The following is a 57,671-nucleotide window of genomic DNA, read 5'->3' on the forward strand; positions in this document are numbered from 1 at the left end:
CTCGACCCTCGAGCTCGAGGGGGCCGGGGTCGACGCGCTCCGCCCCTGCGGCCCGCCGGGCGCCCCAGTTGATTCGGCGTTCGTTGCTCGACCTGGCCCAGGCATTGCCGTTCCTGCTGCCCAAGGCTGCAGTGTTCGGGGTGTTCGTGCTGGTGCCGTTCGGCTACACGATCCTGCTCACCTTCCAGCAGGGTTCGTTGCTCAGTGGGCTGACCTACGCCGGCCTGGACAACTACCGGACGGTGCTCACCGACACCCTGTTCCGGCAGACCTTGGTCAACACCGCCGTGTTCATGCTCATCTGCGTGCCGGCGACCATCGTGGTGACGCTGCTGGTGGGCATGCTGCTGTCCAGTTCGGTCCGCGGCATGTCCGCCTACCGCACCCTGATCTACCTGCCGTCGTTGCTGTCTATCGTGGCGACCGGGCTGGTCTGGAAGATCATGGTCGACTCCGAGTACGGCCCCGTGAGCAACTTGTTCTCCCAGGTGCTCGGCATCGACGTGCCCTGGCTGACCGACGCCACCGTCACCATGGTCTTCCTCGCCCTGATCACGCTGTGGAGCACCTGCGGATTCTATTCGATCATCTTCATGGCCGGCTTCAACAACATCCCCACCGACGTGCTGGAGGCGGCCCGCATCGACGGCGCGTCCGGCTGGCGGCTGTTCATCAAGATCAAAATGCCACTGATCCGGCCGGTGCTGCAACTGGTGCTCATCCTTGTCACCATCAACAGCATCCAGGTGTTCGACCTGGTGTACGTGCTGACCAACGGCGGTCCGGGCACAGCCACCTACACCGCGATGTGGTACATCTACCAGAGCGCCTTCAACGGTGGGTCCCTGTCGTACGCCGCCACCATGAGCATCGTGCTGCTGCTTGTCACGGCCGTCATCTCGGCAATCTTCATCGGCCGGACCCGATCGGATGGCTCCGACTATGAATGAGGCCCTGACCCGGCGGCGGCGCCGACGGCGCCACTCGGCCGGCGAACTGGTAGGCACCCACGCGGCCGGATTGCTTGCCGTCGTGCTGTGCGCTGGTCCGATCCTGCTGGTCGCCTTGGCGTCGTTCCGGTCAACGTTGTTCTCCGACCTCTCGCCCGCCCCGGAGAACTGGACGCTGGCCAACTACAGTGCGCTGCTCGGCGACCCGGTGGTGCTGCGCTGGATCGTGAACAGCCTCCTGGTCGCCGCCGCGGTCACCGCGCTCACCGTTGCCGTGGACGTGCTGGCCGCCTTCGCCTTCGCGAAGCTGCGCTTCCCGGGCCGGACCGCGGTCTTCGGGATGTTACTGGCCACCCTGATGCTGCCGTTCTCGGTGACCCTGCTCCCGACGTACCTCATTGCCAGCCGGCTGAACCTGGTCGACACCTATGCGGGCCTGATCGTGCCAGCCATTGCCGGGCCATTCGGGGTCTACCTGCTGCGGCAGTTCATCCTCAAGATCCCTGAGTCGCTGATGGACGCGGCGCGCATCGACGGCGCCTCGACCTTGCGGATCTTTCGCAGCGTGGTGCTGCCGCTGTGCCTGCAGCCGATGGCCGTCCTGGCCATCTTCGTCTTCGTCGCCAACTGGAACAGTTTCCTCTGGCCGCTGCTGATTGCGCAGTCGGACGACGTCAAGACGATCCCGGTGGGGATGGCCGTCACCAACACCCAGTTCTCGGTGAACGTCAACGGAATCACAGCGATGGCGATGCTGAGCCTGCTGCCGATGGCGGTGCTGTTCCTGTCCTTCCAACGCTATTTCATCCGGGGCGTGCTGGCCGGGGCGTTCAAGGGTTGAAGCGACGGTAGCGGTACCTCGCCTGGCTTGTCGGGCGCGGGGCGGGCCGCTGTCCGTTCGCTTGTGCTGCTGTCTCGACGTCTCCCATGGAGGCCAAACCGCACGGCCCGGCCGGTGCTGTCACCGCCTCATCCGTACCGCTCGCCAACGCCACCGCGTCCGGGGCCCGCCGGCGTACCCAGCCGGCCTGGCCGCGATCTGGGAGGATGTTGGTGGGGCCACGGTCGGCGTCGAGGCGATCGAGCATCATGCCGAGACCTGCGACCTGCGGGCGTGCGCCTGGTGGCGGGCGGCCAGGAGGTCCACCTTGTCGGTGGAGCCGACATTGCTCCGGGTGCATAGTGGCTCTACGCCACAGTTGTGACTCCTGCCGGCCTGGCCACCGTCCACTGACCGAGCCGAAGGCGTGGCCTGCGGTGGCCCGGAATGTCACTCCGGGGCGAGCGGGTCGGATCGGGTCAGCGGCGGTGGCCGATGTCGGTGGTCTGCCGGCGGGTCGCGAAGCTGTCGGCGACGGTCATCCGGATGCGGCGGGGCCGATCCGGGACGAAGATGTCGATGGTCGCCTTTGCCGGTCCGCCGTTGTCGGTCAGCTCCCAGCCGTTTGGTTCCTCGAATCCCGGGTTGGTCAGAGCGAAACCGATCGACTCCAGGTGGTCGAAGCCCACGTCGACCCGGGCGTTCGTCACGTCTTCGAGGGTCCGCAGGCGGATGGCGAGCGTCGCGGTCGCCTTGCCGGCCAAGAGTGCGGTCAGGTCGATCGGGCCTTGGAGACTGTTCCCCTGGATCCACAGCGGCCACGGCTCGTGGTGGATGTCGCAGCTCCACGCCACCTCGTCGTCGACCAGGATCTCCTTGACGATCCGGCCCTTGCCAGGGGTGCTGGCCGAGAACTCGTCGAAGTGCCAGAACGAGAGCTCGTAGCGGGCCGCGTCCGGATCCGGGTGGATCACCTGGCTGGCCTGAGCCCAGGCGCCGGCCGGGACCGGGATTTCGGACGGGAGGGCCAGGCTCAGCCGGCCGACGCCGTACATCGCCTTGTTGTCGGAGGACAGGGTGGGTGCGTCGTCGAGCTGGGTGCCGTACGCGATGACGCCCGCGATTCGACCCTCCGCCGCGTAGCGCAGGCCGGCGTCGACGACCTCGCGTACGTACGTTTCGTTGGGCCCGAGTTGCGCGGCCAGGAACCGGCCGGCGTAGACGAGCAGCACGAGGTCCAGCCCGCGGGGACCGGTTTTGGCGAGGACCGCGTCGAGTGACCGCTGTACCGAGCTGGCGTCCTGGGTGTTGTTGTTGGGGCCGTCGAGGAAGGGGTAAATCACGCCGTCGATGTGAGAGGCGTACTTGTCGAGGAACGCGTCGTTGAGCGCCACCCGGTAGTAGACGCAGGTGAAGAAGCCGAGGTCAGGGTTGATCTCGCGCTGGAGCTGCTGCATCTTGGCCATGTAGTCCGGCGTGAACAGCTGGGCGTTCACCTCGAACTCGAAGTCGTCGATCGCCCAGGCGGTCAGGTTCGGGTATCGGACCGAGGCCTCGGCGACGGCTCGCGTCCAGGCCAGGTAGTCGGTGAGGTGCGGCCGCGATGCCCGCCCATTCTCGTTCGTCTCGGACGGTGGCACCAGGTACGGCCAGACATCGATGCCGACCTCGGCGGCGGCCGGAAGAAACTCCTCGCACAGGTCGTCCCAGTCCGTTGGGCTGTCCCAGATCCCGAACAGGTACGTATTGACGTGCAGCTCGCGAAGTTTGGCGATCAACGCTGGCGTGTCGATGTGGCGGTAGCCGTCGGCGCGCGGCCGGCTTTCCCGCACCGCGGCGCCGACGGTGTTCCCGCCTACCAGGGCAGCCCGGACACCGCCTGCGGGGATCCATGGACGGGGCCGGTCGTTCGTGTCCGGTGATGGCATGGCCAGCTCCCTCCCGCAGCCGACCATCGGCCCGCGCGGTTGCGTGCCTGACATGCTCGGCTCATCGCTTCGGCATATCAAATTTTAAAACCGAATACCGGATAGACCCTAGGGCCGGTCGGTGACCGGCGCAATGCTTCGGTCAGGCAAGTTCGAACGTCGCCTCCACCTCGACCGGGCTGCCGGTTGGCAGCACGGCGACGCCGATCGCGGCCCGGGCGTGTCGACCCACCTTTGGCCCCAGGACGTCAAGTAGGCACTCGGTCGCCGCGTCGGCCACGAGGTGCTGGTCGGTGAACGCCGGATCGCTGGCCACGTACACGGTCAACCGGACCGTGGCGGCGATCCGGTCGAGGCTGCCGATCTCGGACTGGACGGCGGTGAGGACGTTGAGCGTGCACTGCCAGGCGCACCGGCGGGCCTCGGTCAGGTCGATCTGGGCGCCGACCCGGCCGCTGGCGATCAACCGTCCGTCCGCGCCGACCGCGGTTTGGCCGGAGCTCACCAGTAGGGATCCGGAGCGACCGGTCAAGGCGATGTGGGGGCGTTCGCCGGGCGGGGGTGGCCCGCTCGTCTGCGCGGAGGCCAGGCGTGCGTCGGGAGTCATGACGCTCCTTCGGTTATGGAGAGAAGGACATCGCATACTGGAGAGTTGAGAAGGAGGCTCAGCACGCTCGCGGGCTCGGCCACCTGATGCTTACGGCCCGTACAGTACGGCTCGATGAGGGAGGAATCGGCATGGTGATGCCTGAGCAGGTTGGCGCCGCGGAAGATCGTGCGCCGTCTCCGGCGGTGGATCGTGGATTGACAGTCATCGAGCGGCTGGTGGCCTCGGACGAGGAGATGACTCTCACCGCGTTGGCCAAGGCGACCCGAATTCCTCTGGCGACCTGTGCCAGCATCGTCTACACACTGGAGCGGCGGGGATACGCCGCCCGCCGCGTCGTCGGCCGCAGCCATTTCTGGCGCCCCACCCTGCGCCTCTACGGCCTGGCCAGTCAACTCGTACGCAAGATCGACCTGCCCTCGGTGGCGCAGCCGGAGTTGCGGGCACTCGCCGAAGAGCTCGACATGCCGGCGCACATCGGGGTGCTGGACGGCGCCACGGTCGTCTACCTGGCCAAGGCGGCCACCGGAGGCTTCATCCAGTTGAACACCTACCCCGGGAAGGTGTCGCCGTTCAATCTGACGGCGCTGGGCCGGGCCATCGCCGCGTATCTGCCAGAGGACGAACTCGCCCCGCTGCTGTCGCGGCTGGTCGTCGGACGCGGTCCGGCAGCCGGCGATGGCAGCGCGGCGGCCTTCCGTGCGCTGTTGGACGGAGTCCGGTCCCGTGGCTACGCGGTGGAGGATCAAGAGGAGCAAGCCGAAGTGGCCTGCGTGGCCGCCCCGTTCTTCGATGCGGAGGGGCGGGTCGCCGGCGCGGTCGGGATTACCGGCTTCGCGCGCGACCTGGTGGGGGAGCGGCGGGGCAGGGCAGTGGCGGGCGTACAGCGGGTCGCGGCTCAGGTCTCGCGTCGGCTCGGATGCCCGGCCACGGCATTGCCAGGGCCCGATGTCGTCCCATAGTATTCGGATTTCCGAAGCTTTATCCCGGATGCTGAAGGATGGCGCCCGTGGCGTCTACCGTTCGCTGGGCCGATGCCGATCGTCAGGCGCTGGCCGAACAACTACCCGAGGCAGTCGTCCTACTGCCCGTCGGCGCGACCGAGCAGCACGGCCCGCACCTGCCCACCGGCACCGACGCTCTGATCGCTGAGGCAGTATGCGACGCCGCCGCACGCCAGGCGGCTGCCCGCTCGCCCCGCCCGCTCATCGTGACGCCGGTAATCCCCGTCGGCGCCTCCGAGCACCATCTCCCTTTCGGCGGCACCCTTTCGCTCAGCCCGGAGACGCTGTCGGCGGTGCTGCTCGACCTGGCCCGGTCCGTCGCCATGCAGGGCGGGAGGCGGCTGGTCCTGGTCAACGGGCACGGCGGCAACGTGGGTGTGTGCCATGCCGTCGCCGCGGCTGCCAGCACCCGGTACGGCCTGGCGGTCGGCCACGTCGACTACTGGCGGATGGCCGAGGCCGAACCGGAGGTTCCGGTCCCCGGCCATGCTGGCGAGTTCGAGACCTCGCTGGTTTTGGTCCTGCGCCCGGAGATGGTGGGGGACCGGGCCGGGCGCGGTCGGGTACCCGTGCCGCCTGCGGTGCCGGGCGTAGACCTGCACACCGCCGACGCGTGGCAGGCAATCGACGGATACACCGACCGGCCGGAGGCGGCCGACGCCGACACGGGGCGGCGTCGGTTCGGTCGACTGGTCACACAGCTGGCCGACCGCATCGTCGAGATCGCGAGGGTGTTGTGATCGACTTCCATACACACACGCCGGCTTGGCGCTCCGCCACCTGGCTGGGTGGTACGCCCTTCGGCGCCGACGACTTCGTGGCATTCATGGACACCGTTGGGACGGACCAGGCCGTGGTGCTCAGCCACGACGGTCTGTTCGATCCGCAGCCGGAGGCCAACGACGAGCTGGCCGCCTTCGTTCGGCAGCACCCGGACCGGCTGCACGGATTCGGCACCGTGCCCGTACGCGCACCCGACGCCGCCGCCGAAGTGGACCGCATGATGACCGACCTCGGGCTGCGTGGCCTCAAGCTGCACCCCTGGTTGCAGGGCTTCAGCATGCACGAGCGGTCGCTCGATCCGATCTGCGAGGCGCTCACCGCACACGGCGGCATCCTGCTCAGCCACGACGGCACCCCGCCGTACTCGACGCCGGCGCAGATCGCCGCGCTGGCCCGCCGGCATCCCACACTGCCGGTGGTGCTCGGGCACGGTGGCCTGCACGACTGCTGGCGTGAGGCCCTCGCGCTGACACGTGAGACGGCCAACCTCTACCTGTGCATCTGCGGCACCCCGCCGTACGCAGCGCGGCAGATCCTGGCCGCCGCCCCAGCGCACAAAGTGCTGTTCGGCACCGACGCGGGGCTGTCCGACCGCAAGAGCCAGGACTATGCGGTGGCCCGAGTGGCCGAAATCGACGGGTGGCGTATCACGGACAGCCAGCGTCGGGCCATGCTCGTGGACAACCCGCGGCGGCTCCTGGCCGGGGCGAGCCTGCCGTGAGCGCGAGGAGTGAGCCGGGCTTGCGACCCCCGCAGTTGCGGACGACAGGCGGACCTGCGGCGACCATCGCTGCGGTGCATACCCTGCCGGTCAGCCTGCCGGTGCATCCCCAGCTGGTGGTGCGCGGTGCCCGGGGCGCGCACGACCGCTCGGACTTCCTGCTCGTCCGCGTCATGACCAGTGACGACGTGGCCGGCTACGGCGAGGTGAGCGCCACGCCGCTGTGGAGCGGGGAGGACGGTACCAGCGCCGAGCATTTCATCCGTACGGTGCTGGCGCCGGCCATCGTCGGCCGGTCGCTGACGCCGGTGGGTGCTCTGGAATCGCTGATGGACCGGCTGCTGGCCGGCAACCCATTCACCAAGGCCGGCCTCGCGACCGCGTTGTGGGACGCGTACGCACGAACTCTCGACGTTCCGCTCGCCGTCGCCCTCGGCGGCCCGTACCGGGATCGCGTGCCGATCAAACTGTCCCTGTCCGGCGACGGGGTCGAGCTGGACGAGGTGCACCGGGCCGCCCGGGAGTTGGGCTTCCGAGCGTTCAAGGTCAAGGTCGGGTTAGGGGTCGACGGCGATGTCGCGCGGGTGGCGCGAGCCCGCGAAGTGGTCGGCCCGGAGACCTTCCTCGGGGTGGACGCCAACGGCGGCTGGTCCCGGAGTGAGGCTGTCCGCGCGGTGCGGGAACTCGCCAGCTACGGCGTGAGGTTCGTCGAGCAGCCGGTCGCGTCGAGTGACCTCGCCGGGTTGCGTGCGGTACGCGACATCGGCCTACCGGTGGTTGCCGACGAGGCGGTCTTCGGCCTGTCGGACCTGGTCGCGCTGGTCCGGGCCGAGGCCGCCGACTGCGTGAGCCTGTACGTGGGCAAGAGTGGCGGGCCGGGCCGGGCGTTGGCCATGGGGCAGCTCGCGGCGGCATTCGGCATGGACGTCCTGATCGGATCCAACGGCGAGCTCGGCATCGGCGCCGCGGCCCAGTTGCATGTCGCGTGCGCACTGCCAGCGCTGTCCGCCGAGTTCCCGTCAGACATCATCGGCGCCCACTACTACGCCGAGGACATCCTGGCCCAACGCCTGGACAGCGACGGCACCACCGTCCGGCTCGGCGACCAGCCCGGTCTCGGTGTCGTGCCGCGCCCTGACCTGGTCCACGCCTTTCGATGAAGGACCGGTGAAGCTGTGATTGTCGACGTGCACGCGCACACCCCCACCCACCGAGACGCGGTGCCGCCCGAGGAGCGGCGGGTGTTCACCGGATGGCGGACAGATCGCCCGGTGGTCACCACCAACTCCTGGGACGACTACGCCGAGGCGATGGCCGCGGCGGACGTCTCCATCGTGTTCAACATCGCGGTGCCCGACCCGCTGGCCGCCACCGGGATGCCGTACCCGCCGGAGCGGACCAACGACGCGACAGCCGAGTTCGTGGCGGCCGATCCTGCCCGCCGGATCGGCTTCATGTCGGTCAACCCGCTGGCCACGGACGTCTTCGAGGAGGCGGAGCGGTGCCGGGAGCTGGGCCTGGTTGGGGTAAAGCTGGGCCCGAACTACCAGAACTTCGATCCGCTGTGTGAGCGGGCGCTGGCCTTCTACGCCTGGTGCGAGCGGTTGGGCCTACCGATCCTGTTCCATCAGGGCGCCTCACCAATCCGCGCCGCCCCGCTTCGGTACACCTATCCGTTGGTGACCGACGAGATCGCGATGCGGTTCCCGGAGCTGCGGATCGTCATGGCGCACATGGGCCACCCATGGGGCAAGGAGACCGTGGTGACCATCCGTAAGCATCCGCACGTATACGCCGATGTCTCCTCGATCTACCTGCGACCCTGGGTCTGTTACGAGTCGCTGTTGGCCGCGGTCGAGTGGGGTTGTGCGCACAAGCTGCTGCTCGGATCGGACTTCCCCGTCGCCAACACCGCCGAGGCGATCGCCGGCCTGCGCGGTGTGAACGGGATTCTGGACGGGACCAGCCTGCCCCGAGTGCCGGCGGAGCTGATCGAGCAGATCATCCATGCCGACGCCCTGGGCGCGCTGGGCCTTCCCCGGCCGGTCGCCGCTGGCGTGGCGCCGGCCGACCGGGAGACGAGTGGCACCACCTCGGCGAGCGCGAGAGGCCAGCGGTGATCATCGACGCGCACGTGCGGCTGGGCCGCGGCCGCGAGGTGTCCCTCGACGTGGCCGACCTGCTGTCCACCATGGATGAACTGGGCATCGACCGGGCGCTGGTGGCACCGGATGAGCGCTGCGTGGCGTACCACAACCGGGCGGGCAACGAGCTGGTGACCACCGCTGCAAAGGAGTCGGCCGGGCGGCTGGTGCCGTACGCCGTGGCGAACCCGTGGCGCGGCACCGAGGCGGTGCGAGAGCTGGCTCGGGCCCGGGACGCGGGCGCTCGGGCGTTGCACGTGGACAGTGTGCTTCAAGGGTTCGATTTGCTCGACGGCCTGGTGGATGCCTTGCTGGAGTTTGCTGCGGACAACGGCTGGCTGGTCTACGTGCGCACCGGCACGCCACCGAACGCGTTGCCGCTGACGCTGGCGTCGCTGGCCCTGCGGTATCCGCAGATCCCGTTCGTGATGGGGCGCAGTGGGGCGACCGACTTCTGGATCGACGCCGCGCCCGCGTTGCGGCATGCGCCCAACCTCTATGGGGACACCTGTTACGCCCCCTGGGACACGGTGCTCACCGAACTTGGCGCCGATCCCGCGATCGGGATGTCACGGCTGGTGTTCTCCACCGACGCGCCCTACACGGTGCCCAGGGCCGAGCTGACCCGGGTGCTGGACTGGCCGATCGACAGTTCGGCGCGGGAGCAGGTGCTCGGGGGCAACATCGCCCGACTGCTCGGCTGAGCATATCGGCCGCGGTTGTTTCCGTTTGGCACAGCCCATAGCATATCCATAAATCAAGATATGTTTTCGAAATGTCGGATGAACTGTCGGGCGAGGGTGCCGGCGCGGCACAACGAGGATGGTGGGCGGGTAGATGAGTGTTTCCCCAGCGACGGTCTCGCGTGACGAGCCCGCACCCGACCCGTCACCGCGACCGCACGACCCGACTGCGCTGGTACGTGGCGTGTCACCGGTGCTCGAGGTGCCTTTCACCGCAGCCGGGGACATCGACGTCGACGGCTTCCGCCGGGTGGTGCGCTACGTCCTGGGCACCGGTGTGAGCAGCATGATGTTCCCCGGCTTCGCCTCAGAGTTCTACAAGCTCGCCGAGGACGAACGACGGACCCTGACCGCCGTGCTGCTCGCCGAAACCGGCCCTCGGGCGGATGTGGCAGCCATCGTCGCGGTGCAGGACCACGCCACCCGTCTCGCAGTGGCCCGGGCCCGCGAGGTGGTTGAGGCCGGCGCGGACCTGATCAACCTGCTGCCTCCGCACTTCCTGACGCCGTCCCGCCAAGCCCTGGTCGACCACGTCCGGGCGGTGCTCGACGCGGTTGCTCCCACCCCGGTCGTGCTTCAGTACGCGCCCACTGAGACCGGGACCAGCCTGGACGATTCGACCCTGGCCGCGATCGCCGCGGCTCATCCGAACCTGCGCCTGGTCAAAGTGGAGTCCAGCCCGCCCGGCCGGCTGATCGGAGAACTCGCCGCACTCGATCCGCCGCTGCCGGCCATCGAGGGGTATGCCGGGGTGCAGCTACCCGACGCCATCCGCCGGGGAGCGGTGGGCACCCAGCCCGGCTGCTCGTTCACGGAGATCTACGTGGAGATCTGGCGGCGGTTCGCCAGCGGCGACGAGGCCGGCGGGGAGGATCTGCACCGTCGGCTGCTGCCGTACATCTCGTACTGGATGCTCGACACCGAAATCATCATCGCTGCGGAGAAGCGCATCTCGTACCGACGCGGCCTGATCGCCAGCGACCTGTGCAGGGCCCCGGCGCACCAGCTGGACGCCGAGGAACGGCGCGTCATCGACCGCTTCCTGGCCGAGTTCGCCGATCTGTTGCCGAACCTGTCCGGCTGACCCCCGACACGCGATCTGCCCGGCGCGGGCGATCCCGGCGCCGGGCACACTGTCTCCAGCAGCGAGGAGGGCCCCTGATGGACGGGTCAGCAGCGACGACCGCACTGGTCACCGGAGCCGGTGGGGACATCGGCATCGCGATCGCCCGGGAGTTGGCCGCCGCCGGCCACCACGTGCTGGTCACCGATCTGGATCTGGACCGGGCCCGCGTGGCCGCCGACCAGGTGCCCGGAGCCACCGCCGCCGAGCTCGACGTGCGGTCCACGGCCGGCGTACGCCGCACGATCGGCGAGTTGGCCGAGGCGTACGGTCCGCTCGCGGTCCTGGTCAACAACGCGGCGGTCTGCGCCAACGAGCGGTTCGAGAGCATCGACGAGTCGGTCTGGTCGGTGGACCTGGACGTGGTACTGGGCGGCGCGATCCGGATGTGTCAGGCCGTGCTGCCGGCGATGCGGGAGGCCGGCCGGGGAGCGGTGGTCAACGTCGCGTCCGTCAACGGCCACCGTTACTTCGGCAACGACGTCTACAGCGCGGCGAAGGCGGGACTGCTGAACCTCACTCGGGCTCTGGCGGTCCAGTACGGCCGCTTCGGCGTCCGGATCAACTCGGTGTCCCCGGGCACGATCGCCACCGTCGGCTGGCAGGACCGGCTGCGCATCCATCCGGAGGCGCTGGAGACCGCCAAGCGGTGGTACCCGATGGGCCAGGTCGGCACCCCGCAGAACGTGGCGGACGCCGTCGCGTTCCTGGCCTGCGACCGGGCCGCCTGGATCACCGGGATCGACCTGCCGGTGGACGGCGGGTTGCTCGCCGGCACGCACGCCCTCGCCCTCGACATCGGCGCCGAGACCGTGTAGGGACGCCCCTGTCGATGCCGCGGGTCGGGTTCGAACCCACGGATCCCCTTCAGGAACGTCCGTGCCGAGGCGCCTCCGTCCCGGGCCAGGGTGTTTGCCCACACCGAGCGCCACCGCCCTGCGGTCAGCCAGGCGCCGGCGTTGTCCGCGGTGATACCACCGGTCGGCACCACCGGAAGGTAGGGCAACGCCTGTAGGACCGCGGCCAGGTCGGCTGGCTGCCAACTGCTGGCGGGAAAGAGCTTCACCGCGTCCGCGTTGGCGGCCAGCGCAGTGGGCATCTCGGTCGGGGTGGCGCAGCCCGCGGATCACCGCCGCCCCGGAGCGCAGGCCGGTCCGCAGCACCTCGACGTCCAGGGTGGGGCTGACCAGGAAACTGGCACCCGCGCTGAGCGCGGCGCGGGCCGCCGGGCGTCCAGCAGGGTGCCGGCGCCGAGCACCGCACCGGAGGGCACCTCGTCCGCCAGTTCAGCGATCGCGTCGAGGGCGCCCGGGGTGGTCAGGGAAACCTCCACCGCGTCGCCGGCAACCTGAACGCGCGCCGCAGCCACGGCGGCGGCCTCGGCCAGCGCGGCTCGCAGCGGCAACCCCCGCCGTACGGCCGACAACCAGCCGGCGGTGAAGGCGTCCCCGGCACCCACCGGGTCCACTGCCGCGCCCGGTATCGCGGGTTGGTAAACCACGGTGCCGCCGTCGCTGCCGACCGCGCCGCGTACCCCGTCCTTCACGGTCACCCATCGGGCACCCTGCGCGTGCAGCCAGGCCACCGGGTCGTCCCCGCCACCGCGCAGGGCAGCCTCGTCGCGCCCGGTGGTGACCGGATCCGCGCCGGCCACCAGCGGCATCAGCGCCTCCCGCCAGGCGTTCCGGTCGCCGAGCCGCAGCCGTACGTTCGGGTCAACGCTGATCAGCGCACCCGCGGACCGGGCGGCGTCCACCGCCGCGTGGGTCGCTGCCCGGGCGGACCGGGACAGCATCGGCGTGATTCCACTGACGTGCAGCATCCGGACACCGGTCCAGTCGGCCGGCAGATCACCAGATTCGAGCGCCGAGCCGGCACTGCCCGCCCGGGCATAGTGCACGGTGATCGGACGCTCGGCCAGGCAGTCGCGAACCAGCAGACCGGTGGGACGGTCCCGGTCGATCCGCGCCGCGGCCACGTCGACACCCTCGCCACGCAGCACCCGGCGTACGCTCGCGCCGAACGGGTCGTCGCCGACCCGGCCGACGGATGCGACCCGGTATCCGAGCCGGGCGAGGCCCACAGCGACGATGCTCTCCGCCGGCCACAGTGGCGGTGAGGCCGGTGGCGTACGACAGCGGCACGCCCGGGTGGCCGACCATCGCCACCACGGCCTCGCCCAGGGCCACCGCCTCGTTGGTCACGTCCGCACCTGCCGCTGCGCCTGAGGGTTGGCGCAGAAGTGCAGCGGTTCCCCGCGTAGGTACCGACCCACCTCACCAGCGGCTATGTGAGCAGCGTTGGTAGCAGTCTGCTTGCTTGCTCCAGCCAGATGCGGCGTCATGACGATGTTGTGCGTCCTGAGTAGGCGGGAGTCGGCAGGGATCGGCTCCAGCGGAAAGACGTCGAAGGCGGCGCCGAAGAGATGCCCGCTGTCGAGTGCGTCGCAGACGGCGTCGTAGTCGAGCAGCGCTGCTCGTGCGCAGTTGACGATTATCGATCCTGCCGGCATCAACGCCAGTTGGGCGGCCCCGATCATCTTCGTGGTCTCAGGCGTGACCCGGGCGTGCAGAGACACGATGCTCGACCGGGCGAGCAGATCGTCGAGTGAGGTCAGTTCGGCGATATCAGGCATCTGGCGCTGGTCGACGTACGGGTCGTACACCAGAACGCGGGCGTCGAACCCGCGCAGCATTCGGGCGATGCGGCTGCCGACGGCGCCGAACCCGACCAGCCCGACCGTGCAGCCGTTCAGCTCCGGTCCGACGCTGTCGTATCGGTAGTAGTCGCCACGCCACACGCCGCTGGTCAGGTCCTGATGTATTGGTGGAATGCGCCGGACGACAGCGAGGATCATGGCCAGCGTGTGTTCCGCAGTGGCAGCAGCGTTGCGCCCGGGGGCGGAACAGACCGCTACACCCCGCTCGGTGGCGGCCTCCAGGTTGACGTTCACCGGTCCACCTCTGGTGACACACACCAGTTTCAGGTCGGGGGCGGCGGTCAACACCCTCCTGGTCAACGGCGCCATCTGCGTGACGCAGATGTGGACGCCCCGCAGAGCCTCGATCAGTTCGTCCTCGGTGCCGCTGGCCTCGTCAACCTCCGCGACGGGTCCAAACGGCTCTACCGGCCACGGCAGCGACAGCTGGCGTATGTCGATCCCGTCAGGGGCCGCGCCGCGCACCGCGTCGACGAGCAAATCGCTGAGGACGAACTGGTCACCGGCGGCGAGCAGGCGAATCGTCACTGTCAACTCCAAGGCGATCGGTCAGGGGACTGGTGCCTGGTGATCGCAGCGTTGAACCGGATCAGCGAGAAGTGGTCGTGGGACAGCCGGACCTCGGAGATGGCGCAGTTGTCGATCACGGGGAACAGCCGCCGGTACTCCCGTAGCGGCACTCCCATGAGGTGACACAGGGCCAGGCGAATGACGGTCCCGTGCGCGACCACCAGCACGCGGCGGTCCGGATGTTGGGTTGCGATGTCGTTCAGGCATTCGGTGAACCGCTGCGCTGCAGCCACGGGGGACTCGCCGTCGGGGAGATGATTGGCAACCGGATCGGCGTGGAAAGCCTGAAGTGCATCGGGGAAGCGGTCACCCATCTCCGCCCGAGTTAGTCCTTCCCCGGCACCGAAGTCCAGCTCGCGCAGGCGGGCGTCGACCGCCAGTGTGGCACCGGCCGCCTGCGCACATGGTCGTGCTGTCAGCTGGGCTCGGCCGAGTGTCGAGGTCCATACGCTTGCCAGCTGCGCCGTCGCCGCCCAGCTGGCAAGCTGCGCGGCCTGCTCGTTCCCGCGCCCGGTGAGCGGGACCTCACTGACTCCGGCGTACCTGTTCTCGGCGTGCCAGATGGTCTCGCCGTGACGCGCGAGCACGATGGTTGTCACCTCGTTGTCCTTTCCCGCGCGTGCGCGGCCGTGGTCGACAGCAACCAGCCATGCTGCTCGAGCGTCTCGACCAGCCGGAGGTATCCGGCACGGAAACGGCCGAACGAGTTCGGGCGTGGCTCGATGACCACCCCGACGCGCACCATGTCCGCGGCGGCGGCCACCGGGTCCCGGTGTGAGCCGGCGGCGAGGACCGCCATGCCCAGCGCCGGCTCCGCGTTCTCCGGCAGCACCACCGGCCGCTCGAGGATGTCCGCCCGCAGCTGGTTCCAGTAGCGGTTACGGGTGGCACCGCCGGTCAGCACGAGGTCACCGTCGAGTGGTGCGCCGAGGAGGTCGAGGTAGTCGAAGCAGAGCCGTTCCATGTATCCGACACCCTGGAGCATGGCGGCGAATCGTTCGGCTTCGCCCCTTGGTTCGCCGGCGAGGAAGCCTCGAGCACCCGGGGCCACAAACGGGAAGCGTTCTCCCGCGGAGACCAGCGGATAGCACACCGGCACCGCAGGTTCGTACGAGCGGGCCGCGCGGGTCAGTGCGTCGAGGTCGTCCCCCGGAAACTCACGTGCGATCACCCCCGCACCGGAGCTGGAGGCGCCGCCGGGTAGCCACGTCCCGTTCGGGCCGCGGTGGGAGTAGACAGCGCCGGCAGGGTCGTGGATCGGCTCCTGGGTGACGCCTTTGAGAACCAGCGTGGTGCCGAGCACGGAGTTCCAGCTGCCGATGTGCAGGGCTCCGGAAGCGAGTTGGGCCGCGCAACCGTCGGTCATGCCGGCGAACACCGGTGTGCCGAACGGGATGCCCGTCTCATCGGCGGCGGTGGCGCAAACGGCGCCGATCCGGGTACCTGGTGTGACCAATGGGGGTAGCAGGTTGTTCGGCACGCCGAGTGCCTCGTACACGGCCAGTGGCCAGGCGCCCGTGACAAGATCCGCCCCGGTCTTCAGCGCGTTGCTCAGATCGGTCGCCACCTCGTGTCCGACCAGCCGTCGGTTGACGACGTCGCTCTGGTGCGCAAGCCGTGTCGCGTCCTGAGCACGCGGGTGATGACGCAGCAGCCAGACCAATTTCGGCAGGGCCCACGCCGGCTGCATCCGTTGGTATCCCAGAGCCGCCCAGGTAGCGGCGCCGGCCTCGTTGGCGAGGGCGGCTTCCTCGGTTGCCCGTGTGTCGTCGTACATGATGCCCGTCGTGACGGGTTCGCCCGTCGCTCCGAGCAGGAGCAGTGTCCCGGAGGTCGCGGCGACGGCGACTCCCCTCACGGTGCCCGGTGGGACGTTGCTCAACGCCTGACGTGTGGCGGTAGCGACCGCGGGCCACCACTGCGTCGGATCCTGCTCGTGGCGGTTCTGCTCGCGCCGGCTGACCAGCGTCGCGCTGCCCCTGCCCACGACCTCGCCCCGCCCGGTGACAGCGAGCGCGCGGACGCTTTGCGTGCCTAGATCGACGCCGACAAACACGTCGCCGAACTCACATGGCATCACGGTTCGCCTCCCCCCGCAGTGAGGCCAGTCGGGGCCAGCCCTCCGCCGCGTGCTGCCTCAGGTGCAGGAAGCAGTCGAACAGCTCGGTGTATCGAGGTGCCAGGGTCGGGTCCGGTTCTAACGTGTCGCGGACGACGACATGCCGCGCCACCGCCTCCTCCGCACTGGCTACGGCGCCAGTGGCGACCTTTCCCATGATGAACGCGCCACGGGCGCCGGTCTCAGTATCGACGCAACGCCGTACCGGCAGGCCCACCACGTCGGCTATCAGTTGTGCCCATGTCCCGTTGGCCGCGCCACCACCGCAGAGCCGTAACTCGGTCGCGGTCACCGTCGAGGCGGCGAGGCAATCGCGGATGACGAGAGTGAGCCCTTCCACCACGGCACGAGCGATGTCCTTTCGATCGTGTTCCATCGAGAGCCCGAGGAACGCGCCGCTGGCCCGTGGTTCGAAGAACGGCGCACGTTCCCCTGCCGGGGACAGGTACGGCAGGCACACGAGACCGGAGGCACCGGGGTCCGTTTGGCCAGCGAGCTCGAACAGTTGGCTGGGCTCGTCGACGCCGAGCAGTTCGCACGCCCACGTGAGCACCTCCGTGCCGGCCAGCGTCGGCGTCGCCCTCAGGTGCCGCCCTGGCAGGCCAAGCGCGACCGTCAGCCCGAGCGGCTCATCGCCGAGCGCCAGCTGGTCGGTCACCACTTGGGTGCACAGCGTCGTCCCGAGGATGCTGCACGCTTGTCCCGGCCGTACCACGCCGGCGCCGATCGCCGTCGAAGCGATGTCGTACGGTGCGGCTACCACCGGTGTCCCAGGGGCGAGGCCGACCTCAGCTGCGACCGCGTCGCGCAGCGGTGCGACCCGCCGACCATCGCCGGCGACCGATGGCAGGAGGCGTTCAGCCCACGCCATGTCGAACAGGTCGAGCAGCCGCCGGTCGTAGCGACCGCTACGAGGATTCCCGAACGGGGCCGAGGCGTCCGATTCCTCCATGACCACCACACCGGACAGCTGGGCGAACAGCCAGCCCCCACAGGTGAGCACGGCAGTCGAGGCTGCCAGCCGGCCGGGGTCGTGTGCGTGCATCCAGCTGAGAATCGCGTTGGGCAGTCCGGCGAAGGTCACTGAGCCGTTGAGGCGGAACGCCTCGGCGAGCAGCCCGGCGTCCGCCCAGCGCTCGACGATCCCCGCGGCCCTGCTGTCGTTCCATAGCACGGCGGGCCCGGTGGGAGCACCGGTGCCGTCGATCAGCCAGCAGCCGTCGCCCTGAGCGGTCACCCCGAGGAACTCGATCTGTCCGGGCAGCCGGTGGGCAACGGAGCGTACCGCCCGGAACGCCGCCTCCCTGACCTGTGTCATGTCCTGCTCGACCCAGCCCGACCGCGGGCGCCGCACATGGGCGGGTTCCCGTACGACGACGACCTCCCGGCCGCCGTCGTCGTAACCCGCTGCCTTGATCATGGTCGTACCGGCGTCGACGCAGATGACAGACACCTGTCCTCCATTGGTCACCGAGGGGCCGGCTGCCCGATGTTCGTTGACGGCGAGGGCGCGCGTCAGACGAGCGGACCGCGCGCCCTGGATCACCAGTAGAAGCTGCTGATGATCCAACGGGCGCGGTCGCAGCCAAACGCCCGGTGCCTACTGTGCGTACACCTCCAGCTCCACAAGGGTGGAGTAGGCGTATCCGTTGGTGGCTAGCATGTTGATGCGTACGGCGCTCGCCGTGACAGGCGGGAAGCTGGAGCTGTAGCGGCCGGCGGTGTGCCCCCGCACCTGCGCGACCGTTTGCCATCCCGCGTCGGTCAGTGCTTGGACATCCCAGTCCTTGAGCGAGAACCGCCTGTCGGCATGGGTGAAAAGGTCGACGCGGCCGATCGTCTCCGGCTTCCTGATCGTCACTTGCACCTGATCGGGGAACTCGCCGGGGGTAGCGTCGGCCCAAGCCGTCGCCGGCCTGTTGTAACCCAGCAGGGTGTAGGTGTGGTTCCCGTCGACGGCGCCGCAGGGAGACAACGTCCCGCCGGTCGAGGTTGCCGTGGTCTCCTGGCCGAGGGCGAAGTTGCGACCGGGGTCGTTGGGCGGCTCCGACACGACGACCGGCACGGTGACCCGCTGGCGTCCCGCCTCCAGGAGGATCGGGTACTCACCGGGCGGAATGTCCCGAGGCACGGTGACCTCGACCGGCGCGGTGGCGTCGTAGTCCGGTGGAACGTACGTGGGAATGACCGTGTCCGAAACCCGCAGCGGCGTCGTGGCGCGGACGAAGGCGGTGGCATAGGTCGGCTCGCCGGACTGGTTGTGGAATCCGACCATCAGCAGGGTCGGCAGGCACGGGTGCGGCAGCAGGTCCAGGCGCTGCGGTGACGCCGAGATCGAGACTGCGGGTTCCTTCTGACCGCCGGCCCGCGCGTTGGTGCCCTGGCTGCCGGACATAACCGCGACCAGCGGCGCCACGACAAGCAGCGCCACCCCGAACCGCTTCTTGCTGGTGGTATCGACAAAACTGAGCACGCTTACCTCCCGTTCATTTCTCTGCCGAGGGGTCACCCCGGCGCAGACGCGCTGTCATCCCTCCTGTAGGCCTGGCCGCCCGTTCTCGACCACGAGGGTGGCATCGGTCCGGATGGGTGCTCCGGGACGGCTGACGTAGGGCAGCACCTTGAAGTCGGTGCGCCACAGGTCGGGAGTGACCTGGCAACGGACGTACCCACGCTGGACGTTGTAGTACTTGATGTGCGGGAGCTGACTGGCCAGGGCATCCCTGCCCGGATCGGTATCGGCGCCGTCGCCGGAGCTGCTGATGGACGTGCCCACGAGCTCGACGCCGACCGTAGCGGAGTTGGTGTCGTCGAAGTTCTTCTTGATCTCGCAGGCGTTGTTCGCATGCACGTCGCCGGTGAGTACCACCGGGTTGGCGATGTTGCGGTCGTGCATGAAGTCGACGATCCGGTTTCGTTGTGCCTCGTACCCGTCCCACGAGTCCATGACGTATCGCTCCCTGCCATCGACGGGATCGAGGTCCAGTTGGGAGAAGAAGACCTGTTGGGCGAGGACGTTCCAGGTGACGCCAGAGGCGGCGAGCCCGTCGAAGAGCCACCGTTCCTGTTGAGCGCCGATCATCTGCCGGCTTGGATCGCGGGTGAACTCGTCCGGCGGGGCGGTGCCGTCGTTGTAGAGCTGGTCGTCGCGGTACTGGCGGGTGTCGAGCACGCTGAACTCAGCCAGGTTGCCGTAGGTGAACCGGCGGTAGAGCGGCATGTCCGGCCCCGTCGGAAGCTGGCCGAGCCGCAGCGGCATGTGCTCCCAGTAGGCGCGAAAGGCGTTCGCCCGGCGGATGAGGAACTGCTCGAAGCTCTCTTGGGGATAGTAGAACGAGTACTTGGAGACCCAGTTGCTGAGCACCTCATGGTCGTCGAGGGTCACGATCCACGGGAACGCCGCATGCGCGGCCTGCAGATTCGGGTCCGTCTTGTACTGAGCGAACCGGATCCGATAGTCAGCCAGGTTCGAGAGAGTCCGGGCCGGGAAGTGCCCCCTGCCAAGGGTGCCCTGGTCGCCACCCTCGTAGATGTAGTCGCCGAGGTGGATGACGACGTCGAGATCCTCTTGCGCCATGTGCTGGTATGCCGTGTAGTAGCCGACAACCCGGTGCTGGCAGGATGCGAAGGCGAAGTTCAGGGCCGGCACGGCTGCCCCGACCGCCGGCGCGGTTTTGGTTCGTCCCACGGGGGAGACGTCCGAGCCGGCCATGAAGCGGTAGTAGTACTCGGCCGACGGCCGCAGACCGCGTACGTCGATGTGGACCGAATGTGCGAACTCGGAATCCGCGAAGGTGATTCCCTTGCGTACGACGCGGCGGAACCCCTCGTCCTCGGCCACCTCCCACCGCACCGGCACCTTGGTGCCGTACTCCATGCCACCGAACGGCTCCAGCGGTTGCGGGGCGAGCCGAGTCCAGATCACCACCCCGTCGGGCAGCGGGTCGCCGGAGGCCACCCCGAGGGTGAACGGGTAGTCGTAGGTGCGTCGGGCGGTGGCCTGCGCGGCCAGGGGGAGCCCGGCGGTCAGGGCCAGGCCCGCCGCCGCGCCCGTTACGGTCAGGAACCGCCTCCGTGCCCACCTTGCGGCCAGCAGGTTCTCCCTGGAGGGTCTTTCCGAGTTCGGGTCGTCGCCTCTCAAGCCCTATCTCCTTCCGTGCCGGCTACCAATCCCGCTCTGGCCCTTGTGGAAGGCCACCCCTCGGCGCCGGCAGGACCGCGCCAAGCATCGATTTACAACATATCGAAGATGTCTTCAGTATCCGGTGTCGCCAGGATGACAGGTGGCGGACTATCGTGTAAAGACCCAGCAACTTTGGTCGGGTGCTACAAACCCGGACGGGTCGACGAGTGTTCGCGAGGGTGCGTCTGTCGCCAACGGTGGCACTCGGCCTGCCGGTGGCGAGCTGGACGGCCGGTCCGATGCGTGGTCGGGCGCAAGCGTGCTCCGGTCGGAACCGCTCAGCGAGGGCGCGCCGCGCTGGACTCCGTCCTAGGCGGTGAGCGGGCTCCCGAATCCGCCTGGCTCGGGTGGCGGATCTGGTCAAGCTGCTGGCCGACATCGTGGGATCGCCGGTTCAACCCCGTGCCTCGAGTTCGACCTCGAACTTGCCCAGAACATCGGCGTCCCGCTCGACTTGGTGCAGCGTCTCGCGAAAGGTGGACTGCAGTTCCAGCACAGCGCCGTGCAGGCGTACCTGGGCGACCGCTCCTGTGCCACCCGCTGTGGGCCGACCGGCACACGATCCTGGATCGGGTGTGGGCCCGTCCAGCGGACCCGATCGCGAACTGCCCATGGCCATGATTTGTTTCTCGCAGCGCGAGCGGCCCGCCATCGCCCGCTACGCCGCGCCGCCAATCTCGGCCACTCCGACCCGACCCGCAGCGATCGGACGGGTCCAAGTCAGTGGTGACAACCCGCGTGCGGAAGAAGTCCAAAGGGGCCAGCTTGTCATCCCGTCGACGAATCCGTCCTAGGGTGTCTGCAGGAAGCGCGGTCGACAACAGAGCGATCTGGACCCAGCGTCAGGGCGCGCTCTTGACCGGCCGCCGTAACCTGCCCGGTAACGGATCGAGGTCCACAGTCAAAGACTGGTTGGCATGAGGCAGTAGAAGGCGTCACCAAGTGGCGCCCTTCTGTCCGTATCTGCGGACTTATCAATCAGTTCTGACAGGCCGTGACAGAATCGTTGTCAAACTGGGGGTCAAGGGGTCGTCGGTTCGAATCCGGCCGTCCCGACCGGTTGCCCTGGGGAGATGAAAGCCTTCCCAGGTAACGGCGGTAACATCCGGTAACGGATGATCTTCGTTGGCGGTAACACAGCTGCGGATGGACGCGCAATCTCCGCAGCTTGCCGCAGATTGAACATCGGGCCCGGCACTGCAAGATCGTCGTCTGACTGGTGCCGGCGAGTTGCGAACCACGGTGCGTTGAGGTCCGGGGCTGCTCCGCTCGCTGTCGGATGGCATGCTCGTGTCCCGTGATCGATGACTTCGCGAAGGGCTACCTGCATGGCCAGCTCAGGTCTGCACGTCAGGCGCTGGTCTGGAAGCTCGACGGCCTTTCCGAGTACGACGTCCGGCGTCCTCTGACAGCGACGGGGACAAACCTTCTTGGCCTGGTGAAGCACTTGGCGACCTGGGAGGCCAGGTATCTTGGCGAGATCTTCGACCGCCCGTTCCCGGAACCGCTGCCGCGGTGGCAGGACGCGGACGGCAGCGACCTGTGGGTGACCCCGGGCGAGACCCGCGAGCAGATCATCGACTTCTACCAGCGTGCCTGGGAACATGCAGACGCGACGATCAAAGAGCTTTCCATCGACGCGCCTGGCCACGTGCCGTGGTGGCCGCGCCCCAACGTCAAGCTGTTCAACATCATGGTCCACGTCCTTCAGGACACCATCCGGCATGCCGGACACGCCGACATCCTGCGTGAGCAACTCGATGGCCGGACCGGGGTGACGGCTGAGTACGAGGAGCAGATCGACACGGCGGCCCGGGAGGCGTACTGGGCGAAGATCGAGCGGGCTGCGCAGGAAGCGGCCGGCGGCTCGCATCATGCCGACCTCCGACACGCATTGCCCGGTGGGGACGCCGTGAGACATCCGGATCTCGTGGAGGTTCGCCCGTGAGGGCGGTCATCGTTGCGGCCGCGGTCGCGTTCGTCATCTCCCTGTTCGGCACGCCGGTGGCGATTCGCGTCTTCACCGCGCTCAAGGCCGGCCAGCCGATCCGGTCCATCGGGCTCGCCAGCAACCAGGGCAAGAAGGGCACGCCCACGATGGGCGGCGTCGTCTTCATCGTGGCGACTGTCTTCGCCTACGTCGCCGGGCATATCGCCCTGACCACCCTGCCCGAGCGGCAGCTCGCGCAGGAGGGGCCGACCATGACGGCCCTGGTGCTGCTCGGGCTGTTCGTCTTCTGCGGCGCGGTCGGCTTCTTCGACGACTTCCTCAAGGTGCGCCGGCGCAGCTCCGACGGACTGTCCGCCAAAGGCAAGCTGCTCGGCCAGGCGATCGTCGGCGGCGGGTTCGGCATCGCCGCGCTCTACGTGCCGAGCACCAACGGCCAGACCGTGGCCAGCGAGCACATCTCGCTCATCCGCGACATCAGCTGGCTGGACGTCGGCAAGGTCGGCGCGGTCATGGTCATCGTCTTCGTGATCATGGCGATGTCGAACGGCGTGAACCTCACCGACGGCCTCGACGGCCTGGCCACCGGCGCGTCGATCCTGGTGCTCGGCGCATACGCGCTGATCGGCTTCTGGCAGTACCGGCACTGGTGCGCCGACGACGCGTACGCCCGCGTGAACGACTACTGCTACCAGGTCCGGGATCCCCTGGAGATCGCCATCATCGCGGCGGCGGCGGCCGCTGCCTGCGTGGGCTTCCTGTGGTGGAACACGTCCCCGGCGCGGATCTTCATGGGTGACGTGGGCGCGCTCGGGCTCGGCGGCCTGATCGGCGGGCTCGCGGTGGCAACCCGCACCACGCTGCTTTCGATCATGATCGGCGGGCTCTTCGTCATCATCACGACGACCTGGGTGATTCAGATCGTCTCGTTCCGGACCACCGGTCGACGTGTCTTCCGGATGGTGCCGTTGCACCACCATTTCGAGTTGGCCGGGTGGAGCGAGGTCAATATTGTGGTCCGGTTCTGGATCGTGGCCGGTGTCTGCGTGGCGGTCGGCCTGGGCCTGTTCTACTCGGATTACTTGGCGGTCGTTGGATAAAGGCAACGCGACAAGCCTGTGTCGTGCCACCGACGGTGATCCGCCGGACAGCCGGGATCCCCACCGGGGTGCCGGCATCGCCGTCAGCCTTGGTCGGTGGGATCAGTTCGTTGCGGACGTGAGCGTCGTTGGCGTCGGCGGCGTTGCCGGCCCAGTCGCCGGCGGAGATCCGTTGCCAGCGGACGGCGGAGTTGTCGCTGATCTCGTGGCCAAGGAGCCCGGGCCGCGATGTGGACGGACAGGCCACCGGCGACGGCTTCGGCAAGGAAGACCGGCGGAAGTCATGCGGGGTATAGCGCGGCCGGCCGGCCGACGGCGTCGTGCAGACCGGTGAGCGCGGCGGTCGGTGAGCAGGGTTTGAGCGCGGCGACCGCTGATGACCTCGCGTCGATGACGTGTTGGAATAGATGAGGCAGCATCGGGCCGGTGGTGCGCTCGCGGGCGTCGTAGCGGGCGACCAGGGGGATGCGGCCGGTGTGGTCGCGGAGGCGGGCGATGATTGTGGCGAGGCCGCTGGCCAGTTCCGGTGTGACCAGCAGCAGTCGCTCACGGTCAGACTTGGAGGGAACGATCTACAACAGCGCGACGACCTCAGCGGTGTCGGGCAGCTGATAGGAGATGAGCGCCAGGTGATCGATCTCCAGTAGTTCTTCCCGCCGGACGCCAGTGTGGCGCAGCGTCTCGATGACGGCCCAGGCCCAGAACGCCGCGTCGTGCCCGCCAGCGTCCGTACTGCTCAAGGTTCGGTTGACGTGGCGGACCGGGCGGCAGCCCGCTCCCCAGGAGGGCGGGCCGACGGCAGAGAGTGAGGATGACAGCAGAAGCGGGGGGTCAGGTCACGCTGTGCGCTGACGCACTCCGCGGGCGGCTCGGACAGCGAGCCAGGTGCCGCCGGCCAAGAGACTCAGACCGAACAAGGCGATGATGATCTCATAAATCCGAGAAGAATCGCCGAGAGGCGGCCCATCCGGCGGCGAGCCATCCCAAGCGCTCCAGGCGCCGTAGACAAACAGCACACCGACAACTGCCATCGCGAGCGCCACGAGCAGAGACGCGGCCCGCCCGATCCACACCAACATCACAGCAGTATTGCAGCAAAAGCCGCCTCCGGTGGGGCCAGGCGACTCCAGAGTGGAGTTGGCGAGGGGCTCCGGTGGGTGGGTGGTTGGGGGAGCTGCCATCCCGCCAGCCACCGAGCCAGGCAAGCCGAGCAGATCAGGGCGAGGGTGACCAAGCCGTTCGTCCAGTAGGTTGCCATTCCTCGGCCTTACCCCCTCGACGTCAGATGCCCGTGCCCGTAGCGTGCCCGATACAACGGGCAGTGTCGGGCAGCGAGGGACACCCCACCCGAACTGGCCCAGGCTGGCGAGTGCGGACTGTTCGGTCATGGTTCGTACCTTCCAGTCACTCACGATCAGCGTGTCGCCGTTGATCCCTATCCCCGCGCCTGGGCCGGTCGGCGTCACCACAGCTCCAGCCCGTTCCGTCGGCGCCACCTGGCCGGGGCGCATAGAATCCCGGCCGACCAGCACGAAACAGGCTATTCCGAGCCAGCCGTACTGTCAGACTGGCGCCGTGACGAAGCAGGGACCGACGGCCGGAGGTGACAGGGGGAAGACCACAGGGCGCAAGCCCGTACGCGCACACCTGCGCGACGCCGTCGTCAGCCTGCTCGGCAAGCGGCGGGTACGCGAAGGCACCCGCACGGCCACCGAGGAGCTCTTTTTCGACCTGGTCTTCGTGTTCGCCTTCGTCCAGCTCGTCGCGCTGATCCGGAGCGACTACACCCCTCAGGGCGTGCTTCGCGGAATGCTCGTGCTGGCCCTGCTGTGGTGGTCCTGGGGCGCCTTCGCGTGGCTGACCAACAACCTGCAGGCCAGCTTCGGGGTGATGCGGTTCGGGTTGTTCGTGGTCACCGGGATCACTTTCGTGATGGCGCTGTCGACCCTCGTCGCCTTCACCGACCGGCCCGGCGGGTTGTACGGCCCGCTCGTCTTCCCCATCTGCTATTTCCTCGTGCGGTCGCTGCACCTGGCGCTGTACGCGTACGCCGTCTCGGCCCAGCACGTGGCCCGGCACATCCTGGTGCCCGCAGTGCCGATGGTCGCCAGCACCGCCCTGCTCGTCTGCGCCGCGCTCGTGCCGCACCGACTCCTCACCGACCAGCGACAGGTCGCCATCGCCGTGACCCTCCTCTGGCTACTGGCCGTGCTCGTGGACTACGTGGGTAGCTTCACGTTGCCCGTCTGGGAGATCGGCATCTTCTCCGCCCGGCACTGGTGCGAGCGGTACGGGTTGATCCTGATCGTGGCCGTGGGTGAGAACATCATCTCGATCGGAACAACCAGCTCCAACGTGTCGCTCAGTTGGCAGCTCCTGTTCGCCGTGATGCTGGCCATGACCGTCACCGGGGCGGTGCTCTGGACCTACTTCGACGTGGTGGCGCTCATCGGTGAGCAGGTCCTCGATCGGGCCGACCCGAAGACCAGATTCGCCCTCGCCCGGGACGCCTACAGCTACCTGCACCTCCCCATGGTCGCCGGCATCCTCCTGCCGGCCCTCGGGATACGCGAGCTCGTCAAGAACGTCGGCCACATCGAAGGACATCACCCCGATGAACGGCTCTCCACCATCGGTCTCTTCGGCCTCTACGGGGGGATAGCGCTCTTTCTCCTGGCCAACGTCGCCTACCAGCTGCGGATGGCCCACACGATCAGGACAATCATCTGGACCCGGGTGGCCGCCGTTCTGGCGCTGGCCGCGCTCGTCCCTGTCGCACGGCGGATATCGGCCACCGGTGCGCTGGGCCTGCTGGCCGCTGTCTCCTTCATTCTGATCGTCGTGGAGGTCATCGTGGCCGACGGACAGCGCCGTCGCCTGCGCGAGTCGGGCCTGGCCGCCCGGATGCAGGTTTGAGAATCCTGCTTCCGGCGACCGACCAGATGTTGTGACCACGAGCGTTGTCGACGGCGTGGCGGCTTGATACGAGATGACACCTGGGCCGGGTGCGGTGATGGTGCGGATCAGCGGCAGTGGCTGGTGGTGAGGACGGTGGCGGCGCCGAGGAGGGCTGCTCCGAGGCTGCCGGCGAGGCCGGCATGCCGGTCAGGTCGACGGGGGTGGTGAGGGTGGGTGCTGCGCGTACGCCCTTGCGCCGCGCGTTGTCCCGTTGCCGGATCGTCAATCGGTCCGGGTGCGGAGGCTCCGCGCCAGGGTGGGGATCATCACCGCCGCAGGGACGAGGTGTAGCCCGAGGAGTGCGGTGGTGGTGGCGGTGTCTGCCCCGGCGAGGAGGGGCGGGACCAACGAGATCGCGGTCAGCGACACCGCCGTCCACACGAATCGCTTGGCGGGGCGAGCGCTCCAACGAAGAAGAGCGACGGCAATGACGATGCCCGCGATCGAGAAGAAGCCGGTCACCACGGCGAACCCGGGCAACGGGATCGTCTCGCCACCATCGGGTACCTCGAAGTCGACGCCAACGGCCTGGGCGAGCGCAGCGGCGAGGGTGGTGGCCACCGTCGCTGCGAGCGTGGCCATGAAGCCGGTGACGGCGAGCCCGCGGAGTCGGTGGCTGGTCTGGCCCGATGCGGGGCCTGCGACGGCCCCGGTGCCATCCATGCTGTTCATGTCGTTCCTCCATCATCCGGTAACTGGCGTACAGGGTGTGTTGACTGGCATGTGACGGTCCTGGCCCTGGGCGTGACGATGCGCATCCACGCTGTGCGACGGCCGGGGGTCCGCAGGGCGCGGACGCCGGTGCCACGGAGCCAGAACCCGGCGTCGGGTCCGAGGACCGGCCCGGGCTCGCCGTCGCGCAGCTCCAGCTGCACCCGCCCGCGGATGACGACGCCGAACGCGTCGCACCACTCCGCCGCGACCACCGCGACACGCGCGCCACCGCGCAGCGCGAGCATCCGCACCGGGGGGCTACTCCGTGCCATCCGCCGGCAGGCGCTCCGGCAGCCCGAGCCGCGGGAACTGGTCGTCGTGGAAGATGATGATCTCGGTGATCGCCCCGCCGGTGACGCGCAGGACGTCGATCGTCAGCGGCAGGTACGCGCCCTCCCGCTTCCGCCAGTGGTAGAAGGCGACAGCGGGCTGCCGGTTCACGGAGGTGGGGACGGCGCGCAGACCCGTCATGCCCTCGAAGCCGTCGTCGACCCAGTTGTTCACCACCGCGTCGCGGCCGACGTACAGGCCCGGCGTGGGCGGCATCGAGCACCGGACATCGTCGCGCAGCAGCGCGGCGAGCCGGTCGATGTCCGTGGCCACGCTGGCGTCGGTGAAGCGGCGCACCAGCTCCCGCGTCCCGGCGTCCTCTTCGGCGCCGGTCCAGTCCTGCCGCTCGGCGGGCAGGTGCTCCCGCATGCCGGCGCGGGCCCGCTGCAATGCGCTGTTCACAGAGTTGACGGAGTCCCCGAGGAGCTCCGCGACGTCCTTCGCCGGCCAGCCGAGCATGTCCCGCAGGATCAGCACGGCCCGCGGGCGCGGCGCGAGGTGCTGGACCGCGACCAGGTACGCCAGCTCGATCGTCTCCCGCGCGACGGCAACGGTCTCCGGCTCGTCCGCGTCGCCCGCGGGCAGCTCGTCGAGCAGCCGGTCCGGGTAGGGCTGCAACCACAGCACCTCGCCGCCGGTCGCAGGCTCCGGGCGGCACTTGGCGAGCAGGTCCAGGCAGGCGTTGGTGGCGATCCGGTACAGCCAGGCCCGGAACGTCGACCGCCCCTCGAAGGTCTCCCGCCGCCGCCAGGCACGGAGGAACGTCTCCTGCACGGTGTCCTCGGCGTCCTCGAACGACCCGAGCATCCGGTAGCAGTGCACGTGCAGCTCCCGCCGGTGCCGCTCCGCCAGCCCCGAGAACGCCGGCTCGTCGACCTTGCCCAGCCCGCTTCCGCCCAGCTCCTCCAGCCGCGTGTCCGCACTCATCGCGTCATCCTTCCGCCTCGTCGTGTCCCGTCGTAGGTGTGACGGGTGCGGGCGCGACAACTCATCACTCGGATCGGTCGGCATGGCTGCTCCAGCGACGGATCCGGTGGCGGAGCACTTGCTGAGGACCACGATGCGGCGACCCAGTTCCGGGATGTCGGTGAACGCCTTGTAGCCCGGCGTTGTGGCCGCTGTGGTGCCACCACCGCCGGCCGTTGCGCCCAACAACGAAGACGCCGTAGCCGTAGCCGCTTTCATGCGGGCCCTTGCCGGTCCGCGCCCGTTCGGTCAACATCCCGTCCGGTGTGCGCTGGAGCCGTCACCGATCTCGAAACCAGGATCGGGGTACGCGCACCCGCCGCCGAGCGTGTGCTCCACGCCGCGTTGGGCGTCGCTGTCAGTGGCGGCAGCGGCTCCGGCGATGTGCGGACTTCAGGATGGCTCCGGCGGCCGTACGTGCGGAGCAAGTCGTTCTCCAGCAGCGAGGTTGCCACGCCAGTAGCGGTAGACCAGGCCGTGCGTCACCTCAACCGACCCTGCTGCGACGAGACAGGAAAGAAGATCGCCCCCGGCCGGTGCATCGACGTCGAAAGCAGCGACCACTGGTGGTTCCTCACCGACGTGCCGACGCACCAGTGCGCGCTCCTCGAGGGTGGGTTCTCGGAACCGAGGATCCCAGAACCGGGTCGGGCAGGCCATGTATGCGACGTCGGTGAACACCACCTCGAGACCGTGGTGGTAGGTCAGGTCGTGTCCTGCGGCCAACCGAAGCTGGGAGCCGTCGAAGTGCAGCACGTCCCAGTCCCACCAAGATCCCTCAGGCAGGTCAATCACACCGCCGATCCTCCCATTGGTGGTCAGTCAATGAACCGAGCCGGCATCCGGATTTGCCGCCGATCGTGCGCAAAGGGCCGTCGGTGAGTCGTCGGCTCGGTGACAGCCCGCCTGACCCGCCGGCATGCTGAACTGCCGATGTGCGGGTGGCAGGTGGCGGTCGCGGGCGTTGACGATTTCACCGTGTGTTATGGATTGCGCGGGCTATCTCCTGCCGCAACAGCGCCGCCTCCTCGTCGCGGTCGCACAGCAGCAGTACCTTGAACGGGACGCCCTTGCCGTCCGGCCTGCCGAGCGGGTTAGCCCAGTGATGAACGGCCCGGGACAGGATCCGGAACATCGTGCGCTGGTCCTCTGCACTGCTCGACAGCAACCAGGGCGCGTTTTCGACAACGATTAGATACCCGTCCGCGGGCAACCAGTTCAGATCCCGAAGACAGTCGGACAACGCGTCCCAGTTCCAGCCGAAGTAGCCAGGAAAGAGCAGCGCGTCGGAGAACTCGTAGAAGGCGTGGTCGGCATCCGTCATCCTCGTTCCGTCAAGCCGGGCAACGACGAACCTGCCCGTTGCCGGTAGCACCGCTGCCAACTCCACCAGGGTGCTGCGCGAGCAGACCGCCAGCTGATCAGTGGAGTTGTTACACCAGTCGTTCATCATTCAGCCCCACCGGGGCTGACGTAGCTCCACATCCTCAGCGGCCTCGCGCATGCCCCGTGTCTCCCATGGTCTTCAGTGTGGCCGGAATGCAGCACAGTACAACGGCAGGCCTCGACCGAATGACCGGATCTGCCGCTGATCGGGCGTTGGCAACCCAGCGACTGGGGCACATTCGGAACTGCCGGTGAGCGGATCTTGGCTGGTTCCGATGTCGTTCCGCCGGCACGTCATGTCGCCGCCGGCTGCTGGGACGCGTCAACGGCACCCTGGGCGTGATTTTCAGCGGCGCTTACCCTCGGCGCCGCGGCGGCATGTGTCGGCGATCTCTGCGGTTCACACACCGCCACCAGAGTCGCCGTGCTCGCGGTCGCGCTGGTGTACGTGCCGATCCTGTTGCCCGGTGAGCCGGGAGGCTCTCGACGGATCATGAACCTCTCCCGATGACCCACGCGTCAACGGGCCGGCAGCGTCGGTCGGATGAGGGCGAAGGCGCGGTCCAGCAACGCTGCTCGGTCGGCGGTGCCGCCGGAGCGCAGCCATTCCTGCGAGACGGTGTCCAGGGCGGCGGTGGCGGCGTTGGTCAGCAGGTCCGTGGTGAACGCGTCGAGTCCCGCGTCGGGCCGGTCGCGCAGCGCGTCGCTGACCTGCTGCCGCCAGTGCGCGCGTTTCTCGTGCAGGCGTGCGCGCAGTGACGGTGTCGACTCGATCAGGCGGAGGCTCGCCAGCGCCTGCTCGGACGCGTGGATCTGCTGCTGCCACCGGCGCAACACCTGGTGCAGCGAGTGCCACGGGTCCTCGTCGCCCGGACGGGCGCGGATGTCGTCGACGACCTGCTCGCCGGTGACGTCGACACCGCCGAAGACCGCGTCCTCCTTGGCGGGGAAGTAGCGGAAGAAGCTCCGCTTGGTCAGCCCAGCGGCTTGGGCGATCTCGTCGACGGTGGTCTGGTCGAAGCCCCGCTCGGCGAACAGCCGCAGCGCTACGTCGGCGAGCTCGGCCCGCACCGCCCGCCGCGTACGCTCCCGCAACCCAGTCACGCACCGAAGTCTACTTCACATCATCAAATGACGAACATGTCACCTGGTGTCGTATAGTGGCTGCCATGACGGAACCATTGCGTGGCAAGACGGTCCTGGTGACCGGCAGCACCGGCGGAATCGGCAAGCAGACCGCCCGAGGGCTGGCCCGCCTCGGCGCCCGAGTCCTGGTGGTCGGACGCGACCCCGATCGGGCGCGCGGCGCCGTCGAGGAACTGCGCCGCGACACCGGCAACGACCAGGTGGACTCGCTGATGGCGGACGTGACGCGCCAACGGGACCTGCGCCACTTGGCCGACCAGGTGGAAGACCGCCACGGGACCCTGGACGTACTGATCAACAACGCGGGCGTGACCATGGCGCGGCGGGAACTGACCGAGGACGGCGTCGAGACCGCCTTCGCCGCGAACGTGCTCGCGCCGTACATCTTGATCCACCGGTTGCTGCCGGCATTGTCCCGCGGGACGCCGGCCCGGGTTATCAACATCACCGGCGGCGTCCCCCGCGGCCGGATCGACCTGGACAACCTGCAAGGCGAGCGATCGTACGTCGGGCTGTCGTTCTACAACCAGACGAAGCTGGCGCTGATGGCGATGAGCTACACGTTCGCCGAGCGCCTGCGCGGCAGCGGAGTAAACCTCAACGTGGCGTATCCCGGACACGCGTACACGTCGATGAACCAGGGCCTCACGATCGACACGTACCCACCCGCGGCACGCCCGATCGTGCCGCTGCTACGGCTGCTGATGCCGGTCCTCTACGGACAACGCGCCCTGGTCAGGGCATCCCGGTCCAGCATCTACCTGGCATCGAGCCCGCACGCCGCCGACCTCCACAGCACCTACGTCAACAGCAGATGCCAGCGCACCCCGTGGCCCACCGCGGTCCTCGACCAACGCAACCGCGACGCCATCTGGACACTCTGCGAAAAGCTAGCCAGCTAACACGTGCGACGGCGTCGCGGACCCCGCCGGCTCTGGGCGAGGTATTGGCGACCGAGGGTCAGGTCCATACACTCACCGCGTGATCCCGCCCGGATACCCCGCCCAGGCTCGACCCTCGACGGTTCGCCCGCTCTGGGCGCTTGCCGGCCCCGCGCTCGGTGCGTTCCTCGCCGCCGGACTCCTCACCGCGCCTGTCGGACCGCTGGTCAGCGCGATCACGCGCGACCTCGGACTGTCCACCTCGGGCATGACAGCGATCGTGGTCGCACAGTACGTGGTGGCAACGGTGGCCCTGGTCGCGCCCGGCTACCTGCTCGGCCGGCGGTGGCCCACCGCAATCGCGTTGCCTGCGCTGGCACTCCTGGTCATCGGCAGCGTCGTGAGCGCGTTCGCGCCGGGGACGGCACTGTTCGCGGTCGGGCGGGTGATCGTCGGGCTGGGCGTCGGAACCGCGGCCGGCGCCGCCCTCGCCCTGGCCAGTCAACTGGGCCGCTGGCGCTCCCGGGCCCGGCTGGTGCTCGGCCTCGCGCTCGGCGCCGCTCTCCTGCTCGGACCCGTCGCTGGTGGCATGCTGGCGCAGGCGCTGAGTTGGCGGACGGTGCTCCTGGCCGACGTGCTGGTGGCCACGGTCGCGCTGATCAGCACCACGGTAAGCGGTATCGCCATGTGGGTCCTGCGTCCGTCCCAGCACAGTCCGCCGGCCACCCCTGCTGCCGCAACGCCGCGTCCCGGCGCAACCCGGATCGGTGGCCCAGGGCACTGACAATCTGCCAGTTCGGGCTCGACAGGCGTGGCTTCGGCGCCCGTCCGGACACCGAGCAAAGCGACTACGACCGGACGCCGACGACATCCACGGGCTGATGGGATCCGCCCAGTCGTGGCCGCAGCGCTGGAGAACAACCAGCGGTACGTGGCGGCCCGCGATCGATGCCGGCGAAGGGAATACCTCTTCGCGGCGTACGCCCCGAGAGTTCTCGGTACGGGCCCGGTGGCACCAGGCCAACGGCAGCGACCGGTCAGATTCGTCTCGGTCGGATGCGATGCCCAGCCCGATGCTGTCCCTCGGCCAACAGGAGGTCCACGGCAGCGAGGACTGCTTGCCAGGCCCGGGTGGCCTCCGGGTCGTGGCGCTTGGCGAGTCGCTCGAAGGCGGCGAGGCTACGCTGCACGGACTCCAAGTGCGGATCAAAGACAGAGGGCCGGTTCCAGCGGAGATAACCCGGTGTCACGTGGAGCCGGACGTGGTTGGCGTTTCGGTAGCGCGGGTTGCTCAGTGAGCGCTGGCGGAGGTAGGCCAACTTCCCGAGCGCCAGCGTGTCGGCGAGAGGCAGCGTCGTGTCATTGGCCACGTAGGGCATTTTGCTGAGGTCTTCGCCCCCGGGCCAACGGTTTGCGGCCGGTGACGATCGTGAGGGCCAGGGCCGCCGTCGGGGTTGGGACGATCGGATGTCGTGCCGCAGTGGCAATGGACGCTTACCCGACAGATCGTGGCGATTGTCGTTGGCGGCGACGAAGGTTGTGGTCGCGGTCTGAGCACGGGGGAGGCGCTACACGATGGACGCGTTGTCGGAACCTCAGTCGGTGGCAGGGCCTCGCCGGCCTGCCACCGGGCCGGTGGACGGGCGGGGCGAAACTCCGTGGCGGGGTCTCGTCCGACTGGCCCGGCTCCGCTTCCTGCTGTACAACCTCCTGCCGGTGGGTCTCGCCGTGGCGGTGTCGGTACACCAGGGCTATCCGCTTGATCTCACGTGGTACGCCGTCGCGCAACTGTTCGCGTGGACGGTCCACGTCATGACGCACTACTGCAACGAGTATTTCGACCTGGCGGCCGATCGGGCGAACGTCTACTTCACGCCGTGGACGGGCGGCAGCCGGGCCCTCGTCGACGGGGTGGTCGCACCCGTGGTGTCGCTCCGCGCCGGAGTCGTCCTGTTCGGCGTGTCGGCGTTGATGGTGGCTGTCATGCCGTCCTGGCAGGCACGCACGCTCGCCGCCGCGGCCGTGATGCTGGCCTGGTTCTACACGGCGCCACCGATTCGGCTGAACTACCGGGGCGCGGGGGAACTGACCGTCGCCGCGATACTCAACGGCCTGTGGCCGGCCGTCGCGGTGGTGCTCCAGACCGGCACCGTACCGATGCTGCTGTTGGCCGTGCTGGCGCCCACCGCGGTGCTGCAGGTCGCGCGGATGATGGTGATGAACCTGGGCGACCGCCGATCGGACGCGATGGTCGGCAAGCGCACGCTGCCCGTCATCATCGGTTACCGGCCGGCGGTGCGGGTGATCGTCGGGGCGCAGCTGGTCGGGTACGCGACGCTCACCGTCTTCGCGTTGCTCGGCTGGGTGCCGTGGCTGGTCTGGGCGGCGATGGCCGCCACCGCGCCGCTGTCGGCCTGGCTCGTCCGGCAGCTCCGGGACGGCGCGATGCGTGACCTCGACCCCCGGCGCATGACACCCGTGGTGTTCTGGGCCTCGAACCACGTGTCCCTGATCGTCGCGGCGGCGATGCTGGGCGTGATCCTGGACGCGGTGCGCCGCTCCGCGGACGGTGGTGCGCTGGCCGTGCTGGGCGCCGTTCTCGCCGGCTACGGGATGCTGTTCGCCCACCGTCTGTGGTTGGCGCGCCGACACTCCGAGCGCGGGCAGGATCTCGCCCAGCGTGCGCGTCCCGAGCCGGCTCAACGCGGTTGAGCGGACGGCTCCCGCGGCGCCCCGGTCGCCTGACCGGCTTCCGTCTCCGCCACGACGTCGCCGTCGGAGACCGTCGGTGATCCCGACCGACGTTGGATGAAGTAGTACAGCGGTGTGGCCGCCAGCGTGGTGATGACGGTCATCAGGGCCAGGACGGTGTACAGCGCCGGCGTCACCAGTCCCTTCTCCAGGCCGATGTTCAGCAGGACGAGTTCCATCAGTCCGCGCGCGTTCATCAGGGCGCCGACCGAGGCCGCGGAGCCCCACGGCAGGCCGGCCGTGCGGGCACCGATGGTGCACGCCACGCCCTTGCTCAGGAATGCCACCAGGACCACGACCACCAGGACCAGCAGCACACCGGGTTCCGTCAACACGCTGAACTGCGTGGCCAGTCCGGAGTAGACGAAGAACGTCGGTAGCAGCAGCCGGACCGTGACCGGCTCGATGCACGTCCGCAGGGCCTCGGTGAAACGGCCACGGGGTATGGCGACGCCGAACAGGAAGGCCCCCACCACCGCGTAGATCCCGACCGCCTCGGTGTACGCGGCACAGAGCAGCAGAATGATCATCGTGGTGACGAGCCCGGCGGGACGCAGCCCGTCGTCGTCCATGGCCCAGCGGGCGAGCCTGGCGGACAGGGTGCGACCCACGGTCAGGACCACGAGGACGTAGACCAGGCCACCGCCGAGGGCGAGCAGCGCGACCGACGCGTCGCCCTGGGCCGAGGAGACCACCACGGCCAGCAGGACCCAGGCGACGGTGTCGTCGACGGCGGCGCACGCCAGGGCCACCGTCCCGGTGGGGCTGCCGCCGAGATTGTTCTCGTGGATGATGCGCGCCAGCATCGGAAAGGCGGTGATCGCCATCGCCGTGCCGACGAAGAGGGCCGCCTGCCATGCGGCCACCTTCTCGTCGAAGAACGTCCGGTTGCCGGCCAGCACCCAGCCCAGCACCGCGCCGGTGGCGATCGGTGCGATGACGCCGGCGACGGACGACCCGAGCGCCGAACGGAGGTGCCCCGTGAGGACGTCGGTGCGGAACGACATCCCGACGACGAACATGTACAGGACCAGGCCGAGCTGGCCGGCCACGTAGAGCACGATCAGCGAAGGGTGGGCGATGCGGCTACCGGCGTCGCCGGCGTCCAGATGCAGCGTGGTCGGGAACAGCCAGCCCTGCAGGGCGGGCAGCAGGAGACCGAGCAGCGTCGGCCCCAGCAGGAAACCCGCGACCATGTCGGCGACGACCTGGGGCTGACCCAGTCGGCGGAGGAGGAGTCCGACCGACCAGCAGGTGAACAGCACCACCGCGAGTTGGAGGAAGAAGTGCAGGGACAGGGCGAGATTCGACGGCATCATCACCTCGGCGGTCGCAGGCATTCTGGTGCGGGCAGGAAGAACTGACGCATGCCGTACCGCGGTGGCCGACGCCGGCACCGGCGGGGAGCCGCGCAGTTCGCCGATGACCACGAGGTGATCGCCGGCCGGGAGGGTGGGCACCACATCGAGGTCCGCGGTGGCGCGCGCGCCGTCGGTCGGCCAGGACAGCCGCCGGACGGCGAGGTTCGCGACCGTACGCGCGAGAACTGGTGCTGCCAGAATGTGGGCGCGCCGTCGCGCGGCAGGTCGGGCGAGGAATTCGCGTAACCGGGCGCGGCTCCGGACGTCGTGTCGGCCGTTCGCCCGCCGCCGAGAAGTGGCGGCGGAAGACCCGCATTTCCACTGGCGAGCAGGTCGTTGTCCGTGGCCGACCAGCGCGATCCGCCGGGGCGAGAATGGCAACCCCGGGAGAGTTTACGCATCAGGTCGCGGAAGTCCTCTGGCTTCATCTGTCGTCCTTTCGGGGCGACGGTTCGCCGACGACGCGACTGCGTCAGATAATCGTGTTGCGCAAGCGGATACGTCAATGATTTGTCGCCTGGTTCAGCAATCGTGGAGAGTTTCTGGCCGCTGGCGACGTGGACCGTGGCCGGAGGCGGGCGAGGCGCGGCGGGGCTGGCCGGTGTGCCGAGAGCCGTGTATTTCCTGGTAGCTGCCACTGGTCGGGTGGCTGCGGGATCGGCCTCGACGTGCTGGGGGTTCCTCGCTCGGCCGGCCGGGCCGACGGCGAACTCGGCCGGTGCGGCGCCGGCTCGCGTTGGTGCGTGCTGCCGGACGAGTTTCCCGTGGGCGTTCGGCGGGGCGTGTGACGAAGATGCGGTAATGAGATTTGGGCCCGGAGGAAATCCCACGCCTCGGGTGGCCCGCCGGGGGAATCGGCTTCGCAGGAATTGATCACCGCTGGGTCGGAGCCGAGATCACGGATGTGCCTGTGTGGTTGGCGTGTGCGGCGTGGCGACCCTTGACCCGATTGTCTTTCCTGTGCCATTCTCGGTCGTCGGGATTCTTCCCCGCATCTGACTCTGTCCTCCGATTGTCGTGCGGCCAAATTTTCCCGACCCGTCTATTGCTGCTGACGTCGGTTCAGCGCCAGGAGCGGCATCATGCCGCATATCCCTCGGCCCGCCCACCCTCGGCGAATGGTCGGCGGCACCGACGATCCTCCTGCCCTGTCGGACACGGCCGGAGAGCATCAGCACCGCCGCCGGCGCGGCGGGCAGGGCCACTGCCCCGACTTCCGTGATCCAGACTCCTGGACGGTGACCCGTCGCTGCCCCGCGACGCTTCGCCGGTCGTGAGCGAGCGGCGATTCGCCGAGCGAAGGTGTCACCGGGGCGGCTGCTGGTTGGTCTCAAGATGCAGAGGCTGAGCAGGAGGAGACGATGTGTCGGACATCCAGGAGCAGATCCGGGAGTTGTACGCCGCCGCGGCGTCGCGTCTGGTGTCGCAGTTGTTCGCGATCACCGGCGACTACGCGGAGGCTCAGGACGTAGTGCAGGACGCCTTCGTGCGGGCGCTGGCCCGGCCAGGTCGGTTCGGCCAGGTGGAGCATCCGGAGGCATGGCTGCGTACGGTGGCCCTCAACATCGCCCGGAGCCGGCACCGGCGCCGGATGGTCTTCGCCCGGCTGGCGCTCTCCGGCCAACTCGACGGTGGGCAGCGGGGGGCCCCGGGCATGTCGCCCGACCATGTCGCCCTCGTCAGCGCACTCCAGCGGCTGCCGCGCCCGGCCCGTGAGGCCGTCGTGCTGTACCACATCGCGGACATGACGGTGGCCGACGTGGCGGAGACCTTGGGCTGCTCGGTGGAGGCGGTCAAGACCCGCCTCGTCCGGGCCCGTCGTGCCCTCGCCGTCGGCCTCGACGACACCGCTGACATCACCACCGTTCGACCAGGGATCGTGAACAAGAGAGGTTCTCTCCATGCCTGACCTGGACTTTGCCGGGCTCGACCGGGCCGCCCAGGCGGCCTTCAGACCGGACTTCACCGAGGTGCGGCGCCGGGCGGCACGCCGTCGACGGCACACCCGCGTGGCCGCGGCCTCGCTGACCACGCTCGCGCTGGTCGCTGTCGCCGGGGTCGCCTCCGCCAGTCTGCACCGCGCGGACCCCCAGGTGTCCGTTCCCGGCCTCGGCGGGACCACGACGCCCGGCTTCATCCCGACGCCGGCGCCTTCCACCAGCCCTGTCCCGGGTGAGGCCCGGACCCCTCGTCCGGGCCCGGTGGTCGCGGGAGACCTCGACCATTTCTACTTCCGGTGGAAGAACTGCCGGGAGGACGACTGCGTGCTGATGGTGTCGGGCACCGCCGACCGTGGGGCGACCTGGCGCAGCCGCGAGCTTCCACTGTCCGGCAACGCGCTGGTCGCCCTCGCCGCGGCCGGGCAGCGCACGCTGATCGCGTCGTACCAGGTCGCCGTCGGGGCCGGAGACCGGCAGGGCTGGCTCGCGAGCGTCGACGGCGGGGAACGGTGGCGGGAGGTGACGGCGGACACGGCCGTCCAGGTGCCCGACGGATGGCGCGTGCTCAACCACATGCTCGGCCCGCGCGCCGACCGGATCGTGGCGGCGGACCCGGCCACGGGTGACGTCGTGCAGGTGGCGCAGACCACGGGGCTGGAGTTGCCCGCGCTCGCGGAAGACGTGCCGCCCGAGGCGGGCATCTGGGGCAGCGGCTACACGGCCGTGGACACGATCGACGGCCGGCTCGTCGGCCGGGGCAGCGCGATCACGGTGAGCCGCGACGGAGGCCGTACCTGGCAGCGACACGTCTTCGCCGGGCCGCTCACCGCCGGCCACGACGTCGCGCTCGACGTGGCCACGTGGGACGGTCGCACCGTCTACGCCGTCGGCAGCATCGACGGCACACTGGTCGTGCATCGTAGTGGTGACGGCGGCCGGACCTGGCGACGCACCGCCGGCAGCGCGGCCGTCGGTGACCGGCAGCTTCGCGCCTCCGTCCGGTCCGACGGAACGCTGGTCATCCAGGCCGGTCTCGTCGCCGACGACAGGCCGCTGATGTTCAGCAGCGGCGACGGGGGGCAGCGCCTGTCCCCGATGGAGCCCGCGCCCGGCGCGGCGGCCGTACCGGTACCCGGCGGATACGCGCAGCGCGGTTGGCCGCACACCCCGGGCACGTGGTGGTCCGCCGACGGGAACACCTGGTCCTTCCTGGGCGCGCCCGACCTGCCCTGACGCGGGGCTCCCGCCGGGCCGGCACCGCCCGGCGGGAGCGAGGCGGGACCGGGGGCAGCGGTGGTGCGGCGAGATCCACGGATGCGCGCGCGCCGGCCGCTGCGGGCTCAGGTGGTGCCAGGTGGGGGAGCGGCACCCTCGACGGCCGGTGTGGGGGCCGCCTCCGCGAGCGCGACCCGGAGGGTGTCGCGCAGCGGCCCGTCGGGGTGCTCGATCCAGTGCTGGACGGCGACGCGCAGGGTGGCCAGGAAGGTCGCCGCGAGGACCCGGGCCCGCAGCTCCGGGTCGGCGCCGGCCAGCCGGTGGACGAACTCGTCGGCGAGCTCGCGCTCGATGGTGGTGTACGCCGCGATCTGCTGGGCGACGAGTCCCGGGTGTCCCCGCAGTTGGCGGCGGCGGACCAGCCACGAGGGGGGCGTGTTGCCGTACACCTCCTCGGCGAGCTGTTCGGCGGCCCGGCTCAGCGCGCGCCACGGCGGCGCGTCGGGTGGTTGCTGGCGGACCAGCTCCAGCAGTCGGCGCAGCCGTACGGCGTCGCCGTGGAAGATCGCCTCCTCCTTGCTGGAGAAGTAGTTGGAGAACGTCCGGCGGGACACGTTCGCGGCGTCGGCGATCGCCTCGACGGTGACGCGGTCGAGCCCGTGCTCGGAGGCCAGGCGCAGGGCCGCCTCGTGCAGGGCGAGACGGGTTGCCGCCTTCTTGCGCTCCCGTAGCCCGGTGGCCTCGTCCATGCCGTCAGCCTAGTGCCGACGTGACTCGTTTCTCATTGCGCAAACTTGCCCATTGGGCAAGATCGGCAGATGCTTGTATGCGGCAACCATCTGCGATGTGGGGGAAACGGTGGACGGCACCGCTCGTCAACTCGGCACCAGGCTGCACGAACTGGTCCGGACCGTACGGCTGATCCGGCGGCGCCGGGCCGACGTGCGGCCGCTCGTGCCGCTCGGCCTGGTCGGCATGCTCATGCAGATCGACCGGCTTCCCGCCGGCTGCCACGCGCGGGAACTCGCCGTCCGCACCGGGCTGGACCCGTCGACCGTGAGCCGCGCGATCGCCTCGCTCGTCGGGCTCGGCCTGGTCGAGCGGGGCGCCGACCCGACCGACATGCGAGCCAGGGTCCTGGCCGTCACCCCTGACGGCCGGGCCGCCCTGACCGAGATCTTCGACTGGTACGGCGGGGTGCTCGACCGGGCGCTCGCCGACTGGACGCCCGACGAGATCGCGGCGCTGAGCGGGGCGCTCGGCCGGTTCACCCGCGACATCGAGACCGCCCTCGGACACCACGACAACCTGGAGGCCGCGCGATGAGCGCACCCACCACGACGACCGGCGACACGCCGATGACGCATCGGCAGACGCTGGAGGCGCTCAGCGGCCTGCTGCTGGTGCTCTTCGTCGCCATGCTCAGCGGCACCGTCGTCTCGACGGCGCTGCCGAAGATCATCGGCGCGCTGAACGGGTCGCAGACCCAGTACACGTGGGTGGTCACCGCCACCCTGCTCACCGCGACCGCGACGACCCCCGTCTGGGGCAAGCTCGCCGACCTGTTCAACAAGAAGCTCCTGGTGCAGGTCGCCATCGTCGTCTTCCTGGTCGGCTCGGTGGTCGCCGGCCTCGCCCAGACCGCCGGCCAGCTCATCGCCGCGCGTGCGTTCCAGGGCATCGGCGTCGGCGGCCTCCAGGCGCTCGTCCAGGTCGCCATCGCGGCGATGATCCCGCCGCGGGAGCGCGGCCGGTACAACGGCTACCTCGGCGGCGTCATGGCCGTGGCGACGGTCGGCGGCCCGCTGCTGGGTGGGCTCATCGTCGACACGTCCTGGCTCGGCTGGCGCTGGTGCTTCTTCGTCGGGGTCCCCGTCGCCGTGCTCGCGCTGATCCTCCTCCAGGTCACCCTGCGCCTGCCCACGGTCCGCCGCGACAACGTGAAGATCGACTACCTGGGCGCCAGCCTGATCGCCGCCGGGGTCAGCGTGCTGCTCATCTGGATCTCCTTCGTCGACGACTCGTTCGCCTGGGTCTCCTGGCAGAGCGCGGCGATGGTGGGCGGCTCGGTCCTGCTGCTCGCCCTGGCCGTCCGGGTGGAGGCGCGGGCTGACGAGCCGGTGGTCCCGCTCGACCTGGTCCGCCAGCGCACCACCGCCCTGGCCATCCTCGGCAGCCTCGCGGTCGGCATGGCCATGTTCGGCGGCGCCGTCTTCCTCGGCCAGTACTTCCAGATCGGCCGCGGCTACAGCCCGACGGAGGCCGGGCTGCTCACCATCCCGATGATGGCCGGCGTCCTCGGCTCGTCGATCGTCGCCGGTCGCCTGATCACCAGGACCGGGAAGATCAAGCCCTACATCCTCGTCGGGGCGGTCGTGCTCGTCGCCGGTTTCGCCCTGCTCGGCACCATCGACCACGAGACGTCGCTGGTGCTGGTCGGCGCGGCCATGTTCATCGTGGGCGTCGGGGTCGGCATGACCATGCAGAACCTCGTCCTCGCCGTGCAGAACACCGTCTCCCTCAGGGACATCGGCGCGGCCAGCTCCACCGTGGCGTTCTTCCGCTCCCTCGGCGGCACCATCGGGGTGTCGGTGCTCGGCGCGGTCCTCGCCCGCCGGGTCACCGAGCAGATCACCACGGACCTCGCCGCCGCGGGCATCCCCACCTCCGGCGGGGGGACCGGCAGCCTCAACATCGACGCCATGCCGGCCGCGGTCCAGCAGATCGTCCGGGCCGCGTACGGCGACGCCACCGGACACATCTTCCTGATCTCCGCGGCCATCGCCGTCGTCGGCGTCCTCGCGGCGGCCCTGCTCAAGCCGGTCACCCTGCGCGCCAGCCTGGACCTGCCGGACGCCGCCACCTCGGCGGCCGTCGCCGCCGACGCCGTCGACGGCGCTCCCGCCTTCGACCAGGTGGACGTGGACGCCGTGGCGAAGGAGACGTCGGCCCGCCGCTGAGGTCCGCCCCACGCCCGCCGGGGCCGCCGCCGTAGGAAGACGGCGGCGGCCCCGTTCGCCGTCGGGGGAGGTGGAGCCGGCGTCGGGCCCGCGCACCCTGCACGACGGTCGCGTGGTCGAGGGCGACGCAGCCTGTTCCGCCACGGGTGCGTCGGACGGGAAACACGTCGGGGAGGGACGGTGACCGTCCCTCCCCGACGTCGACCGGGCCGCCTCAGGACAGGAACTTGTCCAGGGCCGCCTCGATGGTGCCGGAGTCCGGCGCCGCGTACGACTTCATGGTGTTCTTGTTGTACGAGATGAAGCTCGGGCACCGGTTCGCCGGGGCGCTCACGGTGCCGCCGTCGCCGATCTTCTCGCCGGTCTTCGCCGCGTAGAAGGTCAGCTCGTAGCGCGACGAGATGTAGTCGATGGTGACCTGCTTGTCGGAGCTGTCCTTGTACTGGCACTTGCGGGGCGTGCCCTCGCTGCCCTCCACGAACTTCAGGCAGCCGACCACCGAGACCGACTCGAAGTCGGCGCTCTTGGCGTAGTACGGCTTGTTCGAGGCGATCGACTTCGACGACCAGAACGTCAGCCGGTCGGGGTTGTTCGAGAAGACGTACGCCTTGGCGCCGGACGCGCCGTTGTAGGGCGCCGCGTTGAGGATCTGGCTGCCCTCGCAGACGTCGCCCAGGTCGCTGGAGTAGCGGGCGGTCACCGCGTTGTTGCTGTTGCCCGGGTCCTGCGACTCGGACTGCCCCGGGGTGGGGGTGGCGTCGGTGCCGGGCTCGCTGGACCCGCTCGGGGTGGCGGACGCGACCGGGGTGGGATCGTCGTCGTCGTTGACGAGGACGAACCCGACGCCGGCGCCGCAGAGCACGAGCAGGACCACCACGGCGGCGGCGGACAGGCCGATGATCAGGCCCTTGTTCGACTTCTGCGGCGGTGGGACCGGGGCCGCGAACTGCGGTGGCTGCCCTGGCTGGCCGTATCCGGGGTACCCGCCCTGCGGGGCCGGGGGCCCGCTCCACGGGTTGACGTTCGGATCCGGCTGCCCTCCGTACGGAGGGTGACTGTCGGTCATCTGAAGCCCTTATCGCTGTCGATGTGTGCCCAGGCACGGGGATCATGCAACAGGGTAGTGAGCGCTCCAAATCTCGACAGTTGCCGGCGATCCGGTCGAGGTCCGGGTCATAGCCGCCAGGAACCGGCGATCACTGTCCGTGTAGGATGCGGCTGCCCTGAGTCGACGGGGGTCGGCGGCGGCCCGGCGGCGTCGGAAAGGCGGATCCGGGCCGTGCAGCGGGATTCCGCGCCCCGCACCGCTCACGTGTGGACGCCGCGCCGGGCGCGCCTCCCCCGTGACGAGGATCACTCATGCTGCCGGTCCGCGATGTGGGCGGCGCCGGCGCGGCCGGGCGCCTCGGTCGGCCCGCCGTGTCGCCCCCGCCGGGCGCGGGGTGTCGCCGCCGTCGCCGCCGCGGCCCTCGCGGCCGTCGCCGTGGTGGTCGCTCGGCCCGCGGCCCGGACGACCGTAGGCGTCGACGTATCTCAATCTGATGTCGTTCGCGCAAGTCTTTCACGTGCGGTTCTTCAACATCGTCCTCACATCGTGAACACCAAGGAAATATACGTAGATGAATATGATGGCTAAGGTTTCCTCATCGTCCACCGCCTGCCGGGTGCGCCACGAGCCACCCGAAGGCCACGACAGTAGGAGGACCGGGAGATGACGCTCCCTCGCACTCGACGGCGTACCCTCGCCGGCGCGGTCGGCGTGTTCGCCAGCGCCGCCATGGTCACCACCATGATCGGCGCCCCGGCGACAGCCGCCCCCGGAACCGGCGAGATCCGCGGCGCCGGCGGCGCGACGGCCGTGGCCGACAGCTACATCGTGGTGCTCAAGGACAGCAGCGTCGGCGGTCGCGCCGGCACCCGGCAGGCCGAGGTGCGCAGCAGCGCCGGCTCGCTGGCCGCGCGCTTCGGCGGGACGGTCGGGCACGTCTACGGCGACGCGCTCAACGGCTTCGAGGTGCGGCTGTCGGAGCGGGCCGCCAAGCGCCTCGCCGCGCACCCCGCCGTCGACTACGTCGAGCAGAACCACACCGTGACGACGACCGCCACCCAGTCCAACCCGCCGTGGGGCCTGGACCGCATCGACCAGCGGGCCCTGCCGCTCAGCCGCACGTACACCTACAACAGCAGCGGCACCGGCGTCACCGCGTACATCATCGACACCGGCATCCGGACCACCCACGTCGACTTCGCCGGCCAGGCCGTCGACGGCTACGACGCGATCGACAACGCGCTGCCGGCCGCCGACTGCAACGGCCACGGCACGCACGTCGCGGGCACCGTCGGCGGCAACACCTACGGCGTCGCCAAGAACGTCCGGCTGGTGGCCGTGCGGGTGCTGAACTGCCAGGGCAGCGGCACCTGGGCGCAGGTCATCGCCGGCATCAACTGGGTGACGTCGAACCACCAGGCGGGCCAGGCCGCGGTGGCGAACATGAGCCTCGGCGGCTCCTACAACAGCTCCCTGAACACCGCCGTGGCGAACTCCATCGCCGACGGCATCACCTACGCCGTGGCCTCCGGCAACTCGAACGCCAACGCCTGCAACTACTCGCCGGCCTCGGTCCCGACGGCGCTCACCGTCAACGCCTCGCAGAGCAACGACGCGCGGGCCTCGTTCTCCAACTGGGGCACCTGCACCGACATGTTCGCCCCCGGCGTGGGCGTCCTGTCGGCCTGGTCCACCAGCGACACCGCCACCTCGTCCATCAGCGGCACCTCGATGGCCTCGCCGCACGTCGCCGGCGCGGCCGCCCGGGTGCTCAGCGTCAACCCGGGCTGGACGCCCGCCCAGGTCCACTCGTACCTGGTCAGCCAGGCCACGACCAACGTGATCACCAACCCGGGCAGCGGCTCGCCGAACCGCCTGCTCTACCTCGCTCCGACCTTCTGACCCTCCGACGCCGGCGGCCTGACGGCTCCGGCGGGAACGGTCGCACCGGCCCCGAGGCGTCCCGCCCCGGGGCCGGCCCGCGTCCGGGCCGCTCTTCGCCGCCGGCGGGGTCGGCCGCCCAGGTCCGGGCGCCGGTCGGTGCGAGGCCGCCGTCCGCGCGCCGGCAGACTTGCCGGATGTCGTCGACGATGCTGGTGGTCGGCCCGGAGTTGGCCGCCGCCCTGGTCGCCCTGGCCGTGGTGGCGGCCGTCGTGGTCCGGGCCGGTGGGCTCGGGCACGGCCGGCAGGTGCTGGTCGCCGCGGCCCGCGCCGCGATCCAGTTGGCGGCGGTGTCGCTGCTGATCACCGCGATCGTGGTGTCGCTGTGGGCGACGGCGGCCTTCGTCGTCCTGATGTGCGCGGTCGCGGCGGTCACCTCCGGCCGGCGGATCACCGGCCGGTGGGACTGGTGGGCGGGCGTGCCGATCGTGGCCGGGAGCATGGCCGTGGTGGCGGGGCTGCTGTCGGCGGGGCTCGTGCCGATGCGGGGGATCGCCGTCATCCCGGTGGCCGGAATCCTCATCGGCGGGGCGATGACCGCGACGTCGCTGGCGGGCCGGCGGGTGCTGGACGAACTGACCGCCCGTGGGGGAGAGGTGGAGGCCGCCCTGGCGTTGGGGCTGCCGGCACGCGACGCCGTCCTGCTCGTGTGCCGTCCGGTGGCCGGGCAGGCGCTGGTGCCGGCGCTGGACCAGACCCGCACGGTGGGCCTGGTGACGCTGCCGGGCGCGTTCGTCGGCGTGCTGCTGGGCGGCGCCAGTCCACTCACGGCCGGGATCACGCAGTTGGTCGTGCTGGTCGGGCTCCTCGCGGTGGAGGCGGTCGCGGTCGTCATCACCGTCGAACTCGTGGCCCGCGGCCGGTTGCGTCCGGCCCGGGCGGAGCTGCTCCCGTTCGACCTGCGGGCGGCCGGTGGCGGCCGGCGGGCCCGGACCTGACGCCGAGGGCGGTCCGGACCCGTCGGCCGTCAGACCGGTACGGGGTGATCCGACTCGAACCGGGCCCGGGTCAGGAACGCCAGCTGGGCCCGCTTGTCGGGCATGTCCACCTCGTCGCCGAAGGTGAAGCCCTCCCGCTCCAGCCGGTCCAGCGCGCGCTGGTTGCGTACGTCGGGTTCGGCCACGATCCGCTGCCGCGTGGGGTCGCTGAACAGGTAGCGGGCGAGGGCGGGGAAGAGGGCGGAGGTGAGGCCGCGCGGCGGGCGGTTGCCGGGCGCGAGCAGCAGGTGCATCCCGACGTCGCCGGGCCGGACGGCGTAGCGCTCGCCGACCGGGTCCGCCTCGGGCTGGTAGGTCTGGAACAGGCCGACCGGCGCGTCGTCGAGCATGATCAGGTACGCGTGGTGGGTGGCGAGCCCGTCGACGAACTCGTAGATCTCCCGCACGTCGTCCACCGAGTACGAACCCATGCCCCAGAACGACGCCCGCGGCTCGGTCACCCAGCCGTGCACCAGTTCTGCGTGGCGCTTCGGGTCCAGCACGACGAGCGACAGCTCGCCGAATCCGGGGATCTTCTCCTGGTAGATCACGGTGTTTGTGCTCCTGGTTCCGGGGTGAGTTCTCGCCAGTCGGTGACCACCGGGATCAGCTCGCCGTCGGCCCACAGTGGGAGTTGGTCGTCGAAGTGCGGGTCACCGGGCCGTCCGGAGGCGCCGAACGGCACGACCCAGCGGCTGTCCGCGCGGTCGGTCAGGTCCCACACGTAGCGGGCCACCGGGCCGCGCCAGCACGCGTCGGACACGCCCGGGACGCTGGAGGTGGACAGCACGCAGTCGGTGTCGCCGGCCACCGCGACCCGTTCCCGCATCGCGCGTACGGCCGCGTCGACCGCCGGCGCCACGCCGAGGTGGACCGGGTGCAGCACGTGCCGCCGCCCCCACGGCCCGGGCGGGTCGCCCGCCGCGACGTCCGCCAGCGCCCCGGCCGCCACCGGACCGACGTCCCCGCCCAGGCGGTGCAGCCCGGCGACCACCCCGTCGAGGGCGTGGCCGATGCGCGCCAGCGGGTCGGTCCACGGCGTGAACAGCGGGTCGAACGCGCTCGGGGCGCGCAGCGGGCGCAGGCAAGGGTGGTCGTGCAGCCGGCGGACCAGGGCCGCGCGCCAGGCGGCGAAGGCACCGGCGTCCGTGCTGTCGGCCCCCATCCGCCCGTCCCAGGCGAGCAGCCGGTCCCGCAGGCGCCGCGCCGGCTCGCCGAGGGAGTCGGCGTCCAGCCGGTCGAGCACGCCGCGCAGGGTCGCGGCCTCCAGCCGGGTGTCCATGTGCACGGCCGCCGGGCCGGCACCGTCGGCCAGCAGGGCGCGGATGCGGCGGGCGCGGTGCGGCGGGGCGAAGTCGGCGCCGAGGTCGGCGGTGTCGGGGCGCCGGTCGTTGGCGCAGACCGCTGTCCCGTCGACGGCGGTGCGGCGTGGTGGCGCGTAGCCGCCGTGCCACCCGTACCGCGGATCCCAGCCGGGCACCGGCTCCCGCCGGCACCGGTCGTCGCGGATCGGGACGAGCCCCGCGACCAGGTGGACCACCGCCCCGTGCCGGTCCGCGACGAGGACGCTGTTGACCGGCTCGACCCAGTCCCGCAGCGCGTCGGCGACGTCGTCGGCGCTTGTCGCCCGCAGCAGCGGCAGCAGCGCGTCGAAGCCGAGGCGGCCCTCGACCCGGCTCGGGGCGCGCAGGCTGATCGCCTCGCCGGTGTCCCGGTCGTGGTCGACGACCGGCCCCCGGGGCGTCTCGATCACCTCGACGGACTCCGGCTCGCCGCCGCGCACCTCGATCCGCTCGACGTGGCGGTGCGCCGGCGCCCAGCCGTCCGCCTCGCGGACCAGCACCCGGTCGCCGTCGCGGCGCACCTGTTCCCGGTAGAGGTCCTGGTAGTCGGCCATCGCGTTGGTGACCGCCCAGGCCACCTCGCCCGCGTGCCCGAAGTGGGGCAGGCCGGGGACGCCGGGGAACGCGAGGCCGAGCACGTCGAACTCGGGGCAGGTGAGGCGCACCTGCTGGTAGACGCCGGGCAGTTCGAGGATGCGGTGGGGGTCGCCGGCGACGACCGGCGCCCGGCCGGTGACCGGGTCGCCGGGCACCGCCCAGGCGTTGCTGCCCGACCCGCCGGGCCCCTCGACGGCGAACAGGCCGGTCGCCGCCGGGCCGAGGGCGCCGGCGACGTGGGCGTGCCACAGCTTGTTGGGGAAGGTGGAGAAGAGCACGTGCTGGACGAGGAAGACGCCGAGCGGCGACCACGGCCGCCACGGGCCCGGCGCGCAGCCGACCGCCGCGAACTCGGGCGCCGCCGCGGCGCCCTCGGCGAGCCCCTCGTTGACGCCGTCCACATAGGCGGTGACCCACCGCCTGGTGTCGGGGGCGAGCCGGCCGAAGCAGCGCCGCGCGGTGTCGTCGAGACGGGCGCGGCGGGCGAACCTGTCCCAGCCCAGCTCCGCGGGGCCGACGTGCTCGGCGAGACGACCCTCCGAGCGCCATCGCTCGACCTCGATCTGCCAGGCCCGGTCGACGGCGGCCACCCGCCCCTGGAGGCGGGCGAGGTCGTCGACGGTGTCGGCGCGCAGGTGCGGGACGCCCCACCGGTCGCGATAGACGCCGGTCATCGCGGCGCGGGTCGGATGGGCGGCCGTGCCGCCTGCCATACGGACATCAATTTAGGTTACCCTCCCCTAACTGAGGCGGACCTTACCTGGAGGGTGCGTGAAGCGAAACTGGGAAGCCCTGCTGCTGAGAGCGATGGGCGGTCTTGACATCCTCTCCCGCCTGCGGGCGGGGGATTCCCACCCTCGCGGGTTGGGGTTCCTGGTTCACCGCAGACCGCACGGAAGGTTGCCTGTTGTGACTGACGTCCGACGCGCGCTACTCGGCGGCCTGTGAGGCGGCCGGCACGCGCGGCATCACCAGGCACGTGCGACGGGCGCTGGGCATCGAACTGAGCGAAATCGATGCGACGCGGCAACATCTTGGACACGAACTTAGGTTAGGGTAACCTAAGTTCGCTCGATCATCGGATCGCGGGCGGAAGGGCGACGTCCACGTCCCCCTGCCACCGTGTCCACTCCCGACCGCTGAGGACCCGCATGAGCCTGCCCGGATCCACCGTCCAGGCACCGTCGACCGGGGTGACCCCCGGGATGCACGGCGCCCGCGCCCACCTGTTCACCGCCGGTTCGGTCGAGGACTACCGGCGCGTGCTGGCCGCCGGCATCGACCGGGTGGCGACCCGGGTGGCCGGCGCGGACCGGCCGTTCACGGGCGTGACACCGGACGAGCTGGCACCCCGGATCGCCGGCATCGACCTGGACCGGCCGCTCGGCGACACCGGCGCCGCGCTCGACGAGCTCCAGGACGTCTACCTGCGCGACGCCGTCTTCTTCCACCACCCCCGCTACCTGGCGCACCTCAACTGCCCGGTGGTGATCCCCGCGCTGCTCGCCGAGGCCGTGCTCAGCGCCGTCAACTCCTCCCTGGACACCTGGGACCAGAGCGCCGGGGGCACCCTGATCGAGCGCTGGCTGGTCGACTGGACGGCCGAGCGGATCGGCCTGGGGCCGGCCGCAGACGGCGTCTTCACCAGCGGCGGCACGCAGTCCAACCTCCAGGCGATGCTGCTGGCCCGCGAGGAGGCCTGCGCCCGGGTGACCGGCCGGGCGACCGGGCAGCCGTCCCGCCCGGAGCTGCTGTCCCGACTGCGCGTCGTCACCTCGGCGGCCGGCCACTTCAGCGTGCAGAAGGCGGCCAAGCTGCTCGGCCTCGGCGCGGACGCGGTGGTCACCGTGCCCACCGACACCGACCGGCGGATGCGCACGGACGAACTGGCCCGCGAGATCGACCGCTGCCGCGGCGAGGGGCTGGTGGTGATGGCGGTGGTGGCCACCGCCGGCACCACCGACTTCGGCACCATCGACCCGCTGCCGCAGATCGCCGACGTCTGCGCGGCGGCCGGCGTCTGGCTGCACGTCGACGCCGCGTACGGCTGCGGGTTGCTGGTGTCGCCGACCCGGCGGCACCTGCTCGACGGCATCGAACGGGCCGACTCGGTCACCGTCGACTACCACAAGTCGTTCTTCCAGCCGGTCAGCTCCAGCGCCCTGCTGGTGCGCGACCGGCGGGTGCTGCGGCACGCCACCTGGCACGCCGACTACCTCAATCCCGCCCGGATGGTCGAGCAGCGCATCCCCAACCAGGTCGACAAGAGCATCCAGACCACCCGCCGCTTCGACGCGCTGAAGCTCTGGCTGACCCTGCGGATCATGGGGCCGGACGCCATCGGCGCGCTCTTCGACGAGGTGGTGGACCGGGCCGCCGACGCCTGGCAACTGCTCACCGAGGACCCCCGCTTCGAGGTGGTCACGCGGTCGCAGCTCAGCACCGTGGTCTTCCGCTACCTGCCGACCGGCCCCGGCCGCGACCTCGTCGACGACGCCAACCTGTACGCCCGCGAGGCGCTGGCGGCCTCCGGCGCCGGGCTGGTCGCCGGGACCAGGGTCGACGGCGCGCACCACCTCAAGTTCACCCTGCTCAACCCCGAGACCACGCTGGACGACATCGCCCACGTCCTCGACCTCGTCGCCGACCACGCCGGCTGGTACGCGCACACCAGGGCGACCGCCGAGCTGACCTGCCCCGTCGGCTGACGACCCGTCCCCGCTGGAGAGAACGCATGTCGACGCACGACTTCATCGCCGTCGGGCTGGGCCCGTACAACCTGGGCCTGGCCTGCCTGACCGAACCGATCGAGGACCTCGACGGCCTCTTCCTGGAGGCGCGGGACACCTTCAGCTGGCATCCCGGGATGCTGCTGGAGTCGACCCGCCTCCAGACGCCGTTCATCGCCGACCTGGTCACACTCGCCGACCCGACCTCCCCGTACTCCTTCCTGGCCTATCTGAAGGAGTCGGGGCGGCTCTACCCGTTCTACATCCGGGAGAGCTTCTTCCCGCTGCGCAGCGAGTACGACGACTACTGCCGTTGGGCCGCCGGCAGGCTCCGCGGCGTCCGCTTCGGACAGCGGGTCACGTCCGTCGAGTTCGACCCGGCCGACGAGCACTACGTCGTGCGGGCCACCGTGACCGCCACGGGGGAACAGGTCACCCACCGCGCCCGGCACCTCGTGCTCGGCACCGGCACCCCGCCGCACGTGCCCGACGCCTGCCGGGGGCTCGGCGGCGACGCGATCCACAACTCGCAGTACCTGGAGCACCGGGCGGCGCTGCGCGCCAAGCGCAGCATCACCGTCGTCGGCAGCGGGCAGAGCGCGGCCGAGATCTACCACGACCTGCTCGGCGACATCGACGCCTGCGGCTACCAGCTGAACTGGGTCACCCGGTCGCCCCGGTTCTTCCCGCTCGAATACACCAAGCTGACCCTGGAGATGACCTCGCCGGACTACGTGGACTACTTCCACGCCCTGCCGGAGGCGACCCGCTACCGGCTGGAGTCCGCGCAGAAGGGGCTGTTCAAGGGCATCAACGCCGACCTCATCAACGACATCTACGACCTGCTCTACGCCAAAAGCATCGGCGGCCCGGTACGTACCCGGCTGCTGACCAACACCGCGCTGACCACCGCCGCGTACGACGAACCGAGCGGGACGTACGCGCTGGGGCTGCGCAACGTCGAGCAGGACCGCGAATTCACCCTGGACACCGAGGGTCTCGTGCTCGCCACCGGCTACCACTACCGCGTCCCGGAGTTCCTCGAGCCGGTGCGCGACCGCATCCGCTGGGACGGCCACGGCCGCTTCGACGTGGCCCGCAACTACAGCATCGACCACACCGGCCGGGGCATCTTCCTGCAGAACGCCGGCGCCCACACGCACAGCATCACGTCACCCGACCTGGGCATGGGCCCGTACCGCAACTCGTGGATCATTCGGGAGCTGCTCGGCCGCGAGCACTACCCGGTCGAGAAGAGCATCGCCTTCCAGGAGTTCGGCGTGCCGGCCGGAGCCGCGTCGTGACCGAGGTCGTCCACCGCCGCGTCGACGACCGGCTCGGCGAGTTCGCGCTGCGTACGCTCGACCCGGACGCCGACGCCGCGCTGCTGCACCGCTGGGTGACCCACCCCAAGGCGGCGTTCTGGCTGATGCAGGACGCCGACGTGGCCCGGGTCGCGCAGGAATACCGGCGGATCGCCGCGCACCCGCACCACGACGCGTTCCTCGGCCTGCACGAGGGGCGGCCCGCCTTCCTCGCCGAGCGGTACGACCCCGCCCGCGTCGAACTCGTCGGCCTGTACGACGCGGTCGACGGCGACGTCGGCATGCACTTCCTCTGCGCGCCCACCGACGCGCCCGTGCACGGCTTCACCCGCGCGGTGATCACCACCGTGCTGGCGTGGCTGTTCGCCGACCCGGCGACCCGGCGGGTCGTCGTGGAGCCCGACGTGCGCAACACGGCGGTGCACGCGCTCAACGCGGCCGTCGGCTTCACCGTCGTCGGCCCGATCGCCAAGCCCGAGAAGGACGCGCTGCTCAGCGTCTGCACCCGCGCCCAGTTCGAGGCCGCGACCGGCGCGACCGACACCCACCCCGCCGCAACCCGAGGAGACCTGCGCACGTGAACCCCTCCGCATCCGTGGCCCACCTGACGCCGGCGAGCTGGGCCCGCGCCAACCGGCTGCTGGTCCGCAAGGCCCTGGCCGAGTTCGCCCACGAACGGCTGCTCGCACCCGAGCCGGTCCCCGCCGACGCGGACGGCCCGGCGGCGGGAGAGCGCCGGTACGAGGTGCGCGGCGACGACGGCGACGTGGTCTACCGGTTCACCGCGAGCCTGCTGGCCCTGGACCACTGGCGGATCGACGCCGACAGCATCACCCGCCACCGCGGCGACACCGAGCTGCCGCTGGACGCCCTCGACTTCTGCCTCGACCTGCGCGGCGCGCTGGGCCTCAGCGACGAGATCCTCCCCGTCTACCTCGAGGAGATCAGCTCCACCCTCGCCAGCACCGCGTACAAGCTCGACAAGCCGGCGGTGCGCGCCGCCGACCTCGCCCGCGCCGACTTCCAGACCATCGAGACCGAGATGACCGAGGGCCACCCGGGCTTCGTGGCGAACAACGGCCGCATCGGCTTCGGCATCGACGAATACCACGCGTACGCGCCGGAGGCCGCCCGCCCGGTCCGGCTGTTCTGGCTGGCCGCGCACCGGGACCGGACGACCTTCACCTGCGCCGCCGACCTCGACTACGACACCCTGCTCCGCGCCGAACTCGGCGACGACACCCTCGCCGCCTTCGCGGGCACCCTGACCGGGCTCGGCCTCGACCCGACCGACTACCTGTTCATCCCCGTGCATCCGTGGCAGTGGTGGAACCGGATCTCCGTCACGTTCGCCGCCGAGGTGGCGCAGCGCCGGCTGGTGTGCCTCGGCCCCGGCCCGGACGAGTACCTCGCCCAGCAGTCCATCCGCACCTTCTTCAACGTCACCGACCCGACCCGGCACTACGTCAAGACGGCGCTGTCCGTGCTGAACATGGGCTTCCTGCGGGGACTGTCCGCCGCGTACATGGAGGCCACCCCGGCGATCAACGACTGGCTCGCCGACCTGATCGACGGCGACGAGATCCTCAAGCGCACCGGGCTGACGATCATCCGTGAGCGGGCCGCCATCGGGTACCGGCACCTGGAGTACGAGGCGGCGACCGACCGGTACTCCCCGTACCGGAAGATGCTGGCCGCGCTGTGGCGGGAGAGCCCGGTGCCCGGCCTGGAGCCGGGCCGGCGACTGGCCACCATGGCGTCCCTGCTGCACACCGACCGCGACGGCCGGTCGTTCGCCGCCGCGCTGATCGCGCAGTCCGGGCTGGCACCGCAGGCGTGGCTACGCCGCTACCTCGACGCCTACCTCACCCCGCTGCTGCACAGCTTCTACGCCCACGACCTGGCCTTCATGCCGCACGGCGAGAACGTCATCCTCGTCCTGGACGGTGGGACGGTCGAGCGGGCCATCTTCAAGGACATCGCCGAGGAGATCGTGGTGATGGACCCGGACGCCGACCTGCCCCCGCAGGTGGGGCGGGTGCGCGCCGACGTGCCCGAGGACATGAAGCTGCTGTCGATCTTCACCGACGTCTTCGACTGCTTCCTGCGCTACCTCAACGCGATCCTGGTCACCGAGGGCGTGCTGGACGAGGACACCTTCTGGCGCACCGTCGCCCGGTGCGCGGCCGACTACGCCGACAGCGTCCCGCACCTGGCCGAGCGGCTGCGGCGCTACGACCTGTTCGCCCCGGAGTTCGCGCTGTCCTGCCTCAACCGGCTCCAGCTGCGCAACAACCGGCAGATGGTCGACCTCGCCGACCCGTCGGCCGCGCTGCAACTGGTCGGCACCCTGGCCAACCCCATCGCCCGCTTCGCGCCGACCCGATGACCGCCACGACTGTCGCGCCCGCCGGCGGGACAGCGGTCGGCGGCGCGGGCGGCCGGGTGCGGGGCCGGTGGCTGATCCTCGGCGTGCTCTGCCTCGCCCAGGTCACCGTGGTGCTCGACAACACGGTGCTGACCGTGGCCATCCCGGTGCTCACGACCGAGCTGTCCGCCAGCACCGCCGACGTCCAGTGGATGATCAACGCGTACGCCCTGGTCCAGTGCGGCCTGCTGCTCACCGCGGGCAGCGCCGCCGACCGGTACGGCCGCCGCCGGATGCTGCTGGCCGGTCTCGTGCTGTTCGGGCTCGGGTCGCTGGCGGCCGGGCTCGCGCAGTCCGGCGGCCAGCTGATCGCCGCCCGGGCCGGGATGGGGATCGGCGGCGCGCTCCTGGTCACCGCCACCCTCGCGGTGGCGATGCAGGTCTTCGACGACGCCGAGCGGTCCCGTGCGATCGGGGTCTGGGCCGCGGCGAGCGCGCTGGGGTTCGCGGCCGGGCCGCCGTTCGGCGGGCTCGTCCTCGCCCACCTGCCCTGGGGGGCGATCTTCCTGGTCAACGTCCCGATCGTGCTGGTCTGCCTGGTGGCGGCGTGGGCGCTGGTGCCGGAGTCGCGCCGCCCGACCGGCGGCCGCCTCGACCTGGGCGGGGTGCTGCTCTCCACGGCGGGCCTGACCGCGGTGGTCTACGCGATCATCGCGGGGCCGGAGCGGGGCTGGACGGCCGCCCCGGTGCTGGGCGCGGCCGGCGCGGGGATGCTCCTCCTCGCCGCCTTCGTGGCCTGGGAGCGGCGGGTCGCCGACCCGATGCTGGACATGCACTTCTTCCACAGCCGACGCTTCGTGGGCGCGGTCTCCGGGGTCGTCCTGATCACCTTCGGCGCCACCGGCGCGCTGTTCCTGCTGACCCAGCACCTGCAGTTCGTGCGCGGCTACCCGGCCTGGGAGGCGGGGCTGCGGATGGTGCCGTTCGCGCTCTCCATCGTCCTGCTCAACGTGGCCGGCGTCGCCGCCCGGGTGATCCGCCGGCTCGGGCTGCCCCGGTCGATCGCGCTCGGGATGACACTGCTCGCCGGCGGACTCGCCCTCATCACCCACGCCCCGACGGACGGCTACGGGGTGCTGCTGCCGGGGCTGCTCGTGATGGGCGCCGGCTGCGCCGTGGCGAACCCGGCCATCGTCGAGGCGGTGATGAGCGCGATCCCGCCGGAGAAGGCGGGGGCCGGGGCGGGGGTGGACGGCACCATGACGGAGGTCGGCAGCAGCCTCGGCGTCGCCGTGCTCGGCGCGATCCTGAACGCCCGGTTCGCCGCCCTGCTGCCCGCCGCGCTGGCCGGCGCCGGGTCGTTCCCCGCGGCCCTGGCGGCCGCCGGGACGGAGGCGGAACGCGAGCTCGTCGCCGCCGCGTTCCGCTCCGCGTTGGAGACCGGCCAGACGGTGGGCGCGGTGGCCGTCCTCACCGGCGGCTGCGTCGCCGCCGCGCTGCTGCGCCGGGCCGAGCGGGCCGGCTGAGGCCAGTCGCGCCTGAGCCGGTGGACGCCGCATCGCACGGCATGACACCGCGGGTACCGCTTGCGGGCCGGCGGCCGGCCGCTCTTCGAACCGAGTTCGCGCTGTTGTCGTCCGCCGGCTCCTGACGGCCGATCACAGACCCGGACGGGCCGATGACGGCGGTGGTGCTGCGGCGAGGGGCGGCTGGCGTCGCTCAGCCACGATGTCGTGGTGGGTGAAGGATTGCAGGTGAGCCGGGCGGTGCGGGGCTTTCCCCGCACGCCCCCCGTGCGGCAGGTGCTGGCGGCGGGCTTGCTCGTCGTCGCGGTGGTGCTCCTCGCGCCGGCGTGGTGGGGCGATGTGGCGCTCTCGGCCGCCCGGTGGGTCGGCCGGTTCTGGCTGACGGCAGTCCTGGTGGTGTTGGCTGCGGTGGTGTGGGGCGGCGGTCGACGCCGGAAGATCAGGATGGCCGTCGGAAGGCGGCCCCGCACCCCGGCCATGCCGTTCCTCATGCACGTCGTGCTGCTGCTCGTGGCGGCGGCTGCTGTCGCCTCGGTCGTCGGCGTGTTGCTGTGGCGCGTGCTCGGACAGCCGGTTGTCGGCGCTGGACCCGGCCAACAAACGCCAGCGGCCACGGCGTGGAGCGTGCGGGATGCGCTCGACGCGGTGAAGGTGGTGCTGACCCTGGTCGGCGGCGTCGGAGCCGTGGTGGCGTTGACCGCCGCCTACCGGCGGCAGCGCCTCAGCGAGGTGGAGGCGTACCGCGAGGAGACAAGGGCCTTGCTCGACCGCTTCTGCAAGGCGGCTGAACTGCTCGGGTCGCGGGACATCTCTGTCCGCACCGCAGGCGTCTACGCCTTCGCGGCCCTGGCCAACGACGCACCCGAGAGCCGCCAGGGCAGCATCGACGTGCTCTGCGCCTACCTTCGTCAGCCCTGGGGTTCGTGGCCGGAGGCTCCCGGCGCGATCGCCGACGGGCAAGACCAAGCCGAGCAGGGACCTGTCACCACGTACCCGCCGGAGGCCATTGGGGACCCGAGGCAGGAACGCCAGCTCAGGCACACCATCATCCGGCTCATCCGCGACAACCTCCACCTGCCCGACGACGACCCGCGCACCTGGCGTGGCCACGACTTCGACTTCTCCGGCATGGTTCTGGACGGAGGGGACTTCAGCGGAGCGACCTTCGCCGGCGACGGTACCGTCACCTTCGCCGGCGCGACGATCACCGGCCCGCTGTCGTTTGTCGGTGCCACGTTCTCCGGCGGGACCATCTCGTTCGACGGTGCGCGCTTCGCCGGAGGCAGCGTTTCCTTCGCCGGCGCCACCTTCAGTGGGGGCCTGGTCGATCTGTCGGGGATCGACGAGGGGCAGCGGCCCCCGGCGTCGGGACTGTGGCCGGTGGGGGTCCGAGTACCTGCCGGGCTACGGCTGCCACCTCCGGCGGCACGCGACGCGTGACCGCTGCCGGTCCCGAGATCCCGAACGACCAGGGACCCGCGAGTCCGCTTCGGGCTGGCGGGCGCGTCAGCTCCGGCGAAGCGTCCGCAGCGCGCCGGCCCAGGCAACCACCTCGTCGAGCATGGTGCCGAGGGCCTGCTCGTGGTGGGCCGCCGGCCGGAAGTCGCGGAAGTTGACGAAGTCGGTCGTCAGGGAGAGCGCGACCTGCGACCGGACGTCGGCCACCCCGAGCTGCCCGAGCACCAGCCGCAGGTGCTCGGCCGCGCGGGTGCCGCCGTGCACACCGTAGCTGACGAGACCGGCGGAC

General features: G+C 70.3%; 51 protein-coding genes and 1 pseudogene (1 of these 52 running past the window's edge). 28 read left to right on the forward strand and 24 right to left on the reverse strand.

Going from position 1 to position 57,671, the window contains the following annotated elements; translation table 11 throughout:
• Positions 1–68 precede the first annotated feature (68 nt).
• The gene (locus AB0L34_RS09810) at positions 69–950 is read left to right on the forward strand and encodes a sugar ABC transporter permease (protein WP_363703482.1); all 882 of its coding nucleotides are present in this window, start codon (positions 69–71) and stop codon (positions 948–950) included.
• The gene (locus AB0L34_RS09815; RefSeq protein WP_363703484.1) at positions 943–1,791 is read left to right on the forward strand and encodes a carbohydrate ABC transporter permease; all 849 of its coding nucleotides are present in this window, start codon (positions 943–945) and stop codon (positions 1,789–1,791) included. The genes AB0L34_RS09810 and AB0L34_RS09815 overlap by 8 nt, the downstream gene beginning before the upstream one ends.
• A 458-nt stretch (positions 1,792–2,249) precedes the next feature.
• On the opposite strand, the gene AB0L34_RS09820 is transcribed toward AB0L34_RS09815, so the two are convergent.
• Together AB0L34_RS09820 and AB0L34_RS09825 are read right to left on the reverse strand one after the other, a co-directional pair.
• Entirely contained in the window at positions 2,250–3,602 is a 1,353-nt protein-coding gene (locus AB0L34_RS09820; protein ID WP_363703486.1) for a hypothetical protein, read from the reverse strand.
• Positions 3,603–3,840: 238 nt separating this feature from the next.
• Entirely contained in the window at positions 3,841–4,341 is a 501-nt protein-coding gene (locus AB0L34_RS09825; protein ID WP_363703488.1) for a RidA family protein, read from the reverse strand.
• 95 nt (positions 4,342–4,436) lie between these two features.
• Here AB0L34_RS09825 and AB0L34_RS09830 point away from each other — a divergent pair, with 95 nt between their 5' ends.
• From AB0L34_RS09830 to AB0L34_RS09865, 8 genes are all read left to right on the forward strand, one after another.
• The gene (locus AB0L34_RS09830) at positions 4,437–5,267 is read left to right on the forward strand and encodes an IclR family transcriptional regulator (RefSeq protein ID WP_363703490.1); all 831 of its coding nucleotides are present in this window, start codon (positions 4,437–4,439) and stop codon (positions 5,265–5,267) included.
• A 38-nt stretch (positions 5,268–5,305) separates the two neighbouring features.
• Positions 5,306–6,049, forward strand: a complete 744-nt coding sequence (locus AB0L34_RS09835; RefSeq protein WP_363703492.1) for a creatininase family protein — start codon at positions 5,306–5,308, stop codon at positions 6,047–6,049.
• Positions 6,046–6,813, forward strand: coding sequence for an amidohydrolase family protein (locus AB0L34_RS09840; protein WP_363703494.1), 768 nt, complete (start codon positions 6,046–6,048; stop codon positions 6,811–6,813). The genes AB0L34_RS09835 and AB0L34_RS09840 overlap by 4 nt, the downstream gene beginning before the upstream one ends.
• A gap of 74 nt (positions 6,814–6,887) precedes the next feature.
• Positions 6,888–7,973, forward strand: a complete 1,086-nt coding sequence (locus tag AB0L34_RS09845) for an enolase C-terminal domain-like protein (RefSeq protein ID WP_363703496.1) — start codon at positions 6,888–6,890, stop codon at positions 7,971–7,973.
• Positions 7,974–7,988: 15 nt separating this feature from the next.
• On the forward strand, positions 7,989–8,933 hold the full coding sequence (locus AB0L34_RS09850) for an amidohydrolase family protein (protein WP_363703498.1): 945 nt from the start codon (positions 7,989–7,991) through the stop codon (positions 8,931–8,933).
• A complete protein-coding gene (locus AB0L34_RS09855) occupies positions 8,930–9,661 on the forward strand; it encodes an amidohydrolase family protein (RefSeq protein ID WP_363703500.1) in 732 nt (243 codons plus the stop codon). The genes AB0L34_RS09850 and AB0L34_RS09855 overlap by 4 nt, the downstream gene beginning before the upstream one ends.
• 133 nt (positions 9,662–9,794) lie before the next feature.
• Entirely contained in the window at positions 9,795–10,784 is a 990-nt protein-coding gene (locus AB0L34_RS09860) for a dihydrodipicolinate synthase family protein (RefSeq protein ID WP_363703501.1), read from the forward strand.
• A 77-nt stretch (positions 10,785–10,861) separates the two neighbouring features.
• On the forward strand, positions 10,862–11,641 hold the full coding sequence (locus AB0L34_RS09865; protein ID WP_363703503.1) for an SDR family oxidoreductase: 780 nt from the start codon (positions 10,862–10,864) through the stop codon (positions 11,639–11,641).
• 308 nt (positions 11,642–11,949) lie between these two features.
• Here AB0L34_RS09865 and AB0L34_RS09870 read toward each other — a convergent pair whose 3' ends face one another.
• The 7 genes from AB0L34_RS09870 to AB0L34_RS09900 all read right to left on the reverse strand — a co-directional run bounded on the left by AB0L34_RS09870 (position 11,950) and on the right by AB0L34_RS09900 (position 20,372).
• Positions 11,950–12,906: a PfkB family carbohydrate kinase gene (locus AB0L34_RS09870; RefSeq protein ID WP_363703505.1), complete on the reverse strand. Its 957-nt coding sequence runs from the start codon at positions 12,904–12,906 to the stop codon at positions 11,950–11,952.
• Positions 12,907–13,023: 117 nt separating this feature from the next.
• On the reverse strand, positions 13,024–14,070 hold the full coding sequence (locus tag AB0L34_RS09875; RefSeq protein ID WP_363703507.1) for a 2-hydroxyacid dehydrogenase: 1,047 nt from the start codon (positions 14,068–14,070) through the stop codon (positions 13,024–13,026).
• Positions 14,071–14,072: 2 nt separating this feature from the next.
• Complete coding sequence (locus tag AB0L34_RS09880) at positions 14,073–14,711, reverse strand: histidine phosphatase family protein (RefSeq protein ID WP_363703509.1); 639 nt, start codon at positions 14,709–14,711, stop codon at positions 14,073–14,075.
• Positions 14,708–16,189 carry an FGGY family carbohydrate kinase gene (locus tag AB0L34_RS09885; protein ID WP_363703511.1) on the reverse strand — a complete coding sequence of 494 codons (1,482 nt, stop codon included), beginning with the start codon at positions 16,187–16,189 and terminating at the stop codon, positions 14,708–14,710. The genes AB0L34_RS09880 and AB0L34_RS09885 overlap by 4 nt, the downstream gene beginning before the upstream one ends.
• Positions 16,179–17,777: an FGGY-family carbohydrate kinase gene (locus AB0L34_RS09890; RefSeq protein WP_363703513.1), complete on the reverse strand. Its 1,599-nt coding sequence runs from the start codon at positions 17,775–17,777 to the stop codon at positions 16,179–16,181. The genes AB0L34_RS09885 and AB0L34_RS09890 overlap by 11 nt, the downstream gene beginning before the upstream one ends.
• Before the next feature lie 54 nt (positions 17,778–17,831).
• Positions 17,832–18,704, reverse strand: coding sequence for a discoidin domain-containing protein (locus AB0L34_RS09895; RefSeq protein WP_363703515.1), 873 nt, complete (start codon positions 18,702–18,704; stop codon positions 17,832–17,834).
• A gap of 54 nt (positions 18,705–18,758) precedes the next feature.
• Complete coding sequence (locus AB0L34_RS09900) at positions 18,759–20,372, reverse strand: alkaline phosphatase D family protein (protein ID WP_363703517.1); 1,614 nt, start codon at positions 20,370–20,372, stop codon at positions 18,759–18,761.
• 1,339 nt (positions 20,373–21,711) lie between these two features.
• On the opposite strand from AB0L34_RS09900, the gene AB0L34_RS09905 reads away from it, so the two are divergent.
• Both AB0L34_RS09905 and mraY read left to right on the forward strand, forming a co-directional pair.
• Positions 21,712–22,362: a DinB family protein gene (locus AB0L34_RS09905; protein WP_363703519.1), complete on the forward strand. Its 651-nt coding sequence runs from the start codon at positions 21,712–21,714 to the stop codon at positions 22,360–22,362.
• Positions 22,359–23,462, forward strand: a complete 1,104-nt coding sequence (mraY, locus tag AB0L34_RS09910; RefSeq protein ID WP_363703521.1) for a phospho-N-acetylmuramoyl-pentapeptide-transferase — start codon at positions 22,359–22,361, stop codon at positions 23,460–23,462. The genes AB0L34_RS09905 and mraY overlap by 4 nt, the downstream gene beginning before the upstream one ends.
• 572 nt (positions 23,463–24,034) lie before the next feature.
• On the opposite strand, the gene AB0L34_RS09915 is transcribed toward mraY, so the two are convergent.
• Both AB0L34_RS09915 and AB0L34_RS09920 read right to left on the reverse strand, forming a co-directional pair.
• Complete coding sequence (locus tag AB0L34_RS09915; protein WP_363703523.1) at positions 24,035–24,202, reverse strand: hypothetical protein; 168 nt, start codon at positions 24,200–24,202, stop codon at positions 24,035–24,037.
• Positions 24,203–24,298: 96 nt separating this feature from the next.
• Positions 24,299–24,541, reverse strand: coding sequence for a hypothetical protein (locus tag AB0L34_RS09920; RefSeq protein ID WP_363703525.1), 243 nt, complete (start codon positions 24,539–24,541; stop codon positions 24,299–24,301).
• Between the two features lie 496 nt (positions 24,542–25,037).
• On the opposite strand from AB0L34_RS09920, the gene AB0L34_RS09925 reads away from it, so the two are divergent.
• Positions 25,038–26,378, forward strand: coding sequence for a low temperature requirement protein A (locus AB0L34_RS09925; RefSeq protein WP_363703527.1), 1,341 nt, complete (start codon positions 25,038–25,040; stop codon positions 26,376–26,378).
• 264 nt (positions 26,379–26,642) lie between these two features.
• On the opposite strand, the gene AB0L34_RS09930 is transcribed toward AB0L34_RS09925, so the two are convergent.
• The 6 genes and pseudogenes from AB0L34_RS09930 to AB0L34_RS09955 form a co-directional block, all read right to left on the reverse strand.
• Positions 26,643–27,083, reverse strand: a complete 441-nt coding sequence (locus AB0L34_RS09930) for a DUF6069 family protein (RefSeq protein WP_363703529.1) — start codon at positions 27,081–27,083, stop codon at positions 26,643–26,645.
• A 309-nt stretch (positions 27,084–27,392) separates the two neighbouring features.
• Positions 27,393–28,391 carry an RNA polymerase subunit sigma-70 gene (locus AB0L34_RS09935; RefSeq protein ID WP_363703575.1) on the reverse strand — a complete coding sequence of 333 codons (999 nt, stop codon included), beginning with the start codon at positions 28,389–28,391 and terminating at the stop codon, positions 27,393–27,395.
• 120 nt (positions 28,392–28,511) lie between these two features.
• A pseudogene (locus AB0L34_RS09940) lies at positions 28,512–28,686 on the reverse strand (serine hydrolase); the annotation flags it as partial.
• 137 nt (positions 28,687–28,823) lie between these two features.
• A complete protein-coding gene (locus AB0L34_RS09945) occupies positions 28,824–29,225 on the reverse strand; it encodes a hypothetical protein (protein WP_363703531.1) in 402 nt (133 codons plus the stop codon).
• 178 nt (positions 29,226–29,403) lie between these two features.
• Positions 29,404–29,883, reverse strand: coding sequence for a barstar family protein (locus AB0L34_RS09950; protein WP_363703533.1), 480 nt, complete (start codon positions 29,881–29,883; stop codon positions 29,404–29,406).
• A gap of 452 nt (positions 29,884–30,335) precedes the next feature.
• The gene (locus AB0L34_RS09955; RefSeq protein ID WP_363703535.1) at positions 30,336–30,920 is read right to left on the reverse strand and encodes a TetR family transcriptional regulator; all 585 of its coding nucleotides are present in this window, start codon (positions 30,918–30,920) and stop codon (positions 30,336–30,338) included.
• A gap of 65 nt (positions 30,921–30,985) precedes the next feature.
• Here AB0L34_RS09955 and AB0L34_RS09960 point away from each other — a divergent pair, with 65 nt between their 5' ends.
• Both AB0L34_RS09960 and AB0L34_RS09965 read left to right on the forward strand, forming a co-directional pair.
• A complete protein-coding gene (locus tag AB0L34_RS09960; RefSeq protein WP_363703577.1) occupies positions 30,986–31,864 on the forward strand; it encodes an SDR family NAD(P)-dependent oxidoreductase in 879 nt (292 codons plus the stop codon).
• A gap of 79 nt (positions 31,865–31,943) precedes the next feature.
• Positions 31,944–32,627 carry an MFS transporter gene (locus AB0L34_RS09965; RefSeq protein WP_363703537.1) on the forward strand — a complete coding sequence of 228 codons (684 nt, stop codon included), beginning with the start codon at positions 31,944–31,946 and terminating at the stop codon, positions 32,625–32,627.
• Positions 32,628–32,880: 253 nt separating this feature from the next.
• Here the strand turns inward: AB0L34_RS09965 and AB0L34_RS09970 are convergent, their stop codons facing one another.
• Complete coding sequence (locus AB0L34_RS09970) at positions 32,881–33,213, reverse strand: hypothetical protein (RefSeq protein WP_363703539.1); 333 nt, start codon at positions 33,211–33,213, stop codon at positions 32,881–32,883.
• Positions 33,214–33,445: 232 nt separating this feature from the next.
• On the opposite strand from AB0L34_RS09970, the gene AB0L34_RS09975 reads away from it, so the two are divergent.
• A complete protein-coding gene (locus AB0L34_RS09975; protein ID WP_363703541.1) occupies positions 33,446–34,555 on the forward strand; it encodes a prenyltransferase in 1,110 nt (369 codons plus the stop codon).
• Here the strand turns inward: AB0L34_RS09975 and AB0L34_RS09980 are convergent.
• Positions 34,543–35,934, reverse strand: coding sequence for a cation:proton antiporter (locus AB0L34_RS09980; RefSeq protein WP_363703543.1), 1,392 nt, complete (start codon positions 35,932–35,934; stop codon positions 34,543–34,545). The two genes, AB0L34_RS09975 and AB0L34_RS09980, sit on opposite strands and share 13 nt — an antisense overlap.
• Positions 35,935–37,318: 1,384 nt before the next feature.
• On the opposite strand from AB0L34_RS09980, the gene AB0L34_RS09985 reads away from it, so the two are divergent.
• Positions 37,319–37,864 (forward strand): sigma-70 family RNA polymerase sigma factor, encoded by a 546-nt coding sequence (locus AB0L34_RS09985; RefSeq protein ID WP_363703545.1) that lies wholly within the window; start codon positions 37,319–37,321, stop codon positions 37,862–37,864.
• On the forward strand, positions 37,857–39,128 hold the full coding sequence (locus AB0L34_RS09990) for a hypothetical protein (RefSeq protein ID WP_363703547.1): 1,272 nt from the start codon (positions 37,857–37,859) through the stop codon (positions 39,126–39,128). Before AB0L34_RS09985 ends, AB0L34_RS09990 begins: the two co-directional genes overlap by 8 nt.
• 107 nt (positions 39,129–39,235) lie before the next feature.
• Here AB0L34_RS09990 and AB0L34_RS09995 read toward each other — a convergent pair whose 3' ends face one another.
• The gene (locus AB0L34_RS09995) at positions 39,236–39,859 is read right to left on the reverse strand and encodes a TetR family transcriptional regulator (protein WP_363703549.1); all 624 of its coding nucleotides are present in this window, start codon (positions 39,857–39,859) and stop codon (positions 39,236–39,238) included.
• A 97-nt stretch (positions 39,860–39,956) separates the two neighbouring features.
• Between AB0L34_RS09995 and AB0L34_RS10000 the strand changes: the two genes are divergently transcribed.
• Positions 39,957–40,436, forward strand: coding sequence for a MarR family transcriptional regulator (locus AB0L34_RS10000; RefSeq protein ID WP_357463204.1), 480 nt, complete (start codon positions 39,957–39,959; stop codon positions 40,434–40,436).
• Positions 40,433–42,070, forward strand: a complete 1,638-nt coding sequence (locus AB0L34_RS10005) for an MDR family MFS transporter (RefSeq protein WP_363703551.1) — start codon at positions 40,433–40,435, stop codon at positions 42,068–42,070. Before AB0L34_RS10000 ends, AB0L34_RS10005 begins: the two co-directional genes overlap by 4 nt.
• 214 nt (positions 42,071–42,284) lie before the next feature.
• Here the strand turns inward: AB0L34_RS10005 and AB0L34_RS10010 are convergent, their stop codons facing one another.
• Positions 42,285–43,136 carry a hypothetical protein gene (locus tag AB0L34_RS10010; RefSeq protein ID WP_363703553.1) on the reverse strand — a complete coding sequence of 284 codons (852 nt, stop codon included), beginning with the start codon at positions 43,134–43,136 and terminating at the stop codon, positions 42,285–42,287.
• 645 nt (positions 43,137–43,781) lie between these two features.
• Between AB0L34_RS10010 and AB0L34_RS10015 the strand changes: the two genes are divergently transcribed.
• The gene (locus tag AB0L34_RS10015; protein ID WP_363703555.1) at positions 43,782–45,020 is read left to right on the forward strand and encodes a S8 family peptidase; all 1,239 of its coding nucleotides are present in this window, start codon (positions 43,782–43,784) and stop codon (positions 45,018–45,020) included.
• A gap of 176 nt (positions 45,021–45,196) precedes the next feature.
• Positions 45,197–45,997: an ABC transporter permease gene (locus AB0L34_RS10020; RefSeq protein ID WP_363703557.1), complete on the forward strand. Its 801-nt coding sequence runs from the start codon at positions 45,197–45,199 to the stop codon at positions 45,995–45,997.
• Positions 45,998–46,026: 29 nt separating this feature from the next.
• Here the strand turns inward: AB0L34_RS10020 and AB0L34_RS10025 are convergent, their stop codons facing one another.
• Positions 46,027–46,587, reverse strand: a complete 561-nt coding sequence (locus AB0L34_RS10025) for a GNAT family N-acetyltransferase (RefSeq protein WP_363703559.1) — start codon at positions 46,585–46,587, stop codon at positions 46,027–46,029.
• Complete coding sequence (locus AB0L34_RS10030) at positions 46,584–48,650, reverse strand: penicillin acylase family protein (RefSeq protein ID WP_363703579.1); 2,067 nt, start codon at positions 48,648–48,650, stop codon at positions 46,584–46,586. Before AB0L34_RS10030 ends, AB0L34_RS10025 begins: the two co-directional genes overlap by 4 nt.
• 531 nt (positions 48,651–49,181) lie before the next feature.
• Between AB0L34_RS10030 and AB0L34_RS10035 the strand changes: the two genes are divergently transcribed.
• The 6 genes from AB0L34_RS10035 to AB0L34_RS10060 all read left to right on the forward strand — a co-directional run bounded on the left by AB0L34_RS10035 (position 49,182) and on the right by AB0L34_RS10060 (position 57,364).
• On the forward strand, positions 49,182–50,684 hold the full coding sequence (locus AB0L34_RS10035) for an aspartate aminotransferase family protein (RefSeq protein WP_363703581.1): 1,503 nt from the start codon (positions 49,182–49,184) through the stop codon (positions 50,682–50,684).
• Between the two features lie 26 nt (positions 50,685–50,710).
• Positions 50,711–52,009, forward strand: coding sequence for a lysine N(6)-hydroxylase/L-ornithine N(5)-oxygenase family protein (locus AB0L34_RS10040; protein ID WP_363703561.1), 1,299 nt, complete (start codon positions 50,711–50,713; stop codon positions 52,007–52,009).
• Complete coding sequence (locus tag AB0L34_RS10045) at positions 52,006–52,611, forward strand: GNAT family N-acetyltransferase (RefSeq protein ID WP_363703563.1); 606 nt, start codon at positions 52,006–52,008, stop codon at positions 52,609–52,611. Before AB0L34_RS10040 ends, AB0L34_RS10045 begins: the two co-directional genes overlap by 4 nt.
• A complete protein-coding gene (locus AB0L34_RS10050; protein WP_363703565.1) occupies positions 52,608–54,419 on the forward strand; it encodes an IucA/IucC family siderophore biosynthesis protein in 1,812 nt (603 codons plus the stop codon). The genes AB0L34_RS10045 and AB0L34_RS10050 overlap by 4 nt, the downstream gene beginning before the upstream one ends.
• Complete coding sequence (locus tag AB0L34_RS10055; RefSeq protein WP_363703567.1) at positions 54,416–55,924, forward strand: MFS transporter; 1,509 nt, start codon at positions 54,416–54,418, stop codon at positions 55,922–55,924. The genes AB0L34_RS10050 and AB0L34_RS10055 overlap by 4 nt, the downstream gene beginning before the upstream one ends.
• 228 nt (positions 55,925–56,152) lie before the next feature.
• A complete protein-coding gene (locus tag AB0L34_RS10060; RefSeq protein ID WP_363703569.1) occupies positions 56,153–57,364 on the forward strand; it encodes a pentapeptide repeat-containing protein in 1,212 nt (403 codons plus the stop codon).
• Between the two features lie 66 nt (positions 57,365–57,430).
• On the opposite strand, the gene AB0L34_RS10065 is transcribed toward AB0L34_RS10060, so the two are convergent.
• Positions 57,431–57,671 carry the 3' end of an NAD(P)H-dependent oxidoreductase gene (locus tag AB0L34_RS10065; RefSeq protein ID WP_363703571.1) on the reverse strand. The gene runs 320 nt beyond the window's last position, so 241 of the gene's 561 nt are visible here — the last part of the coding sequence; the start codon falls outside the window, past its right edge — the gene reads right to left on this strand; the stop codon is at positions 57,431–57,433.

This window comes from Micromonospora sp. NPDC052213 (genome assembly GCF_040679695.1).
Lineage (GTDB): Bacteria > Actinomycetota > Actinomycetes > Mycobacteriales > Micromonosporaceae > Micromonospora.

What these genes read in the sequence shown, in the direction of transcription:
- AB0L34_RS09920 (WP_363703525.1), bottom strand. Translation starts at nt 24,541, where the DNA reads ATGTTGGTGTGGATCGGGCGGGCCGCGTCTCTGCTCGTGGCGCTCGCG.
- AB0L34_RS10015 (WP_363703555.1), top strand. Translation starts at nt 43,782, where the DNA reads ATGACGCTCCCTCGCACTCGACGGCGTACCCTCGCCGGCGCGGTCGGC.
- AB0L34_RS10005 (WP_363703551.1), top strand. Translation starts at nt 40,433, where the DNA reads ATGAGCGCACCCACCACGACGACCGGCGACACGCCGATGACGCATCGG.
- AB0L34_RS10010 (WP_363703553.1), bottom strand. Translation starts at nt 43,136, where the DNA reads ATGACCGACAGTCACCCTCCGTACGGAGGGCAGCCGGATCCGAACGTC.
- AB0L34_RS09825 (WP_363703488.1), bottom strand. Translation starts at nt 4,341, where the DNA reads ATGCGATGTCCTTCTCTCCATAACCGAAGGAGCGTCATGACTCCCGAC.
- AB0L34_RS09830 (WP_363703490.1), top strand. Translation starts at nt 4,437, where the DNA reads ATGGTGATGCCTGAGCAGGTTGGCGCCGCGGAAGATCGTGCGCCGTCT.
- AB0L34_RS09930 (WP_363703529.1), bottom strand. Translation starts at nt 27,083, where the DNA reads ATGGATGGCACCGGGGCCGTCGCAGGCCCCGCATCGGGCCAGACCAGC.
- AB0L34_RS10055 (WP_363703567.1), top strand. Translation starts at nt 54,416, where the DNA reads ATGACCGCCACGACTGTCGCGCCCGCCGGCGGGACAGCGGTCGGCGGC.
- AB0L34_RS09865 (WP_363703503.1), top strand. Translation starts at nt 10,862, where the DNA reads ATGGACGGGTCAGCAGCGACGACCGCACTGGTCACCGGAGCCGGTGGG.
- AB0L34_RS10030 (WP_363703579.1), bottom strand. Translation starts at nt 48,650, where the DNA reads ATGACCGGCGTCTATCGCGACCGGTGGGGCGTCCCGCACCTGCGCGCC.
- AB0L34_RS10020 (WP_363703557.1), top strand. Translation starts at nt 45,197, where the DNA reads ATGTCGTCGACGATGCTGGTGGTCGGCCCGGAGTTGGCCGCCGCCCTG.
- AB0L34_RS09990 (WP_363703547.1), top strand. Translation starts at nt 37,857, where the DNA reads ATGCCTGACCTGGACTTTGCCGGGCTCGACCGGGCCGCCCAGGCGGCC.
- AB0L34_RS10040 (WP_363703561.1), top strand. Translation starts at nt 50,711, where the DNA reads ATGTCGACGCACGACTTCATCGCCGTCGGGCTGGGCCCGTACAACCTG.
- AB0L34_RS09980 (WP_363703543.1), bottom strand. Translation starts at nt 35,934, where the DNA reads ATGCCTGCGACCGCCGAGGTGATGATGCCGTCGAATCTCGCCCTGTCC.
- AB0L34_RS09860 (WP_363703501.1), top strand. Translation starts at nt 9,795, where the DNA reads ATGAGTGTTTCCCCAGCGACGGTCTCGCGTGACGAGCCCGCACCCGAC.
- AB0L34_RS09935 (WP_363703575.1), bottom strand. Translation starts at nt 28,391, where the DNA reads ATGAGTGCGGACACGCGGCTGGAGGAGCTGGGCGGAAGCGGGCTGGGC.
- AB0L34_RS09995 (WP_363703549.1), bottom strand. Translation starts at nt 39,859, where the DNA reads ATGGACGAGGCCACCGGGCTACGGGAGCGCAAGAAGGCGGCAACCCGT.
- AB0L34_RS09960 (WP_363703577.1), top strand. Translation starts at nt 30,986, where the DNA reads ATGACGGAACCATTGCGTGGCAAGACGGTCCTGGTGACCGGCAGCACC.
- AB0L34_RS09835 (WP_363703492.1), top strand. Translation starts at nt 5,306, where the DNA reads ATGGCGCCCGTGGCGTCTACCGTTCGCTGGGCCGATGCCGATCGTCAG.
- AB0L34_RS09950 (WP_363703533.1), bottom strand. Translation starts at nt 29,883, where the DNA reads ATGATGAACGACTGGTGTAACAACTCCACTGATCAGCTGGCGGTCTGC.
- AB0L34_RS09885 (WP_363703511.1), bottom strand. Translation starts at nt 16,189, where the DNA reads ATGCCATGTGAGTTCGGCGACGTGTTTGTCGGCGTCGATCTAGGCACG.
- AB0L34_RS10035 (WP_363703581.1), top strand. Translation starts at nt 49,182, where the DNA reads ATGCACGGCGCCCGCGCCCACCTGTTCACCGCCGGTTCGGTCGAGGAC.
- AB0L34_RS09815 (WP_363703484.1), top strand. Translation starts at nt 943, where the DNA reads ATGAATGAGGCCCTGACCCGGCGGCGGCGCCGACGGCGCCACTCGGCC.